The sequence below is a fragment of the Paenibacillus sp. FSL R7-0297 genome, assembly GCF_038009025.1.
Lineage (GTDB): Bacteria > Bacillota > Bacilli > Paenibacillales > Paenibacillaceae > Paenibacillus_AQ.
This window is the reverse complement of the sequence record NZ_JBBPAQ010000001.1, coordinates 748,356-806,026: the sequence shown is the minus strand read 5'-3', so window position 1 is coordinate 806,026 and position 57,671 is coordinate 748,356. Positions and strand designations below refer to the sequence as shown.

The following is a 57,671-nucleotide window of genomic DNA, read 5'->3' as shown; positions in this document are numbered from 1 at the left end:
TGTCCGGCTACGCTTTTACTCCACTCGGAAGTGGGGGACACCTTATCCTTGAAGACAAGGTCGAACAGCTTCTGGTAAGCGGCAATGACCTCAGGGGAGTCGAAATGTGTCTCGGAAGGAACACCGCCGTTGGTCCAGGTATCCGCGGAGTAAGGCTCTGCCCCGAAGTACAGCGGCCGCATATCCCGTTCCGCCCAGGTGAAGTCTACGCCGTATTGCGTTTTGGCGATATCCTCGGAGACGAGGGTCATCTTCTTGGCATCCTCAACCATCCGCTCAAACGTCCAGCTCTTATCTTCATAATCGCTTGGCGGATAGGCGACACCTGCCGCATCGAACATATCCTTGTTGTAGAGCATCAGGGTGACATACATATTGACCGGTATACCGTAGGTGCGGTCGTTCACCGTGTAGATTTTCATCAGATTCTCAGGGATATTGTAGTCCTCCGCCTTGAAGCCGTCTTCCTGAATAAGGTCGGTCAGATCAAGCAGCATGCCCTTGTTGTAATACTCGGCGAAACCGCCGTATCCGTAGTGGCTCGTAACATCCGGAGAATTACCGCCGGCAATCAGTGTCTGCAGCTTGCTGTCGAATTGCTCATAAGGTGCTTTCTCTACCTTGACCTTGATATTCGGGTGCTCTTTCTCGAAGTCTGGAATCAGCTTCTCAATGAACGTGCGGTCCTCCGAGTCAATCGTATAATGGGATATGGTCACCTGTTCACTTGACCCGCCGGAGTTCCCGGCTCCGCTGTCCCCTGCTGTGACATTCCCTGCTGATTTGCCGCCGCCGCAGCCCGATATAGCTACCATTGCTGTCAGGGCTGTTGTAAGCAGGACGGCCGACCTCTTGCTCTTCATGATCTTGTTCATTGTTCATTCCCTCCATGATTTCAAGTATTGTGGACCCGGATTACTTAATGCCTGTCAGCACAATGCCCTCCACAAACTGCTTCTGGGCGATAGCGAACAGAGTGACAATCGGAACCATAGCCAGGACAGAGGCGACCATCAGCAGATGCCACGGCGGTATGCGGAAACGTGATGAGGTGAGCGAGGCCATGCCGACCGGAAGCGTGAATTTGTCCGAAGAGCTTAAGTAGAGCACAGGAGTCAGCAGATCATTCCAGCTGTAGATAAAAGCAAAGATCGCCACGGTCGCCAGCGCCGGTGCAGACAGCGGAAGCGCGATGGTCCGCCACATCCGCAGCTCGCCGCAGCCGTCAATCCGTCCGGCGTCGAACAATTCCTCGGGCAATGTAGAGAAGAACTGCCGCAGCAGGAAGATGTTATACGCCGAGCCGAAGAAGGCGGGGACGATCAGCGGCAGGAAGGTGTCGATCCACTGCATTTTGGAGAACAGCACGAACTGCGGAATCATAATCGCCGGATAAGGCAGCATCATGGTGCTCAGCAGCAGGATGAACCAGAAGTTGTTGCCGCGTCCCCGGTATCTGGCGAACCCGTAAGCGACCAGCGCCGAAGAGAGCAGGGTGCCGAAGACGGAGAGGCCGGCGATAATCAGGCTGTTCTTGTACAGTGTGCCGAACTGTAGAGTCTCGAAGATTTCGGTATAGTTGCTCCAGGCCCAGCTCTCCGGCAGGAAGGTCGGCGGGAACTTCAGCATTTCCCGTTTCGACTTCAGCGAGGTGGAGACCATGAAGAACAGCGGCAGCAGCATGAGGAATGTGGTGATTATCAGTGTGATGAAGCTGGCGATCTTCACGGGATCCGCCCTCCGGCGCAGCCGGGAAGGCGGGCCGAGCGGGCTCGCGGCCTTAACGGTACTCATCGGCGGCTGCCTCCTTCATAGTGGACATAACGGTTAGACAGCTTCATAATAATGGCCGTGAACAGCATGACGACAATCAGCAGGACCCAGGCGAGCGCGGAAGAGTAACCGGCCCGGTATTCCTTGAAGGCACTGGTATACAGATTGTAGACGTAGAACCAGGTGGAGTAGTTAGGCCCCCCTTGGGTCATGACGAAGGCTTGCGTGAACACCTGGAAGGAGTCGATCAGACCCATAATCAGCTGGAACAACAGGACTGGTGAGATCATCGGCAGAGTGATATTCATGAAAATGCGGAAGCGTCCTGCCCCGTCCAGGTTAGCGGCTTCAATCAGGCTGGCCGGGACCCCCTGCAGACCAGCGAGGAAGAGAATCATGCCCGAGCCCGCTGTCCAGAAGGACATGATAATCAGGGCGTAGAGCGCCGTATCGGGATTCATCAGCCAGGCCGGGCCGTGGATGCCGAACCAGGAGAGCATATAGTTGAAGAGGCCGATCTGCGGGTTGAAGATCCAGTACCAGAGGAGCGACATCGCAACGCCGGAGACCATGCTCGGGAAATACATCGCTGTCCGGAAGAAACCACGCCAGGGGATGGTCTGATGCAGCAGCAGAGCGAACCCGAGACCGAGCAGCAATTGCACCGGCACGCTGATGAAGGTATATCTTAGCGTGACTGTTACGGACCGCCAGAACAGCTCGTTATGGAACATTTCCGTGTAATTGGCGAGACCGATGAACTTGGGCGGATGAATAATGTCATAATCGGTGAAACTGTAGTACAGCGACGACAAGATAGGATAGAGGGCGAAGATAAGGAAGCCAATCAGCCATGGGGAAATGAACAGATACATGTAGAACGTCTGCCGCCGGCTCTCACTCTTAATCACGAACACACCAGCCTTTCTTTCTTAAAAGTATAAGCGCTTTAACTTTAATGATAAATGAAAGTAGAAATTCGCCCATTTAATAGAGATAAATAATAATAAGTTTAACCGCTTTAACTTTTAGGCCGCCCTGTTGCACTAATCATAGTGGATGGAACGGAAATAATCAACAGTTATTTCGTTAATAAAGCGCTACCAGTCAATAAATATAACAAGATAAAGGAATGTGTTGCTGAAAATGCAGAAAATTTCATTGCGTGCATGAAAATTATGTAAGGTAATATAACATAGATAAAGGGTTTGAGGTTTGCATCTGAGCCTGTTGGCTCTATATTTCATAAGTCTGCTGGAAGTGATGTTATGTATTCTTCGTATGGAAGAATCGTTGGTGACTCCGGAGAGCCACTGCATCCAGCCACCAGCCACAGCAAAAAGCCGCCCGGCACGGCCGGACAGCTCTCATTCAACTAAGGTATAGGCAGATTGCTGCTCTGCTTACGTCCACTGATGATCGCCGGACAGATATTTCTCGGTCAATACGGACAGCAGCTGAATCCCTACTTCATTCTGTCCGCCTTCCGGAATAATCAGGTCAGCGTATTTCTTGGACGGCTCAATAAAAGCTTCGTGCATCGGCTTAACCGTGGTCAGATATTGGGTGTGGATCGAACGGATCGTCCGGCCGCGTTCCTCGATATCGCGCAGTACCCGGCGAAGGATACGCACATCGGGGTCGGTATCCACGAATACCTTAATGTTCAGCTGCTCGCGCAGCTTCTCGTCGGAGAGGACATGAAGCCCTTCAAGGATGACGATATTGTTCGGTGCAAGCCGAACGGTCTTCTCGGTAGAGCGGGCATGCACGGTGAAATCATACACTGGGGCAAATGCGGCTTGTCCGGCTTTCAGACAATCTAAATGCTCTATCAGCAGTTCCGTATCAAAGGCCAGCGGGTGATCGTAATTAATCGCACCGCGTTCAGCCATGCTGAGGTAAGAATGGTCTTTATAGTAGTTATCCTGAGATATGAACGTCACTTTGTCAGATCCAAGACGGTCAATAACGGAGCGCGCTACCGTCGTTTTGCCGGAACCGGTCCCGCCGGCGATACCAATAATAAGCATGGTGTTTTTATAAACCTCCCTAAGCGATTGCCTTTGCAATTCCAATATTGTAGCACAGCGGTCAACTTATTTCACCTTGGATCAGGGGAATATCATGTGAACTTTCAAATAAATCGGGTATTTTAGCGGAAAATGATATAATTTCAAGTATTCGTACAGATCGAGCATATTTAAAGGGAGCGGATTAGCGGAATGAATGAGCAGAATGCTTTACTGGAAGCTTATAACGGGACAGAAGTGCAGCTGGCAGGCCATGGAAAAAGAGGGATATCCGTGCTGAAAGAAGCGCTGGCCGGAGTGGAGGAGCATCTCGCTGCCGACTTGTATGGGTCAGGCGCAGTAATAGAGGATTTCCAGGCGGAGATGGCCGGGGTGCTCGGCAAGGAAAGCAGTGTATTCTTCCCCAGCGGCACGATGGCCCAACAGATCGCCCTGCGGATCTGGAGTGACCGTAAGGGCAGCAGAAGAGTGGCCTACCACCCGCTCTGCCACCTGGAGATTCATGAGCAGGACGGGCTGAAGGAGCTGCATCATCTGGAGCCGCTGCTGCTGGCAGATAAAGACCGCCTGATCACAATGGATGATGTGAAGAATATGGGGCCGGGTATTGCTTGTCTGCTGCTTGAGCTTCCCCAGCGGGAGATCGGCGGGCAGCTGCCGGAATATGCTGAGCTGGAAGCTATTTCGGCCTATTGCCGGGAGCAGGGAATCATACTTCATTTGGATGGGGCGCGGCTGTTCGAAGTGCTGCCATACTACGGCAAGACAGCTGCCGAGGTCTGCGGGTTGTTCGACAGCGTATATATTTCCTTCTACAAAGGCATCGGCGGAATTGCCGGAGCGATCCTGGCCGGAAGCCGGGAATTCACGGAGGCGTCGAAGATCTGGAAACGGCGCCATGGCGGTGACCTGATCAGTCTCTATCCGTATATCCTGACAGCTAAGTATTATTACGGGCAGCGGATCGGCCGGATGGCCGGGTATTATGAGCAGGCCAAGGAGCTGGCTGCCTTATTCAACAGCTGCCATAAGGTGTCTACGCTGCCGGAGGTGCCGGTCTCGAATATGTTCCATGTACATTTCGCGTTATCCAGGGAGCAGGTTGCTCCGGTATTGATTCAGGTGTACACAGAGACGGGAATCGGGCTGACCCCGCGGTTGAAAGAAACAGGGGAAGCTTCATGCTCGTATGAGCTGAACATCGGGGATCTTTACAGCGGAGTGTCCAAGCCTGCGCTGGAAGAAGCCTTCCGGCTGCTGGATACGCTGCTGCAGGAAGGCTAAGGCGGGCAGAACAAAAAGCAGCTTCCTTATAAGGGGAAGCTGCTTTTTGTGTGGAGAGTTACACCTTCCATCTAGCCGGTCTGTCCCGTCACCGGTTCATCAGCGCCCGTACGAAGGAAACGCGGAGCAGCTGTTTTTTCATCAGCTTGGTGCGGAACTGGCGCTTCAATTGATTGTAGGCCTGAGGAGAGTGATTGCTCGCCCAGCTGTACATGAACTTGAAGTCGCTGTGGCTTTTGGCGGAGTTCATCAGGTAGTAAGAGATCGTATCATAGACGTTATGGTTGAACCACTCATTCATTTCCGCCTTGCTGTAGCCGAAGCGCTCGACGGCCATATTGCGGATGTTGCGCTTCTCCTCCAGATTCTCGATCAGGAACGACTGGCTGAGATTGAAGGTGATATTGTTGCCGTGAATCCGGTACACGCCCGCCAGCGTATCAATAAACCCGGCATCGCCGATCAGCAGCGCCCGCAGGTATATGGAAGCATCGTTGACCATACTCATATTCAGAATATCCATGCTCATCAGTGCCTCACGCTTGAATATGGCGGTTAAAGTTGATGCCGGCTTGGGATAGTTCTTCCGCTCGAAGTTCATGAAATAGTCGTGTTTGTCCGTGACGGGACTCAGCTCCAGACTGGAGATAGTGAGCTTCTGCGACTGGGAATACTCCAGGAATACGTTTGCGGCGACAAAAGACAGCTCCGGATGCAGCCGGTGAACCTTCACGGCTTTGGTGAAATAGCTGCGGTCAATAAGATAGTCATCATCGTCCAGGAACAGGATGAATTCCCCGTCGCCATGTGCGGCCAGCGCTCTGCGGCGGTTATTTCCGGGTCCGCTGTTGGTCTCATTCTGCATGAAGATGACGCGCGGCTCTGCTCCGAAGGTGGCGTTCATCATCTCCTGCGTACCGTCGCTGGAGCAATCGTCAATGACGATAATTTCGGTATGCGGATAATCCTGCCGCAGAATGCTGTTCACTGCCTGCTGCAGGAAATCTTTTCTATTATAAGTAGTAATAATTACACTGACCTTCGGATGGCTTGCGGAACCGGCGTCCAGGTTGAGTGTAGACTCCTGCGTATCAGGCACGCTGCTGCTGAGTGCGGAAAGCGCCTGCATGAACCCGTTAATTTCATCGATCTGAATATTAAATTGAGTGCTGACATAATACTGGAGCGCGTCATCCGAAGCCCGGCCTGCCAGAAAGGCATCCAGGACACCGTTCAGCGTCTCCAGATGTTCTTTGATTCCGGCATCACTCTCGCTGCTGCTGATATTCCTGGCCTGGCGGATCAGCTCCTCACGGGTCAGACCCCCGGCGGGCGGATGATGAATATCGTCACTCAGCTGATGCAGCAGATGCAGTCCTGCTTCATGTAAGTCCCCGCGGTGATCCATAATCAGTCCTCCTAAAAGTTTTATGGAGCAATGCTTCCTGGTTCGCTTCGCAATAAAACTCGCTTCGGAAGCATAGGCTAAATGTTGTGAAAATCATCAGCGTAATTTAAATAGTTGGATTTTCTCCATTTATGTTCCCGATTGTGAGGATCATTCTAAAGTTAGTTGGAAAAACTCCACTTAAAAATGCACATTTCGCGGGAAGAGGGCTGGAGGGCAGCAAGTAAATGCCTTTTTTCCAACTATTCGCGTACAGAGTGCGAAAAACGGTAAATTAAGCTACGTTTTTCCACTTAAAAAACTGGGGGAGGTGTTCTGGCAGCTTGCATGCGGCTGGAATGGGAATCTGCACTACCCCATTTCCAGCATTACAGCGTCTGCCCGGCCGCAACCTTCCGCTTAAGCTTGAGCTTCGTTCTGAATTTCTTGGCGTAGCTCCAGGTGTAGAGGAAGACCTCGCGTTCCATCAGAGAGCCCACCAGGAAATAGATCGGCAGGATAATCACACCCAGCAGCGCGCCCCAGAGGATTACGCCGGTGTAGGAGGTGATGCTCAGATTCAGCTTGGTCGTAATGAACACGATTGCCGCGAAGACGGCGACGTTCGTAAGCCATCTGCGAAAGGTGATCCACGGGCTGCGCTCCAGCAGCACTCTGCTGGCGTAGACCACAATATCGATCGAACGGTAGAGCAGAGCGACAATAGTTCCCATCAGCACACCGTAGATTCCGAAGAAGATTACGAACACAATCGAAGCTCCGAGGTTGATCGCTGACTCCAGAATCGAACGGAACTGTGTGTTGCGGAAATGTCCGGCAATGGTGATCAGATTGTTCGACGACGTGCGGGCATTGGTCAGAAGCTTGATCGCCACGAACAGAACCGGCAGCCAGACATTGATATAATTCACATCGTTGACCCCGGCGGTGTACAGCCGCATGAATGGCAGGATCAGAATGTAGACCACCGTCAGGATGGAGAAGATCAGGCCCATAAAGTAGACCTCGTAAGCATCATAGAATTTGATGAAGGCCTCCTTGCCCTCATGATAGCTCTGCCCCAGCGCCGATTTGACGCTGCCGTTGACGGTCTGGACGATGTTGTCGACGATGGTGAAGATCATATTGTACATGACATAGATGCTGACAATCTTCAGGTTGGTGAAGATCGTCAGGATCAGCACGTCCGTATTACGGAAGACGAGATAAGAAATCTCATGCACCATAACGGAATTCTTCTGCCCGATCGCAGTGAAATCCGGCTTCATGCTGAGGTCCATCCATTTGTAATGCCGTTTCGCATAAATGTAGAACGCAACAATCTGCAGCAGGGTCAGCACGAAGAACGAGGCCTGGACGGCGATGATGTTCACGCCCTGCAGCAGCAGGATGATCCGCACCACGTTGTTCAGAATGTTCGCTACTGTGACGATAGAGGTCTCAATATAGCTTTTACCCTCAGCAATCAGGAGGACCCTGAATTTGCCCTGGAAGTAATAATTGATTGCTCCGCCGAGGCCGGAGAACAGGATAATCGCTGCAATGCTAATGCTGCTGATCTCCGAATGGATAACCAGCGGATAGATGACCGACAGCAGCACGACCGAGATGAAATAGTAGATCCCGGTTTTTTTGTAGTAGCTGGAGGTAGCGGCCAGGATGGAGTTGATATGGCCCCGGTCGTTGCCGGCCACCGGCTTATAGAGTGCCTGCAGCGATGCCGCACCAACCCCTGCCTCAAGCAGGGCGAAATAACTGATAATCTGCACAATCGAGGCAATCAGTCCGTTCGCTTCCGAGCCGTAGTTAACCATGATCAGGCGGGGGATGAAGAAACCGAGGATAATGGTAATCACCTGGCTGGTAAGCCCGAAGCCCAGGTTCAGCATGCTCCGTTTAGCTTTCATAGCTTCTTCTCCCTTCCAGCAGCGGTTCGGGTGTCAGATAAGCATCCAATTGCTTGAAATGCTTCTCCGCCTGGTTCGCCTGCAGCGTTACATCGAGCGTACCCGCAGCCATACTCTCATAGACCTGCTCGGGTGTAAGCTCAGCCAGATGGGCGAAGTCCGTATACGCTCCCCCGAAATAAGCATCCTGCATCACGTTGATCATCTTGTTGCTGTAAGCTACGGGAAACACCGGTTTGCCGAATACCCAGCCTAGGATCATTGCATGGAATCTGGAGGCGACGATGCAGCTTGCCCCGGACAGCACGGCGAGAATCTCATCCATATCTGTTTTGTAGAGATGAGCGTGGGTGTGGGCCTGAAGCTCCGCCGGAATCAGATTCAGGATCAGACTGATCGCTTCCTGGTCCCCTTCATGCTGGCAGAAGGACATGAAATGCACATCATACCCCTGCTGAATGAAATAGATTGCAACATCTTTCATTTTTTCATAATAGAGGTTGTCAAAACCGTCTAAAGCTTTGGACGAAGGCTTGATCACGGAAATGGCAAGGGTCTTACCCGTCACGACCGGAGCTTTTCCGCCGCTGTATTTCAACTGAAAAATAATATCCGGCGCAAGCCGCACATTGTCCAGATCCTTAAACAGGTCATAGGAATATTGCTCCCGGAAAGAGACATCGGCATAATTCTGGAAGATTTCCCTATATTGCTGGTAGTAGGCCTCATCCTTATACGGACCAAAGTTCGCGCCCATCAGGTAGTAGGGTTTGCTTTTATTGCGGAGGGCTTCAGCACCAGCCACATATTCTTCCCACTGTTCACCCTGCATAAAAATAGACCCGCCGATATGCACGGTTCCGTCGCCCTGATCCGTCAGCAGCTTCTGTACGAAGTTCGGATGAAGCTTTAGTTTGCGGAAAATATAGTTGATCCCCCGCAGCAGCACGGAGTCCGAGGCATACACCTTGAGGTTGTGGAGATCTTTGAAGACGAGCTTATATTGCTGCGGGGCAATCAGCATAAACCGGGTACCGGGGTATCGCTCACATAACACTTTTATGAACAAATCATCGCCCAAATTGAACTCTGTATATGCATTGATCATCATCGTCTTCTTCATATCTTGATTTCCTTTCTGCCCATCACGGTTTTGAGCTTATGTTTGAACTGGACCCAGTTTCTATCAATAACAATCAGCGCTCCGTACAAGGACGGGGAGATTAAGAAGGCTCTGATCTGCAGCGCGAGCTGGCGGTCGTCCCCCTGGTATTGACGTATGATCGGCCGCATCTCCTGGGGAAGTCCGGGATAACGGGCATCTATATCCTGAAGCAGACGCCTCACATCCATCCCCGCAGTGCCGTTCAGACAGGTCTTCAGATTGTAAAAGTAGTTCTCGGTCAGCTCCCGGTTCAGCAGTAATTCGGATATCTCAGATGTCCCGTCAAAGGGATGGGCTCTGAAATAATCAGCCACCCGCTTGAATGCATCGACCATGTCGAATTTATTCACGTTATACGTATTGGAGATGGAGGAGGTTCTCTGCAGATAGAAGGACAGCACATCCGGGATGGATATGGTCCGCGAGGCCCGCGACAGCGCTTTGTAGATGAATTCCTGATCTTCCCCGTTCACGCAGCGTTCGGTGTAGCGGATGCCGTTCTCCAGCAGAAAGGTCCGTTTGAAGGCGATGCTGCCGGTCCAGATTCTGAGGCTTCGATGCACAAAAATATTCTTCAGCGCTTCGCTCCCCGTAGTGTCGCTTGCCGCTGAAGTGAAGTTTACAATGGTGGACTTGTCTTCGCGGACCAGACTGTACCCCCAGCAGAGAATATCCGGAGCGGCGCTCCAGGTATGGGCTTCAATGCTCTGCACCAGTCCGCTGGCGATATAATCATCCCCGTCCAGGAACAGCACATAGTCGCCGCTGGCCGCTGCAAGCCCGGTGTTTCTGGCCGCGCTCACTCCGGCATTGGCCGTGCGGATCAGCTGGGCTCTCAATATGGGATGCCGCGCCAGAATGGCTTCGGCCACTTCGTACGTACGGTCTGTAGAACCGTCGTCGACCATAATCACTTCGAACCGCTTCTCGCTCTGGTCCAGGAGTGAATCCAGCAATGGAGCCACATAACGCTCTAAATTGTACATGGGAACTACAATGCTTACACTCATAACTCCACTCCCTTCCTGAGTTTTGACGGGTTACCCGGCGGTCTGTCTGTTAAAAATCTCCTTCAGCCCCTTCTTATATCCTTTGATCGCGGCGACATTCTTCTTGGGCTGCTCGCGGAGAATGAGGTAGAGCGTGGTCCACATCAGGGCGAGATAGCCGATGGGGCCCGACCGTTTATCCTTGAGCAGATGCACATGATTGAGCACACGGGTATAGGCGACATCCTCGAGATTGTCCCTGGAGGCCGGAGATTCATGATGCAGCAGCTTGAGTTCAGGATTGATATACAAAGGTCCGGAGCTCCGGGCGATGCGGGACATGAGAATATCTTCACCTACGCTGTAGCTGGTAAGCCAGGGAACGGGCTTCAGGTCCTGAATTGCCGCTTTTTTGAAGGACATGTTGCAGCCATGCTGGAATTCAGTCTTGAAGATCTTCCGGGCTTTATGCCAGTTGTACATGGACCCGGCTTGACCGCTTAAGGAGAGCTTGCCGCTCGACAGGGATTGCTGGAAGGACAGCAGGCAGCGGATGGTTCCAAGGAAGCTGTTCCGCATCCCGATGGCGATACCGCCGACTCCTGCGCAGTTAGGATAATCATCGTAGGTTTGAATCAAGGTAGACAGGTAATGGGCGGGGATTTCGACGTCATCATCCAGGAAGAGGATCTTGTCCATAGTGGACAGCTCCACGGCTTTGATCCGGGACAGCCACAATCCCCGGTCCGTCTTCTTGAAATAAGTTAAAGGATAACCGTATCCGGTAAGTAAAGCTTCAAATTCAGTAAGTACACGGGCTGGTATTTCGCCGTCATCTATAAGTATGACCTCAATGGGGTATGTCCTGCCTATGTCTTGTTTAGTTATAGAATGAATGCACCGTGTCAGGTCCTGTACCCGATTCCTCGTGCAGATAGCCACTGACAATCCTTGCATATACTCCACTCCCTTATCCATTTCTCCCATTCTATGTGTAGTGAATTAACTACCTTAAGCTTACTATTGGCAGCAAAAGGTTGTATATACTACTTTAGTTTACTTATTGGACGGCCTGCTTCCGTAAGCGTAGGATATGGATTCTAATTTGACACAAAAAGCCGCACCCACCGTAAGGTGGCTGCGGCCTTTTTGTTCTTCAGGAAGCGGTGGAGCAACAACCGGTTAGTTGAACGTAATCGTAAGCGAGCTTGTAGACTGGCCGCCCGGCGGCAGGGAGATGACTCCCGATTTGTCCCGGATTTCTCCGGTGAAGCCTTCACTGTCTGCTACACCATGCCAAGGCTCGATGCACAGGAACGGTGCGTTCTTCGGCTGCCAGATCCCAAGATCGGGGAAGTTGTGGTAAGCCACGCTTACGCTTTTGGCAGAGAGCTTGCTCTTCAGCGCTACGGACTGCGAGCTTACATTCTTGAAGACGAGTGCGTCATGCTCAAACATCTCATGGTTTAGCGGCAGAATGTTCTCATTCTGTAGAAGCGGGTCAGTCTGCCCGTTAATGAGCTGGCCGGTTTTGTTCAGGAACAAGCGCTCCAGATTCTCCGGCTGCGCGAATTCAAGATAATAGTCGCTGAATGCTCCGCTGCCGTCAATCGGGCAATTAAATGCAGGATGGGTGCCAAGCTGGAAGAAGATCTCCTGTTCATCTGTATTTTCCACACGGTAGCTGATCTCAAGGGTGCTTCCGCTCAGGATATAGGTGAGGAACAGGTTGAATTTGTACGGGTAGACCGCCAACGTGCTCTCACTATGGGAGAGAAGGAAGACTGCCTGGGTATCGCTTGCCTCCTGCAGCGTGAATTCACTGCGTCTGGCGAAGCCGTGATTGGCAATCTTATAAGCCTGCCCGTCCGCTTTGATCTCGCCTTGGATGGCTGCGCCGATAATCGGGAAAAGTACCGGTGAACGGCCTGTCCAATAGGCGGCATCCCCGCTCCACATATATTCGGTCTCCGTATCCGTTCTTCTGAAGCTGATCAGCTCGGCTCCGAGTGAACTGATCACAGCTTCGGCTGTGCCGCTGCGCAAAAGGGTATTCATATGCTTAGCTCCTCTCAAATTATGCTTCCTACCAGCTCATATTCTATCAGACTTCCCCAATCGCGTTATAACATAACGTGAACAAAACCAAAAAAAATTATTACAGTCTGTAAAATGAAAATAATACGGAATGGTATAACATATATAGAAAGCAATAATTCTATATAAAACGAACTAAACTTGCGAATGGGTGAGAGTGACGGAGGGCTACCGCAGTCGCGAACAACACCCAAATCGGGGACTTCAAGTTCGTTTCATATAAATGAGCGTTCGAAACGGAGGAATAGGGCCATGCAGCTGCAGCAGATATTCGTGAACGGTGAGAGATTGAAGAATACGATCGAGACCTTCGCCGATTTCGGGCGGACGGACAACAACGGGGTCACCCGGTTATCGCTGTCGGAGCAGGATGTGCAGGTGCGCGGCTATTTCACTTCCTGTTGTGTTGAGTTAGGAATGGCTGTGAAAGTAGATGACATGGGAAATATGTATGCCACACTTGCGGGAAGCGAAGAAGGTCCGCCTGTAGTGATCGGATCGCACCTGGATACCGTCAAGAAAGGTGGCAGATTCGATGGGGTGCTCGGCGTAATCACCGGTCTGGAAGTGGTAAGAACCCTGGTTGACCATGGCATTAAGCCGCGCTTGCCAATAACAGTGATGAACTTCACCAACGAGGAAGGTGCCCGCTTCGAGCCGTCGATGATGGCTTCGGGTGTCTTGGCGGGCAAGTTCGACAAGGCAGAGATGCTGAAGAAGAAGGACCCGGAGGGTACGACCTTCGGTGAAGCGCTGCAGGCCAGCGGCTATGCGGGCGATGCGGAGAACCGGATCAGCGAAGCAACGGCTTATCTGGAGCTGCATATCGAGCAGGGTCCTGTGCTGGAGAGAGAGAATCTCAAGATCGGCCTGGTCGACTGTGTAGTCGGGATGGCCTGCTATGAGATTGAAGTGACAGGCGAATCGGATCACGCCGGTACTACGCCGATGGATATGCGGAGGGATGCGCTTTTTGCCGCTACAGATATTATTACGGAGCTGCGGCGGAAGCTGGCTGTACTGGACTCCGAACTGGTCTATACCATGGGCAGAATGAACGTGCTGCCTAATATTCATACCGTTATTCCGAACAAGGTGATCTTCACCGTGGAAGCCCGGCATAAGGACATGGATATTGTCCGTGAAGTAGAGGCAATTATTAATGGTCTGCCTGAAGAACTGCTGGAGTGTAGTGTATCGAAGACGAAGCTGTGGGGACGCGATACCGTATGGTTCGATACGGAGGTCTGTGCCCTGGTTGAGCAAGCTACCCGGAAACTGGGCTATAGCAGCCGGAAGATGGCCAGCGGAGCAGGGCATGATGCCCAGTTCGTGGCCGGATTCCTGCCGTCGGCGATGATTTTTGTACCCAGTGTGAAGGGGAAAAGCCACTGCGAGGAAGAGCTCACTTCTAATGATGAGTGCGAGATGGGCGTGAATGTGGTGCTGGAAACGGTGCTGGCGGTGTTGGCGAGTTCCTGACGGATGGCTTGCAGGCTGGGCGAATTGCATAGATTGATGTCAAAGACTTTAAGACACTTAACCGGTGTCTTTTTTCTTTATATAGGAAATTATTGGTACCCGCTGAAACCCTCTAATTCCGCTGAAAGTGGGCGGTACGGGGATGAGCCGAATGTACACGAAAAACCGAGTACATTGTGCCAACGATAGGGTAGATGGGCCGAATGTATGCGAAAAACCGAGTACAATGTGCCAATGATAGGGTAGACGAGCCTGATGTATGCGAAAAACCGAGTACAATGTGCCAACGATAGGCTAGACGAACCAAATGTACATGAAAAACCGAGTACATTTGCCACTCCGGTGCAGGGAGAGAGTATGTGCAATGCCGCGACAACGCTGCAGTTTGATATAATATGAAAGCGTAATCATCACTCGCAATAACCCGGATTGGAATATCAGGCGAAATCAATCTCGATTTCTTAGCATCCGTATGCAATTCCTGTGATGGACAGGCAGTAATCAATATATCGATATCGCAGCAAGAATGGGAGATAGTCAAGGCTGGCGTACGGCGTTAAGTTGGAGGAGCAGGAGGCAGCTTCGGTAGGGCCGCAGGACCGCAAAACCGCAAGACTGCAGGACCGGTGCCTCCGGCGATGGCCTTTCTATTAAGAACACATGGGGGAGATGTGAAGGGATGAAGAGATCTTGGAGACAACGGATGATGCTCGGCACCAGCTTGCTGCTGGCTATAGGCGGACTGGCAGGCTGCTCGGGCGGGAACGGGAACGGGAATGCCGGAGGAGCGGCAGCGGATGAGCCTACCCCAATTTCGATCTGGGCGTCACTGAATACGAATGTGTCAATTACGCTGAAGAACATGAGTGAGATTACGGCGATTCAGGAGTGGGAGAAGAAGACCAACATTAAGACGGAATTCCAGCATCCCGCCGTCGGTGCGGAGACGGAGCAGTTCAATGTCATGCTGGCTTCTAATGAGCTGCCGGATGTGATGTTCGTCTACGGGGATTATTCCAAGCTGTACACGGACGGCACGATCATTAAGCTGAACGACCTGATTGACCGGTACGCGCCCAACCTGAAGAAGATTCTGGACGAGAATCCCGAGGTCGCGAAACAATTGAAAGCGGATAACGGAGACATCTACGCGATTCCCCATCTGCGGCTGGGCAAATATAAGACGTTCGGAGGCACATTCATCCGCCGGGACTGGCTGGACGAATTGAATCTCCAGCAGCCGGAGACGCTCGCTGAATGGGAGACGGTATTGAAGGCGTTCAAGGAAAAGAAAGGGGTCACCGCTCCGCTCCTGTTCGGTGCACCGCCTAAGCTGACTACGATGGGCCCGGCGGCCCCTACCTTCCTCGAAGCCTACGGGATCACGAATACAATCTTCCTGAAGGACGGTAAGGTAGCCTACGGGCCGACAGAGCCGGAATTCAAAGAATTCCTGACCACGTTCCACCGCTGGTATCAGGAGGGCCTGATTGATCCTGACTTCGCCACGAATGATCAGAAAACCTATGATGCCAAGATTCTGGGCGGTCAGGCCGGCGCCTTCTTTGCCTTCATTGGCGGCGGCATTGGACGTTATCTGCCTGCACTGCAGGAGAAGGAGCCGGCGGCCAACCTTACCGCGGTGCAGTACCCTGTAGTGAACAAGGGGGATGAGCCGATGTTCACCGGCCGGTCCTGGGAGTGGAGCGGTGCCGGCGCGACGATTACCAAGAGCAACAAGAACCCGGAGGAAACCGTGAAGGCGCTGGACTACTTCTTCAGTGAAGAAGGCCATATGCTGAAGAACTTCGGCGTAGAGGGTGTAACGTACACGATGAAGGACGGATATCCGACCTACACGGATGAGATTCTGAAGAATCCGGACGGGCTGTCGGTGGTTCAGGCGATGGCGAAGCATTTCATTGCCAATTATCCGTTTGTCGGTGAGGATGATGACCGGTACAACGAGCAGTATTACCAGTATCAGCAGCAGAAGGACGCGGTTGCGCTCTTTTCCAAATACAGCGATAACACACTCAAGGTCGGTCTTCCCCCGGTCAGCCTGACTACAGAGGAGTCCACGGAGTACAGCAAAATCATGAGCGATATTACTACTTACCGTGATGAGATGTTCATCAAATTCGTCATCGGTGCGGAACCGATAGAGAACTTCGGCAAGTTCACCGCCCAGATTGACAAGTTCAATGTGAAGCGGGCGATTGAAATTCAGCAGGCAGCCTTAGACCGCTATAACGCCAGATAAGACAGAGGAGCTGTCCGCGGGGCGGTGAATGAGAATTTTACCCCCGCGGACCTGCAATGAAGAAGAGGAAAGGAGGGAGACTATGCCGCAGAAGTTATCTCTGGTATGGATGAATTATAAAAAGAACAAAGCGATCTACTGGATGGCACTCCCGGTTGTATTGTATTTTCTGGTATTTAAGTATTTGCCGATGTATGGTGCGGTGGTCGCTTTTAAGGAATATACCGTCGGCAAAGGAATTTGGGGCAGTGATTGGGTGGGGCTGCAGCATTTCCGCGATTTTTTCCAGAGTTATTATTTCTGGCGGATTCTCAAAAACACGCTGGTCTTAAGCTTCTATCAGCTGCTGTTCGGATTCCCGGCTCCGATCCTGCTTGCGCTGCTGCTCAATGAGCTCAGGCATGAAATGTTCAAGCGCACGGTGCAGACCGTCTCTTATATTCCCCACTTTATCTCGATTGTGGTCATTTGCGGAATGGTGGTCGATTTCTCGTCCCGCGACGGGCTGTTTAATTCCATAATTGTTTTCTTTGGCGGGCAGAGCAGCGCACTGCTGAGTGATCCGGGTAATTTCCGTACGATCTATACTGCATCTTCGGTCTGGCAGGAGCTGGGGTTCTCGACGATTATCTATCTGGCTGCGCTAAGCGGTATTAATCCTGAACTCTATGACGCCTCTAAGGTAGACGGGGCCAGCCGGATGCGCCAGGTATGGCATATCACCCTGCCGGGTATTATTCCGATGATTGTTATTCTCCTGATTCTGCGTGTGGGCGGACTGATGGAGATCGGCTTCGAGAAGGTCATTCTGCTCTATAATCCGAATATCTACGATACGGCAGATGTCATATCTACCTTTGTCTACCGCAAAGGGATCAGTGAGAGTGCCGAGTTCAGCTATACTACTGCCGTCGGACTGTTCCAGTCGGTGGTCAACTTCATTCTGCTCATTGGCGCCAACCGGCTGTCCAAAGCGGTATCTGACAACAAGCTGTTCTAGTGCCGCTTCACCAGGAAGACAAAGTGAGGGATTCCCATGAAAATCAAAAGAACCATAGGAGAACGGCTGTTTGACAGTGCCAATACGCTGATCATGCTCCTTCTCATCATTATCACCCTGTATCCGCTGTGGCATGTGCTGAATGCATCGTTAAGCGACTCTAACCGGCTGATGGCCCATAGCGGGCTGCTGCTTCTTCCGGACGGGTTCAATCTGGACAGCTACAAGCTGGTGCTGAGCAATCCGAGCATTCTCTCCGGCTACAGGAATACGGTTGTGATCGTGGTGCTGGGTACGGCGCTCAATCTGCTGTTCACCATTCTGGGTGCATATACCCTGTCCCGCAAAAGCTTCATGCTCCGCAATCCGATCATGCTGGCCATTGTGTTCACCATGTTCTTCAACGGCGGGATTATTCCCACCTATCTGCTGATTAACAATACGCTGCACATGGGGAACAACCTGATGGCGCTGATTGTACCGGGACTGGTCAGCAGCTATAATCTGATCATTATGCGTACGGCCTTCCAGGAGATTTCCGAGAGTCTGCTGGAATCAGCGAGAATTGATGGTGCGGGAGAGGTACGAATTCTCTGGCGGATTGTGGTACCCTTATCCATGCCGGTAATTGCAGTTATGATTCTATTCTACGGAGTGTCCCACTGGAACTCCTGGTTCAGCGCTATTCTGTATATCCGCGACCGTAATCTGTACCCGCTTCAGCTGATATTGCGGGAAATTCTAATCCAGAACAGCACGGATTCAATGACTACCGCAGCGGCAATGGGGGATAAGGAAGCGATCGGAGAAAGTGTGAAATACGCAACGGTAATGGTGGCTACGCTGCCGATTCTCTTTATCTATCCATTTTTACAGAAGTATTTTGTGAAAGGCGTCATGATTGGCGCGATCAAGGAATAACCCGGGGCCCTATCCGGATTACACCATCATCATGAACAAGAGGAGGAGAGCCATGAAGAAGAAAAGCATCCTGCTGTCCTGGAGCCTCTCTTATCTGGTCATCCTGCTCATTCCGGTCACCATCGGTGCGGCCGTATTTGCGGAGTCCCGCAGTCTGCTGGAGGAGGAGGTCAGCCGCTCCAACAGGGTCCTGCTGTCCCAGGTACAGGAGACGATCGATAGCCAGATTGGAGATATCAGCAGCATCAGCAGCCAGCTGATGGCCGATTCCCAGCTGAGCAGCTTCATTAATCACGCGTCCGAACAGGATGCCAGGTGGCGGCTGATGGGACTGGAGCTGATTAAGAACCTCAAATCGATCCGGATCGGGAATGGATTGATTCGTGAATTGTACATCTACGTGAAATCAGCAGATGTGGCACTGTCCTCCTCATCGCTTGTCTCCAAGAACCTGTTGTATGAGATTTATTATGAGGGAACCGGGGTGAGCGAGCAGGAGTGGACCCGGCTGATGCAGGATTCGGACGAGAGCCTATTCCGCAAAATGAAGGTCTTCAGCGAGGACCGCCGCATTGAGGAGACGCTGGTCTACCTGCAGCCTTTTCCGATCCAGCTGTCAGGTAACAGTCCGGCCACCTTCGTGGTTACCCTGGACCCGGAACGGTTTCAGCAGGCGATCAACAATGTGCGTCTGGAACAAGAGAGCATCGTGTTCATACTCGACCGGGACGGGCGTACGTTATTCTCTACCGGGACAGTTGAAACCCCTTACACGATACACAGCTATTTGCTGCAGAATAAGAATAGCGGAAGACGGACGGGAACAGCAGACTGGAACGGGGAATCGGTGACGGTCTCCCAGATCTCCTCTAACGTGCAGGACTGGCAATATGTCTCTATCGTTCCCACGCGCATTTATGCCAAGAAGCTGATGGTGATCCGCAACATCACATTCACCGGCGTGGCAGCTGTCCTGCTGCTGGGCGGTGTGGCTGCCTGGTGGTTCACCCGGCGTAATTACCGCCCGCTTGGCCGGATTATGAGTATTATTTCCGATAAAGTCAAAGGGAAGCTGGAGCAGCCGGATGATGAATTCGGTATTCTGCAAACGGTGTTGACCCGGGCCTGGGAAGAACAGGATCAGTTCGCCAGCAGGCTGAAGGAGCAGCAAATGACGGTGCGCAGCAGCTTCCTGGCAAGGCTGCTGAAAGGGCGGGTGCAGCCGGGAGCAGGGCTTACTGCGGAGCTGGACCGCCTTGGCATCTGTTTTGAAAGCGACTCCTTTGCTGTATTGCTGGTGCACATCGAGAATTATGAAGGGCTTTTCCGTACCCGGGCACCTGAGGACAAGGAGAAGAAGCGCCAGTTCGTCCACCTGATTCTGTCCAATGTGCTGGAGGAACTGATGGGCTCGGCCGGTCCCGTCTATTCCGCTGAAATGGACGGGCGGATCGCCTTCCTGGTCAATATCCGGGGGGATGCAGGGGAGGCCGTCCCGCAGCTGATCCACGCCGCCGGGGAGGCGCAGCATTTCATCCATTCACGCTTCCTCATCTATTTCTCGGTCGGAGTCAGCAGCGTCCACAAGTCCATTGCTGAGATTTCGGCCTGCTTCCAGGAGTCAGAGGAGGCACTGGAGTACCGGCTGATTCTTGGCATCGGCCAGATTATTGACCAGCACAGGATCCGGCAGCCCAAGGAAGAGCTCTATTATCCGCTTGATCTGGAGCGTCAGCTTGTCAATTATATCGCTACAGGTAATTATGCCCGCTCTACTGAGGTCATGAACGAAATTCTGATGACCAATTTTGCCGGGGAGCCCTTGTCTGTAGAGCTGGCCCGCTGCCTGATGTTCGAACTGATCGGCACCATGCTGAAGGCAACGGAGCAGCTCAAAACCGATGACCTGAAGGAGCCGGCCGGGCGCAATGAACTGGTCCGCCAGCTGTTTGCCTGTGAGACCTTTGAGGAGATTGAAGCCGGACTGCTGCAGATTCTGGAGACGGTCTGCCAAATGGTGCATGAACGCAAGCGTTCCCATAATACCGAGCTGAAGGATCAGCTCCTGGAATTCATTCATGAGAATTACGCTGATGTTAATTTGGGGCTGACCCATATATCCGAACGGTTCCGGTTCCATCCTACGTATGTCTCCAAGTATTTCAAGGAGCAGACCGGCACCAATGTTATAGACTATATCAACCAGTACCGGATAGAAGAAGCCAAGAAAATTCTGCAGCAGGATGAATTGACCGTGCAGGAGGTATCCGAGCTGGTCGGCTTCCTGAACAGCAATTCCTTCATCCGTGTATTCAAGAAATACGAAGGGATCACTCCCGGCCAGTACAAGCAGAACAGCCGGCTGATCCAGCAGGGCAATCTATGAAGAGGAGCAATGTCTGATATGTGGCAAAAAGCGATTGAAGACGCACTTGGCGTAACCAAACGGAATATCCTGAGATTCGGGGACCGGTTCCCCCATGTGAGTACCGATGGAGAGCATTACACGCTGAATGACAATACGGAGTGGACAGCGGGCTTCTGGTCCGGCATTCTCTGGCTGTGCTCTGAATACAGTGAGGACCCGGTCTACCGCGAACAGGCGCTAAGAGCCGTCCGTAGCTTCCGGCACCGCATGGACCATAGGATCATTTTTGATCATCATGATATAGGCTTCCTCTATTCCCTGTCCTCCAAAGCCCAGTGGATCATTGAGCAGGATACCGGGGCGGCACAGCTGACACTGGAGGCGGCGGATATGCTGATGAAGCGCTGGCGCGAAGCGGCCGGCTTAATTCAGGCCTGGGGGCCGGAGGGCGATTCCGTTAATGGCGGCCGGATTATTATCGACTGTCTGCTCAATCTGCCGCTGCTGCTCTGGGCGCATGAGCATACAGGCGTGGCCTCTTACCGGCGGGTAGCTGAGCTGCATGCCCGCAAAGCCCGCCGCTTCCTGGTGCGCGGCGATGGCTCAAGCTATCACACCTTCTACTTCGACCCGGCTACCGGAGACGCGATCCGCGGTGGAACGCATCAGGGCTATGGTGACGGCTCGACCTGGACGCGCGGGCAGGCGTGGGGCATCTACGGCTTCGCCTTAATCAGCCGTTATCTCCAGAGCGCGGAAATGCTGGAAACGGCGAAGCAGCTGGGCCGTTATTTCGTGTCACAGCTGCCGGAGGATGGGGTGGCGTATTGGGATTTCGATGCTCCTGTGGGACCGGACACGAAGCGGGACAGCTCCGCATCGGCGATTGCCGCCTGCGGACTGCTGGAGATTGCCGCTCAGCTGGGCGAAGCAGACCCGGAATACCGGTTCTTCCGGGAAGCGGCGGAGGCAGCAGTGAGAGCGCTGGCGGAGCACTATTCCACCCATGGGAGCGGGGAAGCGGAAGGCCTGCTGAAGCATGGCTCGTATTCAGTCAGGGCCGGAGATTCGCCGGATGATTACACGATCTGGGGCGATTATTATTATCTGGAGGCGCTAATGCGGCTGGAGCGGGGCATTCCGGGGTACTGGTATGAGCGGTCCTGACAAATCCCGTCTATGCGGGATGGCGGTTCCGGTCATAGAGCCGATTACCACACCGGAGGGGATGTAATGAAAGACAGCATAGGATTGACGGCTGGGTGGTCGTGAAGGCACCGTACAGTCCGTGACATGAACAACACTTCCGGAAACCCGTTACCCGCCCTAACTCCCGGCATACTGCAGCTTGTCCGGATTGCGGACAATATATAAATTCCGGATCAGATTGTCCCGGATATGCAGAAGTCCTATGGTATGAATACCTTCATCCGAGCGGAGGATCAGGCCGGGCTGTCCGTTAATCCGGCTGGTTTCAATAGCCACTTCACCGTTAATTGTAGCTGCCCCGCGGAAAGGTCCCAACAGGAAGCGGGCGATAAGCTCGCGGGTGACTACCGGTTCGGCAGCAGCGCGTACTTTGCCTCCTCCGTCGGCGATCAACTCGGCTGCCGGATCAAGCATCTCCAGCAGCTGATTCAGGTTGCCCTGCTTCAGGGCGGCCAGGAACCCGTGCACCCATTCCTCTGTAGCTGCCTCCGGCTGGACAGGCTCTCCGGGGACGAGACCCATCTTGGCGCTGGCCCGGCTGAAGAGCTTGCGGCAGTTCGGTTCGCTTTTGTCGACCAGTCCGGCAATCTCCTGATATTCAAAGCCCAGCGCTTCACGCAGCACAAACACGGCCCGCTCGGCAGGGGACAGCCGCTCCAGCAGGACAAGCATGGCATAGGATAAGAGATCATCCTGAATTACGGAGTCCATGGAATCCCCGTCTGTACCGGCAAGAGGCTCGGGCAGCCATTCGCCGAAATATTCCTCCCGCTGTCTGCGCGCAGATTTGTGCAGATCGCGGCAGCGGTTCGTGACCATTTTACACAGATAGGCTTTCGGTTCGGCCAGCCGCTCCGGCGGCACATCATACACCTTCAGGAATACGTCCTGAACCGCATCCTCGGCATCGGCGGCTGATCCGGTTAACTGGTAGGCAAGCTTAAACAATAGGTTCTTATACTGGGCATACAGCTCCTGCATAACGCCACTTCCAATCCTTATATATAGTCAATCTAACTCCGCTATAATGTAGACAAAATAAAGAGGAGATGTGTGACAGGAGAGAGCGGGGATGCGTGAAGGTGCCTATTATTCAGGGCAGGTACGTTCGAAAACTGCACCGGACAAAAAATCTGCTGCTGCATTGTCACAGAACGAATAGCTGTCTCGTTATATGTCCGAAGGGCGGAACAAGGCTGGAACAACCGGGAGGAAGACACGGGCCGGGCCGGACCTTAACTACAACCAGCCCAATAGGAGGAGTATAGTTATGGCACAACGTGTGAATTATATGCAGCAGTCCCCGGAGCTTTTCAAGAAATTTCTCGATTTCAGCATGGCGCTGAAGAACAGCTCTATTGAGGAGAAAATTGAAGATCTGGTGTCCATCCGGGCTTCACAGATGAACGGCTGCGGCTTCTGCCTGGACATGCATGTGAAGCAGGCCAAGATTAACGGCGAGAGTGAACTGCGTCTCTATCACATCTCTATCTGGCGGGAATCAACACTGTTCTCTCCGCGTGAACGGGCTGCACTCGCCTGGACGGAGGTACTGACCAAGCTGCCGGAGCATGGCGTGCCTGATGAGCTGTATGACCGTGTCCGTGGACAGCTGTCCGAGCAGGAAATCTCCGATCTGTCCTTCTCGGTTATGGCCATCAATGCCTGGAACCGGGTGAACGTGGGCTTTGCCACCGTACCGGGTTCATCTGATGCGGCATATGGCTTGACCAAAGCAGGGTTGTCGTAACTGAAGAACAACTTAAAAGGAGCTATGCCACCGTATTATCTGTGGCATAGCTCCTTTATTTATAGGCGGAGTCAGCCCTTGACCGCTGAGCTGGCCACACCTTCAATAATGTATTTCTGGCCGAGCAGGAAGACGAGGATCATGGGAATGATTCCGGCTGTTGCAGCGGCCATCATGCCGTTGTAGTCGACATTGTTCTCCAGGATGAAATTCTGCAGCCCGAGCGGAACGGTGAACAGATCATGGTCAATCAGGAAGACGAGCGCATTCTCATAATCATTCCAGTGCCAGGAGAAGTCGATGATGGCCAGCGTGGCCAGCGACGGCTTAGCCATCGGCAGGATAATGCGCGAGAAGATACGGAAATGCCCTGCGCCGTCGATGAAGGCGGCCTCCGAAATTTCATGAGGCACTGAGAGGAAGAACTGCCGTATCATGAACACGCCGAAGATGGTGAACATTCCCGGCAGGATCAGCGCCCAATGGGTGTTGTAGATGCCGGCCCAGTCGAACATGATGAATTTGGGCACGAACAGCACCTGCGGGGGAACCATCATCATGGACAGATAGACCATGAACATGGTGTTCCGCCCTTTGAACTCAATTCTGGCAAACCCATAAGCAGCTAAGGCGGATAAGGAAACGGCACCTATAGTGCTCAGAATAGCCACCTTAAGGGAATTCAGATAGTAAGGCACGAAGCTGCCCTGACCGGTCCAGACCTTAACATGATGGTTCCAGTTGAAATGGCTTGGAATCCACTGGACCGGATATTGAAAGACCTCTGCTGGTGTCTTAAATGAAGTGCTGATCATCCAGATGAAGGGTACAATCATGACGATGCTGAAGAACAGCATGATGAGGGTGGCAATGCTTTTGGTAACTACGGCTTTATTCATGTTCTCAGCTCCTTAGTAGTGAACCCAGCGTTTCTGGCCCAGCCATTGAATCACGGTGACAATCAGAATGATCAGGAACAGGGCCCAGGAGACCGCTGAAGCATAGCCCATTTCGTAATAGCGGAAGGCATTCTGATAGATGAACAAAGATAACACGGTGGTGCTGTTCCCCGGTCCGCCCTGCGTGATCGCCTGAATGATCCCGAACTGCTTGATCGACATAATCAGTCCGGTAATCAGCAGCAGGAAGGTGGTCGGACTAACCAGCGGCCACAGGATACTGCGGACGGTCTGCCAGGTGCGGGCGCCGTCGATTTTGGCGGCTTCCAGCAGCTCGCCGGACACCTCCTGCAGGGCGGCCAGATAGATAATCATGTTATAGCCGAGCATGAACCAGATCCAGATGATGTCAATCGCATACATGGAGGTTTCCATGGTGGACAGCCAGCCGGGTGGATTCGCGATGCCGACCGAGCGGAGAATACCGTTAATCGGCCCGTTGTTCGGATGAAACAGCAGCATCCAGACAAAGGCTACAGCGACGCCGCTTGTAATATAAGGCATGAAGTACAGGGCGCGGAGCAGCTTTTTCAAATACACGGATCGGTTCAGCACAACGGCAACGATGAACGCGAGGCCGATTGATACCGGGACGGAGACCAGGAACAGCAGTGTGTTCTTGATGGCGATATAGAATACCTCATCCCCCAGCATCCGCTGAATGTTGGCCAGCCCGATGAATTTGGTATGGGGACTCATAAACTTATAGTCTGTAAACATGAGATAGAAAGAATAGACGGCAGGTATGATGAAAAATAAAATCACGCCAATCATATTTGGCCCGATAAACAGATAGCCCAGGTACTGCTGCCGCTTCATCCAGGATGCCTTCACATAGCCCCACTCCTTTTAGGTCTTTTGATTACTTTGATCACACTACAAGCATAACAAGCGGCCTCAGGGGGGTTAAGGAACAAAACCAACGACTTCATGCTACAGAAATATACATTTGCTGAGCGGCGGCGGGCGGTGCTATCTTAGTTTTGTTCTATTCCTGTCCACAGCAAGCAGCGGCATTCCCGGAAGGAAGGCCGCTGTATAGGAGAGCTAAGCATTTATTGGAGCCAAGCTATATGCTTACGGATTCTGTATTATGCCGCTGAGTATGCCGGTACTGGCTCGGCGTCTGCGCAGTGAGGCGTTTGAAAATTTTGATGAAATAGTTATCGTTAACGAAGCCGACCCGGTTGCCAATCTCGTATACCGGCAGATCGGAGTGGATCAGGAGCTGGATGGCCTGGTCCACCCTGATCTGATGCAGATAATGGATCAGGGTCTGGCCGGTTTTCTTTTTGAACAGGGTGCTGACATAATTCTCGGCCATCATGACATACTGGGACATCGACTTGACGGTAATATCCTCATCATAATGGGCGTGCAGATACTGGAGGATCTTCTGAATCTCGGGATGGCTGGTAAGCTCCTCATGAGGCAACGGCGGCAGGGGAACAGCAGAATTGGACGGGCCGGCACTTACCTTGCGGTTCTCCTGGCTCTTCACCAATTCATTATTGATCTTGCGCAGTGTGTCACGGAGTGAATTCACACTCATGGACAGCTTCAGGATATAATTGGAGGCCCCGTATTCCATCGCCTGCCGTACATTCTCGAAATCGCTCATGCAGGTAAGCATCACGAAGCGGGAATCGAATCCTTCTTCACGGGTTCTGCGCAGCAGCTCGACACCATCCATCTCCGGCATGACAATATCCGAAATCACCAGATCGGGAGCATCCTGCCGGATCATCTCCAGCGCTTCTGCACCATTGCCCGCTTCTCCGCTGACGATGAACCCAAGCTCTTCCCAGGCAATGATCTCACGGACGCTTTCCCGTACAAAAACCTCATCCTCAACCAGCAGAACTTTCCACATGTGTGATTCCCTCCCGTATAAATGCGCTTAAGCCGGATGTCCGTTGCCGTAAGGTGCAGACAATAGAAGCGGTATAGTGAAGCGGACAGTGACACCTTCCCCGGTGGAGAGAACCTCCAGCGTCCCTTCTTCCCTGAACAGCAGCCGCAGCCGCTCCTGAATATTACTCAACCCGATGCCCGGACGCTTGCGCGGGGCTTTGTTCAAACCTGCCTGCTCCATGCCTACGCCGTTGTCCCTGATCTCTACACTCAGCCGGTTCTCTTCGCGGTGTACGATCAGCTCAATCAGGCCGTTGCCGGGCAGTCTGCTGATCCCGTGAATAATGGCGTTCTCGACCAGCGGCTGGAGGCTGAGCTTGGGAACCAGCGCATATAGAACATCCTCGTCATAGCGGCAGGTTAATTCGAATTTGTGGGCGTAGCGGACCTGCTGGATATGAACATAGGCTTCAACAAGCTCTATCTCATCCTTCAGATGGATCAGATCCTTATCGGTATTCAGACTGGCCTCCAGCAGCTTGCCGAGCGACAGGGTCATGTTCGTAATATCCTCATTGTGCTCACGGATGGCAATCCATTTAATTGTATTCAGCGTGTTCAGCAGGAAGTGGGGATTCGTCTGGGCCAGCAGCATCTGGAAATGGACAGCCTCCTTCTGGCGCTCCTCGGCCTTCAGCTTCTGGATCAGCAGGTGAGTATCGTCAAGCATGGTATTGAAGGTCCGGGTCAGATCCAGGATCTCCCCGCTGAATTTATGCTCCGGCAGGCGGATCTTGAGACTCTTCTGCACGGCCGCCTTCATCTTGTTCTGCAAATGGGACAACGGGCGTGTGATGGTCGTAGCGATCACGAAGGTCATCATCAGGAAGATGCTCGTCAGGACAAAGAACGTAATAAAGTACTGCTGCTTCAGCCCTTCGATCTCCACGAACAGCACAGACAGCGGAATCCGGTTGACGATATACCAGTCCAGCGATTCGACATAAATATAATTAATCAGCGAATTCGAATCCTTGTCGATAAAATACTGCTGTCCGGGCTGCCCGGCGAATCCCGCCTTAACCTTCGCAGATAAAAGACTGCCCGGAACGGACTGTGAGATATCTTCTCCCGAGCGGGTAATCAGGAAATACTGCTGCTCCAGATCCGACTGCTTATGAATGGAGCGCAGCCAGTACGTATAGTCAATGCTGATCCGGGCCATCCCGTAAGGTTTGTTCCGGGCATCCTCCAGATAAGCGTACAAGGATAGAAGATAGGCACTGGTGGAGACATCGCGCAGCACGTAGTTAGTATCATTGGGTACCCAGTGATAAGAGCTGGTATTCATCTGGCCCCGGTCGAACCCGGGATTGGCCTTTAGATCCGAGTAGATCAGCGAATCCTTAGGCGGATAAGAGGTGTATGCGCTTTCAGTTAAGTCCAGAATCATGAAATAGACCGAAGGATTGTACAGGAAGAAGCTGTTGTTCAGGTTCTTGAAAATATTCTCCATCAGCCGTTTATTCTCCAGCTCATTACGCTGTCCGGGATGGAGCAGCACGGACTTGACGGTGTCATCCTGCTTCAGGAACAGCAGCGTCTTGAAGGCGATGCTGATCTGATCCTCCAGCGTGCGGTACATCTGCTCCAGCTGGTAATGGCTTTGCTGGCTGATTTTCTTCTGGACCAGTGTCTCAATGCGCTGGTAGTTATACATATTCAATGCGCCGAAGGGCAGCAGAATCAGGCATACAAAGGCGGTAAACAAGCGGTATTTCAATTTCTGGGGAATCAGAATTCGCATGAGCTTTGACACACGGCTGCACCTCCAAACACAATTGCACCTGCCCGGTCCGGGAGGATAAGGGTCTCTATGGTTTAGATTATAGCATAATAAAAAAGCAGCACAGCCAATACCTTAAATTGCATGGTTTTGTTCCAGCGGGCGCTGGTTGAAGGCTGCAAATGCGTAGTTTTGTTCTATTGCTGTTGCTTGACAAAAAGAAAAGGAGGCGCCATTGATCCTATGGCAATCCCCCCTGGTTATACATGTGCTTTCTCAATTTTAACTTCTATTTCTTTTTCTAATTTTACTTATTCTGCTTCAGATACTCGTTATGCCGGGTTACCATCGCCTGCACCGTCTGATCCAGCGACTGTGAATCAAGGAAGTATTTCTCGTATTCCTGTGAGCGCAGATCCATAACCTCCTGAGGCAGGCTGCGTACATAGGTCGGCGTCTGATTGTCGAACATGACATACATCAGGGAATCCAGATCGTAGGAATCGCTTTTGTCGCCAATGAGACTTTTCAACGCATCATCCTGATTGGCATCCTTCGAAGCCGGCAGTCTTCCGCCTGCTGCCATCGGCGACATGCCGCCATCGGAATACCATTTCAGGAATTCCCAAGCCGCTTCCTGCTTCTTGGACTTGGCATTAATGGAGATATAATCGCCTAATCCCCCGCGGGACACATAATCATCCGCAGCTTCGGTGAGCCGGGGTACCGGCGCGAAGGCGATGGTGAAATCACGCGGGAAATCCGTGAAGTTATTCGAGCTGCGCAGCAGCCACGCCCCGATATTGAGCATCGGTACCTCTCCGCTGAGGAACACCTGCTCGACCGGCATTTTGGACGTCAATTGCTCGCCAAGCGGCGGTGTGGTCTTATCGTCCTTCATCATTCCGTTCAGGGTTTCCAGCCACTGCTTGACGAGCGGATGATCCAGATTGGAGGTGCCGTCCGCCTTAGTGTAGCCCTCCTGGGAGAGCACGGAGTCGATAGGGTCCACGAACGGCTCCATATTCTGAATGAATCCGTACTGGTCGCCGGTCTTCAGCTTCTTCGCGTATTCACGCAGCTCATTCCAGGTCCATTCCTTCGGAACCGGCAGGTTAGCCGCGTCAAGAGCCTCTTTGTTCAACGCGATGAAGAACGGGCTTTTGGTAGTGGGAACGCCGTAATACTTGCCGTCAATCTTCCAGCTCTCCGCGTCAACGCCCATTTTCTCGTCGATATTGTAATCGGTAAAGGTACTTAGATCCAGCGCCAGGCCCGATTCTACCCGTTTGGAGGCATGGGAGATCGTGTAATTCACGAATAAATCTACATCCTGCCCGGTAATCATGGCTGTATCCAGCTTGAGGTTCCCGTCGTCGTCATTAACATAGCGTACATATTCTACCTGGATTTCGGGATGCTCCTTGTTCCAGTTATCAATGACCTCCTGCGGGCCGGATTCCGGCGGAACGCCGCCCCACATTTTGAGGGTTACCGGGCTTGCAGATGTTGCCCCATTGCCTTTGGCAGGGCTTTCATTATTGGCTGCAGATGAATTGCTGCTGTTACCGCAGCCTGTAGCCAGGCCCATTATAAGAACGAGTGATGTAATTCCGGCGATCCAGCGTGTTTTTTTCAAAAGCGACAACCTCCCTGTATAACTGTATAGGCTTGCAAATCAAGAATAGCAGATCGCAAAATGCCTCAGAAGTAACAAAAAACCTGAGAATATGGAACATAACTTTACATTTCACCGGCCGGATTCTGCTCCTGTGCAAGGAAACGTTCTATCTCACGGTTATATCATCCCATTGTGTAAAAACACAATCATGGCAGATATAGTTTTTCTTTTTACCCAAAATGCGGCAGGAACTCGTATGTTATGATTCTTTACATAAGAGATCCACACAAGACGGGAGCGAATAACAATGATTATTGGTGTACCTAAAGAAATTAAGAATAATGAAAACCGTGTAGCGATTACCCCTGCTGGAGTGGTAAGTCTGGTAGCCGATGGACATAAAGTACTGGTTGAAGCCGGAGCCGGTGCAGGCAGCGGATTCCTGAATGAGGAATATGCCGCAGCCGGAGCAGAACTGATCGCAGAAGCCGCAGCTGTCTGGGCGGCTGCTGAAATGGTAATGAAAGTTAAAGAGCCGCTCGAAAGTGAATATGGTTACTTCCGTCCGGCCCTTATTCTTTTCACCTATCTCCACCTTGCTCCAGAACCAGCCCTGGCAACTGCCCTCAAAGACAAAGGCGTATTCGCCATCGGCTATGAAACAGTAGTAGATGGACGTACACTGCCGCTGCTCACACCCATGAGCGAAGTCGCCGGACGCATGTCTGTACAGCTCGGTGCACAGTTCCTGCAGAAGAATTACGGCGGACAAGGCATTCTGCTCTCCGGTGTTCCCGGTGTAAGCCGCGGCAAGGTTAGTATTATCGGCGGTGGTGTAGTAGGTACTAACGCAGCTAAGATGGCGATCGGCCTTGGCGCAGAGGTTACTATTGTCGACCTGAGCGCGGACAGACTCCGCCAGCTGGATGATATCTTCGGTTCACAGATCAGCACCCTGATTTCGAATCCGTATAATATTGCCAAAGCGGTAGCTGAAGCAGACCTGCTGGTAGGCGCAGTGCTGATTCCGGGCGCTAAAGCTCCTAAGCTGGTTACTGAGGAAATGGTCAAAGCCATGAAGCCGGGCTCCGTCATTGTAGACGTGGCCATTGACCAGGGCGGTATCGTAGAAACGATTGACCGTGTAACTACACATGATCATCCTGTATTCGAGAAACATGGCGTACTGCACTACTCGGTAGCGAATATGCCGGGTGCCGTGGCCAAAACCTCGACCATTGCTTTAACCAACGTTACGGTTCCATATGCGCTGCAAATTGCAAATAAAGGCGTGTTCCAGGCGATCGAAGACAATGCCGGCCTGAAGAGCGGTGTTAACGTAGCCAATGGAAAGATCACCTGCCAAGCCGTGGCAGAAGCTCTTGGGGAAGAGTACTTCACGGTAGAGAAAGCAGTAGAACAAGAGTTCACTCTGATCTAGCATATAGAGCTTACAGACTTACACAAGAGTAGAGGGGTACCACCTTACAGTCCGGCGGGCAATCGCCGGGCTATTTTTATGCAGGCTGAATGTTCATGTTAGGTTTCCTCCGCATTTCTTGGATATTCCTATAGGCAACTGCCAAGCGGTGTAATATAATGTAATCACTTCTACAGCGAAATTGATTAAAGCTTCTGTTATTCTTCAGGTTGGGGTGGGCACATTGACAGAATCAGAGCAAACATTTGACCGTTTTTTTGACAGCATGGAATCCCTGGCGGATACCATCAGCGAATCGCTTCAGTCGCAGGTGACGATTGAGGACAGCAACCATCATGTGATCGGGTACAGCTCCCATCAGTTTGAGAGCGACCCGGCGCGTATCTCGACCATTATCGGCAAAAGAGTTCCGAATACGGTGATTATAGGCCTCCGCAAGAAAGGGGTCATGCATGATCTGGAGAATACCAGCCATCCCATCCGCATTCCCGCAGTCATGGAGGTGGGTCTGGGCCCCCGCTTAGCCATGTGCATCAAACACCAGCAGGAGATTCTCGGCTACATCTGGGTGGTCGACCGCGGGAATCTCACCGAAGGCCATGCCGAACGAATTGTCGAAAAAGCCGCAGGCATTGCCGGGCGTTATCTGCTGAAGCAGCGGGGCTGGAAGATGAAGCAGGAGAAGACGTTCGAGGATTTCTTCTGGAAGCTGCTGACCTCGCATTATGAGAGTGAGCTGCGCATCCGCCAGGAGGCGGAGGCTGGTTCCATTCTGCTGCCGGAGAGCTATTATATCGGGGTACTGGAGAGCGACAAGCCGGTGGATGAGCATTTCCTGCAGAATTTCCGCCGGATTATGGATGCCTATGCCGGACAGCGGCTGCTGTTCCAGACTGCTGAGCAGAACCGGCTGATTATTCTGTTCTCGTTTGTATTTCCGGTGGAAGGGACGGAGCGGCTGTCCTCGTTCGTGCAGAAGCTGCTCCGCGATATGGGCACAAGCGAAGGCTGCAGGCTTACAGCCGGCTGCAGTCCGGGCTACCGCGAATATACTTCTGCGGCGGCGGCTTACCGCGAAGCGCTGCAGATTCTGGAGATCAAGAAGCTGCTGCCTTATCACGCCCGTGAGCTGCTGCTCTATGAAGAGATTGGCTTCTGGGCCTACCTTCCGGCCATTCTGGAGCAGAAACGCAGCCGGACACGGCGCAGCGCTCTGCTCTACCCGCTGAAGGAGCATGACCGCGAGCATAAGAGCGATTTCCTCAAGACCCTAGCCGTCTACCTGACGCTGAACGGGAATCTGAAGGAATCGGCCGCCTTTCTGCATATCCATACCAACACATTAATGTACCGGCTGAACCGGATCGCCGAGATTACAGGCAGGAGCCTGAAGGAAACGGATTACCGTACATCCATTTATCTCGATATTCTGACCGAGGAGACCGCGCAGGTGAATGGCTGGTTCCAGGAGGCCCCTGGGTTCAAGGAGTAATGGCCTCTGCTTCCCATTTTCACAAATATAGATTGAACTATAGAACATATTATCTAAGAAAATATAAAAAAAACCAATCCATTCCGCCTGTTTTCTGTCAGTTGCTTCTGTGATGTTAAGGTTCTCGAATGCATGAATGGTATGAGCGGCTGGGCTGTCTTCGCAGTCAGAGCTTATTTCATCGCTGCTCAAGTAGCCGGTGCCTGCTCATAATAGCTCTATATAACTAGAGAAGCAAGGACCAGGATGTATTATCATCCTATCCTTGCTTCTTTGTGCTTACAGTCAGGGGCCGAGCAATAGAGTACCGATAAACATAAAGGCGAAATAGATAAACAGGGCAGATATGTTGGCAAATATAAGTAAACCGTCAATTCTTGATTCAGTTTTCCGGTAAGCTAGCACAGCAGACAATATCCCCACAGGAGGTAGTACAAAAGTGGATATTATACCAGTTCCGTTGAACCAGGGATAATCAAAAACAAAAACCGTATCGATGATGAACAGGAGAACGGCCACACAAAATGTAATTACCGCTATATTTCGGAATAATCTGGCGTTCATCAAGCTTCAACCCTCTCTTTAAATTCCTAATTATGTAAAATCATAACATTAATCACTCCAGCAGTCTATTCTGAGTAGGGATTCAAGCAATACAAAGCAGCCTGATCATTGAAGTCCGATATCGAACATCATGGAACAGGCTGGCTCTTTATTGAATGACGACTATGCTTAATCCTTAATCTTCTTGAATGTTTCATTAAGTTCATTGACAGAACGATCTAGTTTATCAAGCTTTTCACCTAGGTTCTGCAGAATATATCATTGAAGGCAATGGTCTGCTGAATTTATCCAAAAGCTTTGGATAATGCTTTAAGTGTTCCCAAGCATATATGCACAAAAATATCCTATACTATAACTTGGAAACGTCTTTACTCATGCGGCATTCCTCATATCCACCAAACAGCGCATGATCAGCCCGCTCCCTCAGCTCAATGGTAAAAGTCTTGACCAATGCATTCGCGGCCCAAGCCTCTATTCCTCTTCCGCTAAATTAAACCTTTTAGGATCAGTTGGCGAATCTTTCGCATATGTATGTAATCTCAATATCACATACAAATTTGATAGTGCTAAGAATGAATTCATTTCCAGGAATTGTTGAAGTTATTCGAACTCCGCGAGTATAAGAGCGATTTCCTCAAGACCATTGCCGTCTACCTAACGCTGAACGGCAATCTGAAGGAATCGGCCGCCTTTCTGCATATCCATACCAACACATTAAAGTACCGGCTGAACCGGATCGCCGAGATTACAGGCAAGAGCCTGAAGGAAACAGATTACCGCACCTCCATTTATCTCGAAATTCTGACTGAGGAGACCGCGCAGGTGAATGGCTGGTTCCAGGAGGCGTGGATGATCTTCTTTTTCCATTTGCTCACCGCCTGTTGGCTCATATTGAATTGCTTGGCGACCTCCGCTTCGCTGTACCCTTTCAGATAGAGGTTATATAAGATTGATTTTTCAAAAGCAGGCAGGCCTTCTGTGAGCTGCTCAATCATTATTTTGTTCTCGGAAGCCTGAGTAAGGTTTGTTCCAGCCTGTATGTTGTCAAAAAGCGGAGATTCCAGCCTTAGATGGATGCCAATAATGGGAAATTTAATATTTTTTTATTTTTTGGTTGTATTTTATCTGACTAAATTACCTTATAAGTGAAGGCTCTAAACAAAGAAAAACGAAATGGATGTGGGAAGAGATCCATTTGTTTCTCTTCCCCTTCTGCCCGGGCCTATCTGCAACTCAGAGGGAGCTGGATACAAATGAAGAAGGTGCTGTACGTACCATTGGATGATAGACCCGTCAATCTGGACGATGTTATTACTCAAGGGAAATCGGCAGGAATTCATGTAATCACCCCGCATGTAACCGATCTTAGAAATCGTCTGGATTCGCACAAGACTTCATCGGGGACAACGTTATTAACGACATCTTCACCGGTATATGGGGACACCGCCCGTATCCGGAAATTTATTCTTCATCATGCAGCGTCTGCAGACGGCTTTATCATCTCTACTGATATGCTTGCCTACGGGGGCCTGATCGGAAGCCGCCGTCTCCGGGCGGACGCAGGGGGAGCTTATCCGGCCTACGATCCTGAGATCACGAACCTGCTGGAAGTGATCCGTTTAGTGAAGCAGACTTATCCGGACAAGCCGGTGTATGTGCTGGATACGATTATGAGGCTGGCTACAACGTCTTTTGCAGAAGGTCTGAACTTGGCGGCCTATACAGAATCACGCAATTTCATGCTTCAGCCGCGAAGAAGCTTTACGCAGTTTGCCGAGATTCTCAGCGGATATAACCTGTCTCCAGCAGGTTCCTATGGCAGCACGGCCACTTTCGATAAAGAACAGTATTACAATACGAGACGGCATAAGTTCAAAACGAACCATTACATTCTGGAAAAGCTCGCGCAGGAGGGAGCTATTGATTTTCTCGTGGTAGGTGTGGATGATGCCAATACTCAGGGAGTGCAGATTAACGAGATTCACTTTGTAGAAGAGTGCATTAATCGCTGGCTCGGCGGCATGAATGGTCAAAATCCGGAGCGTGCAATCATTCTGCCGGATGCAGACGGACTGGGACAGGCGTTATTGGCACGTATGGCGAATCAGCTCTATCGTAACGGGGCGAAGACGGAGTGTGCCGTTCAATACTTCGGACCCCATGGCTCTACCATTACGAGTCCGTATGAATATATGGACGTACATCAGAACATTCTGCGTCATGTGGACATTGTGGGTGCAGCGTCTGAGTCTGAGAGCGGTTCAGCAGCCTTGGAGATTATCGCAGTTACCGCTGCGGATCAGACGCCGGCTGCGGTCAACCGCCTTGCAGCTAACCACGCCAATGGTGTTCTGTCTGTAGTGATTGATTTAGTCGGCAGCGGTGCAGCGGATGTAACTGTAACTGAAAGCCTGCTGGGCAGCCGGCATACCGGAAGTATATTAGGATATAGCGGCTGGAATACGCCGGGTAACAAAATCGGGATAGCGCTGGGCATGGGCCAGGCCCGGTATGCATTTTTGGTTACGGAGACAGATGCGGCGGCGCTCAGCTCTGCTGTTAACGCTCACGGGTCGCTTTTATTCAAACGCTTCTTGAAAGATTACTATTACAAAAGACTGGCTATAGGTGAAATCCGGGAATATTCAAGAGCCCATTCGTTATATGATAATGTTGCTGCGATTGCAGATCAAAATATGCGTTTGTTTAATAGTGCGAAAGATTACTCACATTTACAAGCCCTGCTGAGAGAGCGGATGCAGACACATACAGCCACCCTTGCCGGGACGAATGCATTCCTTATCGGCAGTCCTGAACCGGCCTGCAGTATCCGTCAGATTAACGGAGCAGCCTGGTTATTTGCGGAATATGCCAGTGCAACACTTCATTACCATGATCCCGCTTATATTTGGGGTCGTGCTTTTGAAATTACTTTGAAGCCTACCGTAACCTTTTTGTGCTGAGCGCAAACTCCCACGCACCAATATGCGGCCCGACACGTACAATAACCTATATTTCATGACAAGAAGATGAAGGGGGGAAGCAGGATGGGGTATGGATACACGGCTCCTGCGAATCCGGCATTCGAGATTAAAATGCGTGGGGAGATTATCGCGGCAGCCAGATCAATGAACGCCGGGGGGACGGACTTCTCGACATTCAAGAACTCCCGCTGCAATCCAAGATATTGGAATCGTACGGCGGGCGGCGGTTTTGAATTGAAGGCAGGGGTTAGTCCTTCTGCAGCAATCAATGATATTTTTGTAAATGGACAGCTGTATGCTTTTGAATGCGCAATGGCGATGGTAATGATTCTATATAGAGCGACCATCAGTATGATCGGGGAGAATGCCTTCGACCGTTATTTCACCGATCTGTACCTGTGGGACTGGAACTATGACAGCAATCTGAAGATGATCACCACCTTCAATCTAGCAGAATTACAGCCGGGGGATGTAGTCTATTTCAAGAATCCCGATCATGATCCGGATAAGCCGGAGTGGCAGGGAGAGAATGCGATTATGCTGTCGAATGACCGCTTCTACGGGCACGGGCTGGGTATTAAGAGCGCCTCCGAGATGATCGCTTCGCTCAACAAGGAAAGAGTACCGGGCAGCCGGACTTCGGCCTACCTGGCGGATGAGGGGCTTCACCCTGACTTTGCCTATATAGCTACATTAACAACGCGCTCTAACCTGCCGGTATCCGGGAATCGCAAAGCCAACACGGCCATCTACTCCAGAATAGGCGTCAGATCCTATATCATCAGATAGAGATCAGCATCACTGATTTTGTTCAGAGCGGTATTTAAGCGGGTGCAGGCCAACGGTTTTTTTGAAAACCGTACTGAAGTAATGGGGATTCTCATAGCCCACGAGTTCGGAAATCTCCATTACTTTCAGGTCTGTGCTTGTCAGCAGCTCCTTCGCTTTACCTATACGGATCCGGGTAATATAGTCGGTAATCGTCTCGCCGGTCTCCTTCTTGAAGATCAGACTGATATAGTTAGGCGTCAGGAATACCTCCTCGGCAATTCTGGAAATGGAGAGCTCAGAGGCGTAGCCTTCCTGGATAATAGAATGGATTCTGGTGATGATCCGGCTGTTCTTGGAGGTGTTCTTGCCTGCTACATATGCACTTAAGTCATGAAAAAGCGACAGCATATACGCCTTCAAGCCGGTAATATTCTTATGAAGGTACAGCTTATCCATAATTGTAATTCGGTCACTCAGTACCAGCCGGGTATCCTTATCAATCTCATACAGGGCCCTGGCGGAGGTGAAGATCATCTCGGCACAGATACTCTGCACATACTCAATCTGCAGCTTGGGCCCGGCCAGTCTGGTGAACAGCTGCTCCATCAGCTCCATGACGGTGCCCGTATGGCCTGCCTTCAGTTCATTCATGAGCTTGGCCTGGAATTTATAGAAGTAAGTGCTCTCCAGTGTCTCCGTTTCCGGCTGGATATCCTTAATGTAGAGGACAGAGCCGTGCCCGGTATAGAATGTGTACACCAGCGCGGCCAGCGCATCCTTGTATGAGTCCTCCAGCTGGCCGGCCAGGGGATAAGCTCTGCCAATGCCGGCCGAGGCATCCAGCCGCAGATACTTGCGGATATTACTGATGATCTGCCCGCATACTTCTGAGATGGAAGAGGGCGAGGGAACGTCTGCCGGGCAGAAAAGCATAATGAACTCGTTCTCGCTGGCGACGAAGCTGATAGAGCACGGGTGGCTGACCAGACACTCGTTGATAATATTTTGAATGGAAAAGTAAAGCAGCTGCTTGTATTCCTCCGAGAATTTGTCCACTGCGCTCTGGTATTCATCCAGCTGCAGTACACAGGCAGTCAAAGCTGTCCCCCGCTTGAAGGGAAGGGCGAAATAATTGATTTTCTGCCAAATTTCATCCTCGTTCCGGTATAGGCCGGCAATCAGATTCTGCAGGAACTTGTCGCGGATCACCGGCATGCTGTCCTGCAGCTGCTTCCTCAGCTGCTCCACATCCATCTGATGCTCACGTTCTCCCTTAAGCTTAGCGACAACCTGATGGAAGACCTCACGGACCTCGGTTAATTTCACCGGCTTCAGAATATATCCCTCGGCACTCACCTTCAGCGCGTCCCGGGCATAGGAGAAGTCCTGGGCGCCGCTGATAATAATGATCCGGGTAGGACTGCCTGCTGCCCGCAGCTTCTCCGCCACCTGCAGACCGCCCATCAGCGGCATCATAATATCGGTGAACAGAATATCCGGCGTAAGCTTCAGGCATAATTCATAGGCCTCCAGTCCGTCAGATGCCTCCCCTATAATCTCAATTCCGAATTCTTCCTGCCATTTGAATACGTGGATCAGGCTGCTGCGGATAAACGGCTCATCATCCGCTACGATCATCGTTAACATCTTCACTCACCTCATCCCATGTAGTCACCACCGGAAACCGGATCACCGCCAGCAGGCCGCAGCCATCCTCGGTATTAGCGTAATAGCGGATTCCGTAAGACTCTCCAAAAAACTGCTGAATTCTCATATGCACATTGCGGATACCATAGGACTGGTTGCCCGGCTGCGGATGGGTTAGCAGCAGGTTCAGCCGCTCCGGGTCTGCCCCCACGCCGTCGTCAAACACCGAGACGCTGAGAATCTCCTGTGAAGTCTCGACTCTGATGCGGATTCTGCCTTGACCCCGCCGCTGCTGAATGCCATGAATCAGGGCATTCTCAACCAGCGGCTGCAGGCTGAGCTTGACCACCAGGCATTCCTCCAGCAGCTTGGGGTCCGTCTCCTCGAGTTCATATTCCAGCCTATCCCGGAAACGGAACTGCTGAATCTCCAGATAGCTCTCCACCTGCCGCAGCTCATCGCGGAGCGGGATGATATTCCGTCCCTTGCTCAGGCTGTACCTGAAGAAATCCGAGAGGGAGGTAACCATATTGCTGATCTCTGGAATATCGTGATTGATGGCGATCCAGTTGATCGAATCCAGGGTGTTGTAGAGAAAATGCGGGTTGATCTGGGCCTGCAGGGATTGGAGCTCGGCTTCTTTCTTGCGCAGCTCGGTCACATAGAGCTTGTCAATCAGCGCCTTAATCTGCTGGAGCAGCTTGTTATAGCGGTTGAACAAGTAGGCGAATTCATCCTTGCGCCTGTAGCGGATGGTAATGTTGAAATTTCCACTTTCGGCATGCGACATCGACTGGATGAACTTACGGATCGGCGCTGAGATATTCTCTGACAGCAGCAGGGCCATCATGAGCGAGACCAGCATACAGATGCCGATCACGATATACATCACCCGGCGGAAGGCGGCTAATTCTCCGTTAAGCTCACGGACAGGAGAGAACGAGAGAATGGTCCAGCCGGTGTTGTCGATGGTCCGGTAGGAGACAAGCATATTCTCGCCGCCGATCATCTGGTGAAAAGAATGCAGACCCGCTGAACCGGCAGCCGGAGCGTTCATCTTGCTGTAGTAGTCCTGTGTGTTGATGTTCTGCCCGATCAAGGCCGGCTCCGGACTGATGGCGATCGTGCCGGTTCCGTCTGCGATATAGACCTTGCTGCCGGGCGTAGGCTTGTAATGCTCCAGCAGTGTGCCGAATTCAGCTACAGGAATGTCGATGGTCAGAAGTCCGACAAAGGGCAGCTGGGCATGCCGGATGCCGAACAGACGCCTTGCGAATTTGAGGGTGTACTTGGAATCCAGAGAGCTGAGTCCGACGACAGTGAAATCGGATTGGGCCGGAATGCCCAGATACCAGGGCTTCAGAGAGATGAGATCGATATTGAATACACGTCTGGAGAAGTTATATTGGGTATATTCCGGGCGGTTCAGCATATAGAGCATAGGGACAAAGCTGCTTCCAGACGTACCGTTCGCGGGGAAGTTCTCGAGAATTTTGCTTAGGGCAGCCAGCTCATTAATGATTCCGCTGCTGTCTGTGGGCCGGTTAGAGGAGATGAGGTCAGCGAATTCTGAATTAAGATAGAGCGATACCATGGATTTATTGGCGGCCTCGAACCGCTGGGCCAGATTGTCCTGAACGAGATTGAAGTTGTTCTCAATGGATGTATTAACATTGCGGGTGATAATATCGGCTGATTTGTTATATACCGTCACCGATATAATGGTTGTCGGAAGCAGGACGAGGAACAGGAAGTAGAGAATCAGCCGGCTGCGGATGCTGAAATTATACAAGAAGAGGGTCCGCGACAACGTATCATACAGCTTCCTCATTGGAGCCCTCCCCGGCGTCCCGATATTTGCGGCTTGCCATTTATCGGGTATTGGTGGAAAATACCAATCAATAGCTGGTATACATTGTAAAACGCAACGAGTCTTGATGTCAACGCAGGAGGTGCAAGATGAAACGGTTCCTGTTCTATATCCTTGCCTTACTATTATGCGGGACTGCAGCGTATGCCATTGCTTATGACCGTCCGCTGCTGGTGGACTTCCGCCCGGATCCTGCGGAAGCACCGGTGCAGCCCATCCGGATAAAGATTGCCCTGTATGACTGGACGGAGAACCTGGAAGTGAAGAATGCCATCAGTCAATATAACAAAACCAATCCCGATCATATCGAGATTAACGTTATGGATATCGCTGCAGATGTCTACGATGACACCTTAAATATGCTGATGACCTCGGGACAGGGTCCGGATGTGTTCAGTGTGGATAATACCTGGCTGGCTACCTATGTGAACAAAGGGTATTTGGCTAATCTGTCCGCAGAGCTGAACACTGCTGACTTAAGCAGATTCCCGGCATGGGCCAGGAATTATGCACACAGTTCTTTGTTCAGAGGGGGGATCTACTTCATGCCCTCCAGTGTCGATACCGTGCGTCTCCTCTACAACAAGCAGCTGTTCCGCGATGCGGGACTTGACCCGGAGCCGCCGCCGCTTACCTTCGAAGCGGTGAAAGAGGCTGCCGCCCGGATCAGCCAGGCAGGAGAGGGCGTGAATAAATATGGCTTCGCGCTTCCTGCAGGAGACAGCCAGGATAGCCTGCAGACCGGTCTTGAAATCTCCAATACCTCTAGCGGTTACTATCTTTATAATTACCAGACCGGGCGTTATGAGCTGAGTGTATACAGATTCTGGCTGCAAATGGTGCTGGACATGAAGCGTGAGGGGAGTCTGTATCCGGGTGAGGCACTGCTTAAGCGTGATAGTGCCCTGCGGCAGTTCGCGGACGGCAATATCGGCATGATGTACGCCACCAGCAAAGATTATGTAAAGCTGCAGGAATATATGCCGAAGGACGATTGGGGAGTTGCAATGCCTCCCGTGGCGGACGCCTCCAAGCGGGACGGCGGAGCGCTCATGATGATCCCGCACTCTCCGCTGGTAGTGAATGATTCAGCGCCAAGCCGGGAGGCGGCGGTTAAAGTGTGGAAATTCCTGCAGTCCGGGGAATTCCTGACCATTCTGTTCCAGCAGGCGCTGGCCCTGCCGGTGGTGGATGGTATTCTCGATGTTCCGGGTCTTGCGCCGGGGCTGGGGCACTTCAAGGAATTTATTCCGACTGCTGCTGAGTCTATATATCCGCTCTCGCCGCAGATTATGGATCAATATGATCCGAGCACGGTATCCATGGAACCGCGTGATTCCGGGGACCGTCCGAGGATGCAGCTGTATCTGCAGATTCTCTCGGGAGAGAGGCCGCTTGACGAGGGGCTGCGCAGCGAAACGGAGCGGCTGAATCAGATGCTCGACATTGCGGATACGGGGTACTCTTTTCAGCGCGAGGAGTATATCTATCCTGACTTTGATCCGCATCATCCCCTAAAGGCAGAGAGTCTGGAGAGCCAGCTGAGTAAGGGACAGGAATAGAATAGCCCGTTTAGGATTAGGGACTTGCCCGGGCCGTGGCGGCTTCGGGGGAGTCCTTTTTGTGCTGGCGGGTACCTCACAATCCCAAACTCCGTAGGATTTTGAACTTTTATTATAGATGGCCTTATTTAGCATCAGCCGTTCTCCGGCTACACTTAAGTCATGGAAGAGAGAGACTGCTGAAGGAATCAGGAGGCGGAAGGAATGATTACAGAGGAGAAGAGAAGCGTAGCCGATGCAGGCAGCGGCCTGCCGGTACACAGGAGCACGAAGCGGGGCACCATGCTGAGACATCTGCTGAAGCACAAAGTTCTGCTGCTGATGCTGCTGCCGGGTGTGCTTTTTTTGCTGGTCAATAATTATCTGCCGATGTTCGGGATCATTATTGCCTTCAAGAATATTAACTATGTCGACGGCATTCTCGGCAGTCCGTGGGTGGGGCTGGATAACTTCAGATTCCTGTTCGCAACCTCGGATGCCTGGATTATAACCCGCAATACGGTGCTCTACAACTTTGTGTTTATTATTCTCAACCTGGTGATTGCCGTGTCCATCGCGATTGCCCTGAATGAGCTGAAGAATAAGCTGGCCGCCAAATTTTATCAGAGCATCATGTTCTTCCCGTACTTCTTGTCGATGGTTGTGGTGAGTTATCTGGTGTTCGCCTTTCTGAATGTTGAATACGGTTTCATTAATAAAGGGATCTTCGCCCTGTTCGGGCTGGATGAGCTGAACTGGTATTCCGAGCCGAAATATTGGCCGTTCATTCTGCCGCTGATCAACCTCTGGAAAGGGGTGGGCTATGGTTGTGTCATCTATTTGGCGGCCATCATCGGCATTGACAACGAATACTATGAAGCGGCCCTGATCGACGGCGCCAGCAAGTGGAAGCAGATCCTGCATATCACGATTCCGCTGATCCGTCCGGTCATTATCATCACAACGATTCTGGCCATCGGCGGGATCTTCCGCTCCGACTTCGGGCTGTTCTACCAGACCACGCTGAATTCCGGAGCACTGTACCCGACAACGCTGGTCATCGACACCTACGTCTATAACGCACTGATTAATATGGGGAACCTGGGCATGTCCGCAGCAGCGGGATTGTATCAATCGGTGGTCGGCTTCTTCCTGGTCCTCGGCTCGAACTGGATCGTGCGCAAAGTCGACAAGGACCAGGCGGTATTCTAAAAAGGAGTGGAAATCCGTGGCTAATAACGAAATATCCAGATTTACCAACCTCATTCTCCATGTTATTTTTATCATCCTGTCCATTACCTGCCTGCTGCCGATTGTGCTCGTCTTCATGATTTCCATTACCGACTATGATTACATTGTGCTGAATGGCTATCAATTTATCCCGGAGAAGCTCAGCCTGGAAGCCTATGCGTATATCTTCAAGGATTACAGCGTTGTGTTAAAAGCGTACGGCGTATCCTTCTTCGTCACCCTCACCGGAACGCTGGTCAGTGTGTTCATCTCTTCACTGTATGCTTATCCGATCTCACGGACCGATTTCAGATACCGCGGCTTTTTCGCCTTCCTGATCTTCTTCACCATGCTGTTCGGCGGCGGGCTGGTGCCCTGGTATATGGTCTATACGCAAGTGCTGGATCTCAAGAACTCCATCTGGGCGCTCATCGTGCCGATGCTGCTGTCGCCGTTCAATGTGCTGATCATGAAAACATATTTCCAGATGAGTGTACCGCCTGCGCTGATCGAAGCCTCCACCATCGACGGGGCCGGGGAGCTGCGGACGTTCTTCCAGATTGTGTTTCCGCTGTCCCTGCCGGTATTCGCCACAATTGGGCTGTTCAATACACTGCATTACTGGAATGACTGGTTCAACAGCATGATCTTCATCACCGATACAGACCTCTATTCCCTGCAATATCTGATGTACAAAATGATCTCCCAGGCGGATTACCTGAGCCGCAACGGCGCACTCATTCAGGGCTCGGCCACCGAGCTGGCCAAATTACCGGGGGAAACGATCCGCATGGCGATGGCGCTGATTGGCATTGGTCCGATTGTGCTCGCGTATCCGTTCTTCCAGCGGTATTTCATCAAAGGCTTGACGCTTGGCTCGATTAAAGGCTAACCTCGGAATCAACCGATTAGCATATATTGTTCCATCAAGGGGAGGAAACAAAGTATGGCAGGTAAAAAAGTCACGGGTCTGCTGCTGTCGCTTGTACTTATGGTTGGGTTCACCCTAGCCGGCTGCTCCGGAAATAACAACAATACCGCTGCTCCTTCGGAGAAGGCAGGGGAGAGCACCGCGGCTCCGGCTGCCACTAAGGAAGCCACTGCAACGGATGCGGCCGGGACGGAAACGCCAGATGCGCTGGAACCGGTGGAGCTGTCGCTCTATCTGCCCGGCGGGCCGGATAAGGATGTGGCTTCTGTAGAGCAGGAGATCAATGCGTATCTGAAGGATAAAATAAATGCCACGATCAAGATTAACCAGCTGAGCTGGGATAAACCGGCCGATAAGGTCAACCTGATGATCCAGTCCGGCGAAGTGTTCGATATGGTCTATACCTGGAACTTCATGACCAATGCGGCCAAGGGAGCGTATCTGCCGCTGGAAGAGCTGATCGAGGAATACGCTAAGGAAACGAAGGCACAAATCAATCCTGCATACCTGCAGGCGGCTACTGTTAACGGACATTTGTATGCGATTCCCACAGAGAAGGAGCTGGGGCAGTCTGTCGGGTTTGCTTTTGACAAAGCGATTGTCGATAAATACGGCTTCGATGTGAACAGCATCAAGAAGCTGGAGGATATTGAACCGATGCTGAAGACGATTAAGGAGAAAGAACCGACTCTCTCCCCGCTGTTCATGAACCATACCGACAGTCTGAACTGGTTCACCGCATATCCGGAAAGTGAAGACCTCGACGGCAGTAATGAAATTCCGACACTGCTCGATTACAAAACGATGAAGGTATTCAACGAATATGATACGCCGGAAATGGTGGAACGGCTGAAGCTGATCCGCAGCTGGTATGAAGCGGGCTATATTAACAAGAACGGTGCCACAGACAAGACCGAGCTGAAGGATGCGGTCAAAAGCGGCAAGGCCTGGTTCGTCTACGGCAATATGAATCCGACCTCCACCAATGACTGGACCCGGCTCGCCGAGAAGCCGATGATCATCAAGACACTGCTGCCGGTTGGCGTCAGCACCAAGAGCCTGCAGGGCTCCATGCTCGCCATCTCCAGAACCTCCAAAAACCCTGAACGGGCCATGATGTTCATGAACCTGATCCATACCGATCCGGTGCTCTACAACCTGCTGACCTTCGGAATTGAGGGCAAGCATTATAAGAAGCTGGAGAACAACACGGTGGAGTTCATTCCGGACAGCGGCTACAACTCCGTATCTTCCTGGATGATCGGCAATGTTCTGCTGAACTACCTGAACAAAGACGAAGATCCTAACCGCGTACAGCTGTACACCGACTGGAACAAGAACTCTGCCGTTTCACCGGTCATCGGTTTTGTCTTCGATTCGACCAAGGTGCAGTCGCAGATCGGCGCACTGATTAATATTACGAAGCAATATAAGAACACCCTCTACTCCGGGGAAAAGGACCCTGAACCGGTCCTGAAGGAAATGAACAGCAAGCTGAAGGCCGCAGGCCTGGATGCTGTAATTACTGAAATCCAAACGCAACTGGATGCTTTTCTGGCCGCCAAATAAGCAGCTGAGGCCATAGCACGCCCGGTATTCATAGCAAGCAGTCCCAGCGGCCGCTTGCCGGATACCGGGTATTCTCATTCGCTGAACCAGCATTTGGGGAGCCCTTATCTTATTCTCAAGAAGAGGGTGTTAATGTGCGAAATCAGAAGATTACAGGCAAGTTGCTCATTACTGTTCTGGTACTGATGTCCGTTCTGGCGCCTGGCGGACGAATCCATTCCGCCGGACCGCCAGCGGCACGGACTGCTGTGCAAGAAATGAAGTCACCTGCGGTGCGGTCGGTGCGGTCGCTGCCTGCCGCTGAATCGTCCTATGGCAGGACGGTCACAGAGGATACCTATCAGCCGCCCACGCTGCTCTGGCAGGTTGGGGAGCAGGATAACAGCTCGGCAGAATTTACGGTATTTCAAGATGTGTACAGTGAGAATATTACCCTCCCCGCAAATCCCATGAGCTGGAATACCCTCTCCAAGGGCATGAAAGCAGACCACAACGGTACCATGAATCTCACCTTTAATTTAACCGAAATCCCTCTCTACGGCGTGGAGTTCAGCTTCAAAGTTATAGATGCAAGCACCGCTATTCCGCAGCTGGCCGTATTCGCAAACGGCAGCTTCAGCGGGCTTATTCAGATAACCGGCTTGAATGATGGAGAAACCCCGCTTGCGCACACATGGAAACAAACCTATAAGCTCTACATTCCCAAAGAACAGCTGAAGATAGGGCAGAATGAGCTTAAGCTCACCGTTGACCGGGGGTTATACGCAGATCCGCAGTCTCCCGGTTATGACGGGGACAGGTATCTGTGGTTTGAGTGGGATTATTTCAGGCTGGATGCGCTGGAGGAGCAGGCCGCCGAGCCTATACACGGGCGGTATATTCATCTGGGAAGCACAATTGCCGCATCCACCTTCAGGTATGACGAGAATGCAATCCGCCATCTGGCGCCAATGACCAAGTGGTTGGGCATAGCCTACAGCGGCAACTGGATGCGCACCTCCTTCTGGTCCGATACCAGCGCAGGCTGGGACCCGCTGGGGCGGACTTATCTGGAGACGCTGCGCGATCTTAATCTGGAGCCGATGGTCAATATCATCGGCGGGAACTGGAAGAGCAATAGTGAACTGGCCGCCGGAACCATCAGCTCAGCGCTGCGGAGCTATTATGCCGGGTTCGTCAGCAAATTCGGCGATCTGTACCAGTATGCGGAAACGGGCAATGAGCCGGGATTATTCGGCTGGGCACAGAAGGCGGTGCTTGCGCTTCATGAGCTGATGGATGAGGAAAGGCAGACCAATAGCCAGCCGTACCTGAAGATTGTTGCCCCCGGCTGGGCGTACTGGCCGTATAACGGAATTCCCGACGGCTGGGAGCGGGATGCCAGCCAGCGGGCAGCGATTGAAGCGCTGTCGGATGTGACCAACGGCCACAGCTATGGCGGCACCGGGGTTCAACCCTTGCCGGGCGGAAGCCTGTATGAGAATTTGCGTGTTTATGGCGAAGCGGATGAGGGTTTTGGCAAAGAAATGGCGATGAGTGAGACCGGCAGCAATGACAATCATTCCGACAATACGAAATATGGAACGTATGCGTACAGGTTCGCCTCAGCTTTTGACCGGGAGCTGCGGGGGGATATCGGCTATGTAGATCATATTATGCAGCACGCCGCCTTCTTCAATGACGGGACGGAGTTTGGGCTGTTCGATTCCGCGATTAACTGGAATACGCACCGCTATGAGGATACGGCAGCAGTGCCGGCCAATATCAATGAATCCGGGGAGACCCGGCTGAAGACGTTCCGCAGACTGGCCGCCGCTTATGCGACCCATGGAAGCCCGCTCAGCTACGAAGTTCTCAATGCGGCTGCATTAACCGGGCAAAAGGCTTATTTCCGCGCAGTGGATACCTCGGCGCTGGGGGTTACAGCCATAGGCGCTTCGTCTGATAAAATTCTGTTGAATTTCGTTAACTTTGAGAAATCTCCGGTAACCATGCAGGTACGGGTTGCGATGCCGTCCAGCGGAACGTATACGGGGGAACGCTTCGGTGCAGGAGATACCTATGCTGAAGCACATTCGAAGGTCCAGCTAACAGCAACGCCTTATATTATGCAAACGGTTACATTAGAGGCGGGCGAAACTGTCCAGTATATTCTGGATGAGAAGGAGAACACCCTGCCATCTGCTCCGGCCAGTCCGGCGGCAGTAGCAGTAAGTCATGAACAAATCAAGCTAACCTGGAATGCCTCCTCGGACAACGATGCGGTAGTCAGCTATAATGTGTACCGTGACGGCGGAGCGGTCCCGGTAATCAATGTTCCTGGACGCCTTACCTTCTGGAGTGACTATACCGTTAACCCCCAGACCACTTATAGCTACACGGTTCAAGCGGTGGATGACTCCGGCAATGTATCGCCGCTCAGCACGGCTGTATCCGCCACCACACCGGTAATGCCGGTTACGCCGCATGTCACGGGAGATCCGGCCAAATTCGAGGCGGAAGCTACCTCCTTTGCCCTGCCGCTGAAGACCAGCAATAACAGCAGCGCCTCGGGAGGGAAGGTGGTCGAGCAGACACATGGCGGGGGTCTGGCCATTCAGGGCTTCTATTCCACGAACGGGGGCAGCTACACCTTAACTATTGCGTACGCTTCCAATCAGGAATCGAAGAAGAATATTCTCGTTAACGGAGTGAAACAGTCCACAGTTACGCTGCCCTCAACAGGAAGCTGGACTGCCAATATAACCGCACGGCAGTATGGGATTACACTCCAGGCAGGCTATAACACAATCAGCTTCACCTCGGCAGGGAACGGGGCCAATATCGATTATTTCAGGCTGGAAGAGGGGCTGTATGTTCCGGTCTCCGCGTGGTACCCTGTTGCGCATAATCATGCTTACATCGACTATACCGGGTTCGAGACCGCGCCGAATGGGGTCTCCCATGTGACTTATGGACCGGATGCTTTGGCAGGGTTTAGCTTTAACGGCACCGGCGTCCGCTGGAGATCGGATATCAAAAGCGATATGGGCAGTGCTGACGTCTATGTCGACGGCGAATATATGGAGACGATAGTGATTCCGCAGGCCGGACTTGAGGGGGATCATAAAATCGTCTATGAGCTGACGGGCCTGGAGTATGGTCTGCACCGGATTGAAATTTCAGGTACCCAGGGAAAAGTCATGGTGAGCGGACTGGAATTCCAGAGCTATGAATCGGTATTGCCGGCTCCGGGGCCGGATCTGACCGTGACGGATATCGGCTGGAATATCGTGAACAGCGACGGCAGCCCTTCGGCGCACAGCACTCCGCAGCTGGGGGATTCGCTGATTTTCTGGGCCAAAGTGAAGAACATTGGCGTCCGCCCTACACCGCTGAACACATCAACCGGAGTCGGACAGATCACCGGCGGCGCCTTCTCGGTGAATGGCGGGGTTGTATCCTGGTCGGACACGAACACCAGCGTGATCCAGCCGGGCGAAGAGATCACATTAACAGCCAACAGCAGCGCCCAGGGAACGCCCCGCTGGACAGTGCCGACCATTGGCAGCTTCACCATCAGCTTCTTTGTGAATGATATCTGGCGGTATGTCGAGATGAACAAGGAGAATAACAAATTAAGTGAGGCCCTGCTCATCAGTCTGCCCTGACGGGCGGAGTGGGGCACAGGCTTGCGTTTACTGAGGGGCGGATTAATGCAGACCTGGGCTCATGAATGAAGGCTTATACTCCCCGTGTGCTTTGAAGTGTGAAGCGGCGGGGAGTTTCTATTTCAGGGTAATCATGATATCCGTCTGGAGGACGAATGTGTCCTGTGTCAGGGATCCCTCTGAATCCGCCGAAAATGGGCAGTAGAAGGAAATGAGGGGCATTAGTGCCCCTGAATCCGCTGAAAGTGGGCAGTAGAAGGAAATGAGGGGCATTAGTGCCCCTGAATCCGCTGAAAGTGGGCAGCAGAAGGAAATGAGGGGCAGAAGTGCCCCTGAATACACCAAAAGTGGGCAGTAGAAGGAAATGAGGGGCATTAGTGCCCCTGAATCCGCTGAAAGTGGGCAGCAGAAGGAAATGAGGGGCATTAGTGCCCTTGAATATGCCGAAAGTGGGCAGCAGAAGGAAATGAGGGGCATTAGTGCCCCTGAATACACCAAAAGTGGGCAGCAGAAGGAAATGAGGGGCATTAGTGCCCCTGAATACACCAAAAGTGGGCAGTAGGAGGAAATGAGGGGCATTAGTGCCCCTGAATACACCAAAAGTGGGCAGTAGAAGGAAATGAGGGGCAGAAGTGCCCCTGAATCCGCTGAAAGTGGGCAGCAGAAGGAAATGAGGGGCATTAGTGCCCCTGAATATGCCGAAAGTGGGCAGGGGGACGGAATGAGTAGCATTAGTGCCATAATTTCACCGGGGGCAGCCCGGGAAGTAGTCTGAATGAAGTTATGTGAAGTGGACTTACAATCTGCACAAGCTGCACAAGCCGCAAAGCTGTATAAGTTCCAGCATGAATCACCCGTTAGGGTGATTTTGTTTTTGTATAAGTATTTATTTAGGGTCCCGGCCGAAAGCTGAGTAATCACCGAAGCTAAGACCCGCTTTGTGAGGTGATTATAGAATTTTGAACTTATATTATAGTTGGCTTTATTTAGAGCGGTCCCGCTTTTCGGTACACTTGGAATAGAAATTACCGGGAGGAATCGGGACTATGCAGAGGCCGCTAAGCAAGGAAGAGCAGGACTGGGTAGAGCGCACGCTGGAGGCTATGAGCTTGCGGGAGCTCATCGGGCAAACTATGCAGGATCATGCAGGCAGACTGCCGTTCAAGGGGGATGACGAGGCCGCTCTTCGCGGGTATCTGGCACAATATCCGGTGGGCAGCTTCTTTATCGGCGGAGAGGTCATTCAGAAGGCTGCGGGTAAAGCGGAGGATTACCGGGACTGGACCGTGATGCTGCAGAGAATCAGCAAGTTCCCGCTGCTGTTCTCCGGTGATCTGGAATTCGGGGCCGGCTCTGCAGTCAAAAGCCTCACAGCCTTCCCGCCCCTTCTTGCCCTTGCTGCAGCCGATGATGAAGCGCTGGCTTATGAATACGGTAAATATACAGCGATGGAAGGCCGGGCAGCCGGATTCACCTGGGCGCTGGCACCGGGGGTTGATCTTCTGCTGAACTGGATGAATCCCGTCATTACTACCCGCTGTCTCGGGGATGATGCCGGGCGGGCGGTACGCCTGTCTGCAGCCGTCATGCGCGGGATGCAGGATTATGGCATCGCGGCTTGCGCCAAGCATTTTCCCGGAGACGGGGTGGATTACAGGGATCAGCATATCATTACTACGATTAACAGCTTATCTGAAGAGGAATGGTTCTCCACTTATGGACATGTGGCTCAGAGAATCATCGATCAGGGGGTGATGTCCTATATGACCGGCCATATTGCCCTTCCCTGGATTGAAGACGAGGATGCTGCCGTGAAGCCTGTGCCTGCAACCGTATCGGAGCATATCACTACGGAGCTGCTCCGGGAACGAATGGGCTTCGATGGGGTGGTGCTGTCGGATGCGCTGGATATGGGCGGGTTTCTGGCCTGGGGAGATTATGAGAAGCGTATGATCGATTGTTTCAATTGCGGCACGGATGTGCTGCTCTGGCCGGGCGTGAGATATTTTGCGGTGATGGAGCAGGCGGTGGCAGACGGGCGGGTAAGCCGGGAACGGCTGAAGGCCAGCGTCCGGCGGATTCTGGAGATGAAGGCCCGGCTTGGAATGCAGTTTACCGGCGCTGCGGGAGAAGACGGGCTGGCATTGCCGCTGCTGGAGGATAAGCTGCCGCCCGGGCTGGACCGGCAGGTTAGACAATTCAGCCGGGCGCTGGCCGGGCGCTGCATTACGCTGGTCCGCAACCGGACCGGCCAGCTGCCTCTGAATCCGCAGACAGTGCGCCGAGTGCTGGTGATCATGCTGAACAAGGTGACGGAGGGGCGCAAATATGAGCGGATGAATCTTTTCGTTGAACAGCTTAAGGCAAGAGGGCTGCAGGTCGATATCCTCGATGAATTCGAACCGCTAACTACACTGCGGCAATGGGAGCTGTCCGGGGTGGCCTGGGACGCTGCTTTTGCCCCTTATTTCCTGCCGCTGCACGGCATGATGAATACGGCCCGTCCGGTAGGTGAAGCGGCCAAAGCCATCTGGGCCATGCAGCATGCAGAGACGATCAAGCCGGTCGGCATTTCATTTGCGTCGCCGTATTTGCTGCAGGATATTCCATTCCTCGATACGCTGGTGAATGCTTATTCGCTGCATGAGGATACGGTAGAGCTTACGGTCAAAGCGCTGTTTGGCGAAATTCCGTTTCAGGGCAACTCTCCGGTCAAAGCGGATTTCGAGGATTATCACGGTTCAAGGAGGCTTCGGACGTTTTGAATACAAAACAGGAGTTAGAAGAGAAGCTGGATCTTATCTTCAAATATATGAGTTCCGTCCGGCATCAGGGCAATTGGGGGATGGATATTCATCACTGGGACTGGGTGCCCGGCGTTGGTGTAATCTCCTTGATGGCATACGGAACTGCCACCGGCGCAGACAAGGTAATTGATTATCTGCTGCTCTGGGTGAACCGGAATAAGCGTAAGGCAGAGGGGGTTCGGGTCATCAACTCCCTGGCTCCATATGCGCTGTTTCCTGGGCTGTACCGGCTGACCGGGGATACCTGGTTTCTAAGCAGGTCTCAGGAAATTGCCGCCTGGATGCTGGAGACTGCGCCGCGAACCCGGGAAGGGGCGCTGGAGCATACTGTGACGGAGGCTGTAGACTTCCCGGAGCAGGTGTGGGCGGATACGGTGTATATGGCCGTGCTGTTCCTGGCACGGCTTACCGGGCTGACCGGCGACCGCGGGCTTGCAGAGGCCGCCCTGCAGCAGACCCTGCTGCATCTGCGCCTGCTGCAGGACCCGGTGACGGGACTGTTGTTCCACGGCTGGAACTGCCGGGACGGCAGCCATATGTCGGCTGCCCGCTGGGCCCGGGCCAACGCCTGGGTTACGCTGGCCGTTCCGGAGATTGCGGCGGAGACCCGGCACACCGTTGCCGTTCCGGAAGAACTCTACAGCCGCTACCGTACGCTCGCCTCCGCCCTGCGGCAGGTTCAGGGAGAGAATGGACTCTGGCATACTGTGCTCGACAGGCCGGATTATTACCAGGAGACGTCGGCCAGCGCGGGCATCGCCTGCGGTTTCCTCAAGGCGGTTAAGGGCGGCCTGCTGGATGATTCTTATCTGGAGAGTGCCGGAAAGGCGCTTGAAGGAATCCTGCCGCTTATCCGTGAAGACGGCGAGGTGCAGGGAGTCTCGGGAGGCACCCCGGTAATGCCTTCAATAGAAGCGTACAACGCCATTGAGAGGTATCCGGCGCTGTACGGTCAGGGACTGGTGATGCAGCTGTTGACAGAGGCGCTGAATCACCAGCACCCGCAACACCTGCCGCAGGCGGTTCCGCTGAACTCTGAAGGTAAGGGAGGAAGATGACCGTGAAGGAAACCGCAGAGCCTGTAAATAAAGAGATGAACCATCAGCAGCTGCTGATTCATAAAATGTCCGGACTGGAGTCCCGCTATGATCCGGGCATCTGCATGCTGCGTTCCCCGTTCAGCAGCCCGGGTTATCATACAACCCTGAAGCAGGCGGAGTTCATCCATTCCACCAGAGATTCCCTCTCCTATGCACTCGGACTGCTTGATACGGAGCTGGCCCGTTATGAACAGCGGGCATTCGATATCATCCGGCAGGTGATCTCCCTGCAGGATACCGACCGGAGCCATGCTACCTTCGGGATCTGGTCCTGGTTCTATGAGGAGCCGCTGCACCAGATGGCCCCTCCGGACTGGAACTGGGCCGATTTCTGCGGCAGCCGGCTGGTTCAGGCGATCGCACGCCACGGCCACCGCTTCCCGGACGATCTGAGGGAAGATGTGCTCCGGTCCATCGATTATGCCTGCGAGGCGATTATCAGGCGGAATGTGGGTCCGGACTATACCAATATTGCGATTATTGGAGCTTTTGTTACGAGAATTGCCGGGGAGCAATTGGGGCGTGAGGATTATGCGGCATACGGTCTGGAGCGGCTTCGGAAGCTGCACGCCCATACCATGCAGCATGGGGCTTTTCAGGAATACAACAGTCCGGTCTATACCTATATTGCCATTCTGGAGCTGTCGAAGCTTCAGTCCGAGACCACGGACAGCGCGGTCAAAGCACTGACCAGAGAACTGCTTGAGCTGACCTGGAAGACCGTCGCGGGTTATTATCACCCGGTCACGGCCCAGTGGTCCGGGCCGCATTCCCGCAGTTACGGGGCGCTGCTGAATGAGCAGAGCAAGGCTTTTCTGCAAATGGCGACGGGAGGAGCGGTGAGGTTCTTCCCCCGGGAGGAGCTGCCCTACGAGGAAGAATGGTATAGGAGCGGCATCCACTGCCCGCCTGCTTATCTGGCTGGCTTCACGGTTCCTGAGACGAAGGAAGTAAGACAGCTCTTGGATGGGCAAGGGGAGGGGGAGGGGCAAATGGACGGCGGCAAATGGGCGGTCACTTATATGACCCCGCAGTTTAGTATCGGTTCCTTCACACATAGTGATCTGTGGAATCAAAGACGGCCGCTGGTGGTCTATGTTGACAATCATGGCCAGCCGGCCTATATCCGGCTCCGCTGCCTGCATGACGGCTATGACTACTGCTCTGCACGCTTCAAATCGCTGCAGGAAGCAGGACATTTGCTGTTCGGTGTAGATTTCATTACGGACGGCGGCGATACTCATCCGAATCTCGACCGGACCGGGGGCATCATTGAGGCCGCTGATCTACGGCTGCGGCTGGAGATTGGCGGGTGCCTGGATGGGATCATCGCCGGACCTACGGAAGAAGGGGCGAGCATCATCATTGGGGAAACTGCGTTTAATCTGACGACCTGGTTCGCGGCGTTCAGCGGGCATGCAGGCGCGGTGCGCAGCTGGGCGTGGGAAATTCATAACGCGGAAGACAGCATAAATATCGATATGATTCTCTATACGGGTCCGCGCAGAAGCATTGATTTCACCACTCTACAGCAGGCGGCGCTGGTATTCTCGCTGGAGGTACAGCCGGAGGAGGAAGAAGAGGTTTATGCTGAACCGGTCCTGGAGATGACGGATGACAGCAGGGCGCTGCGGGTGAACAGCAGCGGAAGGGACGGAGGGTTCTTGCTTCAATTAAATCCCGGTCCGGCAAAATAAGGCGGACAGATCGGCTGTCCGCGGGTCCTTACGGAGTTTACTGCTGGAAGTATTCACTGCTTCCGGTGCTTCCATATACAACAGCAGGAGCAGGCCCGGTAAGAGTTACCGGGGCCTGCTCCTGTTACATAGAGAAGATTCTATTGCGAAAGCTCAACAAAATCACTCCGGAACCGCTCATAATCAGCGGCCCGGCACTCCAGCTTAAGACGTGTGCCCTGCTCTTCATAGCTGACGGATTGCACATCGGCATGCTCATTGAAGTAAGAAACAATGCTGCCCCGGTCGAACGGGACCAGAATCTCACACTGAATATAATCAGTAAAGATCCGGCTGCGGATCAGCGCCGTAAGCTCGGGAATTCCGCGGTTCTTCAGCGCAGAGAGCGTTACAGAATTCTCCTGGACCTGCGGATAAGGCTGGTCCGTCAGATCGGCTTTGTTGTAAGCATACAGGGTGGGAATGCCGTCAGCGCCCAGCGCCTTCAGGGTCTCATCCGTTACAGCCATATGCTGCTCATGCTGCGCATCGGAAATGTCGACCACATGGATCAGCAGATCCGCTTCCGTGACCTCTTCCAGTGTCGAGCGGAAGGCCTTGACCAGATGATGGGGCAGCTGGCTGACGAACCCGACGGTATCTGTCAGCAGGAAGGTTTTGTGATCGGGCAGTTCGATACTGCGCACCGATGTTTCGAGAGTGGCGAACAGCATATCCTTGGCGAAGACCCCTTTGCCCGAGCCGGGATGATAGGTCTCCACCAGCGTATTCATTAAGCTAGACTTGCCGGTATTGGTGTAGCCCACGAGACAAACGACAGGCACCTCATTCTTGTGGCGCTGCTTACGCTGAATCTGGCGCCTTGAGACCTGTGCTTGCAGCTCTGTCTGGAGGACGGAGATGCGCTCCTCAATTCTTCTGCGGTCCAGCTCCAGCTTCGTCTCCCCGGCCCCTCTGTTCTTTAGGCCGGTCCCGCCTCCGCCGCCTTGTCTGCCCAGAGATTCGCGCAAGCCCGTCAGGCGGGGAAGCATGTACTGGAGCTGTGCTACTTCCACCTGCAGCTGGGCTTCCTTGGTTTTGGCCCGCTGCGCGAAGATGTTCAGAATCAGAATCGTCCGGTCAATGACCTCATGGTCAAGCGTTGATTCCAGATTACGGATCTGGGACGGCGACAGCTCGTCATTGAAAATAACGATAGGCGCATCATGCTGCTCCATCAGCAGTGCCAGCTCCTGGATTTTGCCGGTTCCAATATAATGCGAGGGGTTCACCCGGCTGGACTTCTGGCTGAGCTCAGCCACGACCTCAATATCACAGGCAGCTGCCAGATTGCGCAGCTCCTCCATGGCGTAATCGAAGTTATTGTCATTCTGCAGCTGTACACCGACGATGACTGCTTTTTGTTGTATGGATTCCATATATAGTTCAACCTCCATGATTAAATTTGGACATAAAAAAGCACAGGCAGACTGCCTGTGCTAAAAGGATTGTGAGGAACAACAGAATAGGGTCCTGTAGAGCCGTTACACCAATAACAAACAGCTCTACAGCTATGGCACTCCCATAAATAATATGAAGCGAAGCACCGGCAGTGTTAGGGAGGAATAGTTCTCTATTCCGGCCATGCCGGGCTGCGGTTCAGTATATTCTCTATGGGGATGCAATTCCTAAAGGCATAAGCGGGCCGGGCGGAGCAACCTCGGTGCTCCGTTCAAATACAAGGGGATTTATAGACTTCACGCTATAAATCATCCTGTTGTCCCGCGTATAAGATCAAGCTATGGGCTGCCTCTAAAATGGATAGACCTATCCTGAGTCCTCTGCACAAGGCAGAGCTTTCGCGCTATGAAGCTGTAATTAGCCGCGTAAGTTACGAATCCGGATATAGTCTATCACACTGAGCCCTCCGTTCTAAAAAAGTTAAGTTGATTTTAGCACAGCGGGTATAAAATGGCAACTGCGCCCAGTTACGGAAGCGTCTGAGGGCTGTGGAGTGTCTCACGCTGTCAATAAACCAGAAACTTCAAATCTGCTCGGCATATGATATATGAAATAGCTTGAATAGGAGGGTGAAGAGCTGTGCCTGTATTGACAACCAACATGTTAACAAAGAACCCTACCTTGGGAGCAGGGCCTATCAGTCAAGCGGTCGTAAAAGTAGTGAACAATGGAACCTCCAGAGGAGTGGTCTATTTAACCGGGCTGAATACTTATTGTAAGTCCAGCGGCGCTATTCGCCCAGGAGCTATCCGAGTTGAATTACAGGGAAGTCGTAACCAAAATATATAATGTGACACAGACGTTTTTCCTATTCAATGTAGTGTACTCACAGGAGCAGGTTCGTGTCCGTGTGTTCCTGATTGACAGCAGCGGGGTCTGGATTCCCGTTCCTCTGCTGCCGATTGCTGTAAGCCGGATCACTTCGGAATTCCGTGGCAATATCACCGTTACTGATAACGATTTCGCGGCCATCAGCTTCCGCAGAAGTCCCGCAGTGACCATTCCTGA

41 protein-coding genes and 1 pseudogene (2 of these 42 cut by a window edge) are annotated in these 57,671 nt (G+C 52.4%); 22 read left to right on the top strand and 20 right to left on the bottom strand.

What is annotated here, in order from left to right; genetic code table 11:
* The 4 genes from MKZ24_RS03375 to udk form a co-directional block, all read right to left on the bottom strand.
* Positions 1 to 875, bottom strand: partial view of an ABC transporter substrate-binding protein gene (locus MKZ24_RS03375; RefSeq protein ID WP_052415881.1) — the 5' portion only. 514 nt of this gene lie to the left of the window's left edge; 875 of the gene's 1,389 nt are visible here — the first part of the coding sequence; its start codon is at positions 873 to 875; its stop codon lies off the left edge, out of view.
* A 40-nt stretch (positions 876 to 915) separates the two neighbouring features.
* Positions 916 to 1,794 (bottom strand): carbohydrate ABC transporter permease, encoded by an 879-nt coding sequence (locus MKZ24_RS03370; protein ID WP_052415883.1) that lies wholly within the window; start codon positions 1,792 to 1,794, stop codon positions 916 to 918.
* Positions 1,791 to 2,648, bottom strand: coding sequence for a carbohydrate ABC transporter permease (locus MKZ24_RS03365; RefSeq protein WP_042241310.1), 858 nt, complete (start codon positions 2,646 to 2,648; stop codon positions 1,791 to 1,793). The genes MKZ24_RS03370 and MKZ24_RS03365 overlap by 4 nt, the downstream gene beginning before the upstream one ends.
* A gap of 528 nt (positions 2,649 to 3,176) precedes the next feature.
* Positions 3,177 to 3,806 (bottom strand): uridine kinase, encoded by a 630-nt coding sequence (udk, locus tag MKZ24_RS03360; RefSeq protein WP_039296931.1) that lies wholly within the window; start codon positions 3,804 to 3,806, stop codon positions 3,177 to 3,179.
* Between the two features lie 192 nt (positions 3,807 to 3,998).
* On the opposite strand from udk, the gene MKZ24_RS03355 reads away from it, so the two are divergent.
* Positions 3,999 to 5,090 carry a threonine aldolase family protein gene (locus MKZ24_RS03355; protein WP_042231713.1) on the top strand — a complete coding sequence of 364 codons (1,092 nt, stop codon included), beginning with the start codon at positions 3,999 to 4,001 and terminating at the stop codon, positions 5,088 to 5,090.
* Between the two features lie 88 nt (positions 5,091 to 5,178).
* On the opposite strand, the gene MKZ24_RS03350 is transcribed toward MKZ24_RS03355, so the two are convergent.
* From MKZ24_RS03350 to MKZ24_RS03325, 6 genes are all read right to left on the bottom strand, one after another.
* Complete coding sequence (locus MKZ24_RS03350) at positions 5,179 to 6,498, bottom strand: glycosyltransferase family 2 protein (protein ID WP_052415885.1); 1,320 nt, start codon at positions 6,496 to 6,498, stop codon at positions 5,179 to 5,181.
* Between the two features lie 368 nt (positions 6,499 to 6,866).
* Positions 6,867 to 8,405: a lipopolysaccharide biosynthesis protein gene (locus MKZ24_RS03345; RefSeq protein WP_042231716.1), complete on the bottom strand. Its 1,539-nt coding sequence runs from the start codon at positions 8,403 to 8,405 to the stop codon at positions 6,867 to 6,869.
* The gene (locus MKZ24_RS03340; protein WP_042231719.1) at positions 8,395 to 9,528 is read right to left on the bottom strand and encodes a polysaccharide pyruvyl transferase family protein; all 1,134 of its coding nucleotides are present in this window, start codon (positions 9,526 to 9,528) and stop codon (positions 8,395 to 8,397) included. Before MKZ24_RS03340 ends, MKZ24_RS03345 begins: the two co-directional genes overlap by 11 nt.
* Positions 9,525 to 10,580, bottom strand: coding sequence for a glycosyltransferase family 2 protein (locus MKZ24_RS03335; RefSeq protein ID WP_042231722.1), 1,056 nt, complete (start codon positions 10,578 to 10,580; stop codon positions 9,525 to 9,527). The genes MKZ24_RS03340 and MKZ24_RS03335 overlap by 4 nt, the downstream gene beginning before the upstream one ends.
* Positions 10,581 to 10,610: 30 nt before the next feature.
* The gene (locus tag MKZ24_RS03330; protein WP_042241313.1) at positions 10,611 to 11,516 is read right to left on the bottom strand and encodes a glycosyltransferase family A protein; all 906 of its coding nucleotides are present in this window, start codon (positions 11,514 to 11,516) and stop codon (positions 10,611 to 10,613) included.
* Positions 11,517 to 11,741: 225 nt separating this feature from the next.
* On the bottom strand, positions 11,742 to 12,617 hold the full coding sequence (locus MKZ24_RS03325; protein ID WP_042231726.1) for an aldose 1-epimerase family protein: 876 nt from the start codon (positions 12,615 to 12,617) through the stop codon (positions 11,742 to 11,744).
* A 291-nt stretch (positions 12,618 to 12,908) separates the two neighbouring features.
* Here MKZ24_RS03325 and MKZ24_RS03320 point away from each other — a divergent pair, with 291 nt between their 5' ends.
* From MKZ24_RS03320 to MKZ24_RS03295, 6 genes are all read left to right on the top strand, one after another.
* Positions 12,909 to 14,138 carry a Zn-dependent hydrolase gene (locus MKZ24_RS03320; RefSeq protein WP_340781308.1) on the top strand — a complete coding sequence of 410 codons (1,230 nt, stop codon included), beginning with the start codon at positions 12,909 to 12,911 and terminating at the stop codon, positions 14,136 to 14,138.
* A 679-nt stretch (positions 14,139 to 14,817) separates the two neighbouring features.
* Positions 14,818 to 16,401 carry an extracellular solute-binding protein gene (locus MKZ24_RS03315; RefSeq protein WP_340781307.1) on the top strand — a complete coding sequence of 528 codons (1,584 nt, stop codon included), beginning with the start codon at positions 14,818 to 14,820 and terminating at the stop codon, positions 16,399 to 16,401.
* Positions 16,402 to 16,483: 82 nt separating this feature from the next.
* The gene (locus tag MKZ24_RS03310; RefSeq protein WP_340781306.1) at positions 16,484 to 17,401 is read left to right on the top strand and encodes an ABC transporter permease; all 918 of its coding nucleotides are present in this window, start codon (positions 16,484 to 16,486) and stop codon (positions 17,399 to 17,401) included.
* A gap of 36 nt (positions 17,402 to 17,437) precedes the next feature.
* Positions 17,438 to 18,322 carry a carbohydrate ABC transporter permease gene (locus tag MKZ24_RS03305; RefSeq protein ID WP_042132829.1) on the top strand — a complete coding sequence of 295 codons (885 nt, stop codon included), beginning with the start codon at positions 17,438 to 17,440 and terminating at the stop codon, positions 18,320 to 18,322.
* Positions 18,323 to 18,374: 52 nt separating this feature from the next.
* The gene (locus tag MKZ24_RS03300) at positions 18,375 to 20,708 is read left to right on the top strand and encodes a helix-turn-helix domain-containing protein (RefSeq protein WP_340781304.1); all 2,334 of its coding nucleotides are present in this window, start codon (positions 18,375 to 18,377) and stop codon (positions 20,706 to 20,708) included.
* 18 nt (positions 20,709 to 20,726) lie between these two features.
* Positions 20,727 to 21,857 carry a glycoside hydrolase family 88 protein gene (locus tag MKZ24_RS03295; protein WP_340790033.1) on the top strand — a complete coding sequence of 377 codons (1,131 nt, stop codon included), beginning with the start codon at positions 20,727 to 20,729 and terminating at the stop codon, positions 21,855 to 21,857.
* A 159-nt stretch (positions 21,858 to 22,016) separates the two neighbouring features.
* Here the strand turns inward: MKZ24_RS03295 and sigJ are convergent, their stop codons facing one another.
* Positions 22,017 to 22,880: an RNA polymerase sigma factor SigJ gene (gene sigJ, locus MKZ24_RS03290; protein WP_340781303.1), complete on the bottom strand. Its 864-nt coding sequence runs from the start codon at positions 22,878 to 22,880 to the stop codon at positions 22,017 to 22,019.
* Positions 22,881 to 23,169: 289 nt separating this feature from the next.
* Between sigJ and MKZ24_RS03285 the strand changes: the two genes are divergently transcribed.
* Entirely contained in the window at positions 23,170 to 23,649 is a 480-nt protein-coding gene (locus tag MKZ24_RS03285) for a carboxymuconolactone decarboxylase family protein (RefSeq protein WP_340781302.1), read from the top strand.
* Positions 23,650 to 23,720: 71 nt separating this feature from the next.
* Here the strand turns inward: MKZ24_RS03285 and MKZ24_RS03280 are convergent, their stop codons facing one another.
* The 5 genes from MKZ24_RS03280 to MKZ24_RS03260 all read right to left on the bottom strand — a co-directional run bounded on the left by MKZ24_RS03280 (position 23,721) and on the right by MKZ24_RS03260 (position 29,887).
* Positions 23,721 to 24,548, bottom strand: coding sequence for a carbohydrate ABC transporter permease (locus tag MKZ24_RS03280; protein ID WP_340781301.1), 828 nt, complete (start codon positions 24,546 to 24,548; stop codon positions 23,721 to 23,723).
* Positions 24,549 to 24,560: 12 nt separating this feature from the next.
* Positions 24,561 to 25,442, bottom strand: a complete 882-nt coding sequence (locus tag MKZ24_RS03275; RefSeq protein ID WP_340781300.1) for a carbohydrate ABC transporter permease — start codon at positions 25,440 to 25,442, stop codon at positions 24,561 to 24,563.
* A gap of 235 nt (positions 25,443 to 25,677) precedes the next feature.
* Positions 25,678 to 26,481, bottom strand: coding sequence for a response regulator (locus MKZ24_RS03270; RefSeq protein ID WP_042231745.1), 804 nt, complete (start codon positions 26,479 to 26,481; stop codon positions 25,678 to 25,680).
* 27 nt (positions 26,482 to 26,508) lie between these two features.
* A complete protein-coding gene (locus MKZ24_RS03265; protein ID WP_156122900.1) occupies positions 26,509 to 28,281 on the bottom strand; it encodes a sensor histidine kinase in 1,773 nt (590 codons plus the stop codon).
* A 274-nt stretch (positions 28,282 to 28,555) separates the two neighbouring features.
* On the bottom strand, positions 28,556 to 29,887 hold the full coding sequence (locus MKZ24_RS03260; RefSeq protein ID WP_231637756.1) for an ABC transporter substrate-binding protein: 1,332 nt from the start codon (positions 29,885 to 29,887) through the stop codon (positions 28,556 to 28,558).
* Positions 29,888 to 30,176: 289 nt separating this feature from the next.
* On the opposite strand from MKZ24_RS03260, the gene ald reads away from it, so the two are divergent.
* The 3 genes and pseudogenes from ald to MKZ24_RS03245 form a co-directional block, all read left to right on the top strand.
* Entirely contained in the window at positions 30,177 to 31,310 is a 1,134-nt protein-coding gene (gene ald, locus MKZ24_RS03255; RefSeq protein WP_042231749.1) for an alanine dehydrogenase, read from the top strand.
* Between the two features lie 223 nt (positions 31,311 to 31,533).
* On the top strand, positions 31,534 to 32,802 hold the full coding sequence (locus MKZ24_RS03250; protein WP_052415894.1) for a PucR family transcriptional regulator: 1,269 nt from the start codon (positions 31,534 to 31,536) through the stop codon (positions 32,800 to 32,802).
* A 1,155-nt stretch (positions 32,803 to 33,957) separates the two neighbouring features.
* Positions 33,958 to 34,155: pseudogene (locus MKZ24_RS03245) on the top strand (helix-turn-helix domain-containing protein); the annotation flags it as partial.
* Here the strand turns inward: MKZ24_RS03245 and MKZ24_RS03240 are convergent.
* Positions 34,155 to 34,361, bottom strand: coding sequence for a terminase gpP N-terminus-related DNA-binding protein (locus tag MKZ24_RS03240; protein ID WP_081956337.1), 207 nt, complete (start codon positions 34,359 to 34,361; stop codon positions 34,155 to 34,157). The pseudogene MKZ24_RS03245 and the gene MKZ24_RS03240 overlap by 1 nt on opposite strands.
* A 258-nt stretch (positions 34,362 to 34,619) precedes the next feature.
* Between MKZ24_RS03240 and MKZ24_RS03235 the strand changes: the two genes are divergently transcribed.
* A complete protein-coding gene (locus MKZ24_RS03235) occupies positions 34,620 to 36,329 on the top strand; it encodes a DUF4127 family protein (protein ID WP_340781297.1) in 1,710 nt (569 codons plus the stop codon).
* 84 nt (positions 36,330 to 36,413) lie between these two features.
* Entirely contained in the window at positions 36,414 to 37,139 is a 726-nt protein-coding gene (locus MKZ24_RS03230) for a hypothetical protein (RefSeq protein WP_052415896.1), read from the top strand.
* 9 nt (positions 37,140 to 37,148) lie between these two features.
* Here MKZ24_RS03230 and MKZ24_RS03225 read toward each other — a convergent pair whose 3' ends face one another.
* Positions 37,149 to 38,768: a response regulator gene (locus MKZ24_RS03225; protein ID WP_340781296.1), complete on the bottom strand. Its 1,620-nt coding sequence runs from the start codon at positions 38,766 to 38,768 to the stop codon at positions 37,149 to 37,151.
* Positions 38,743 to 40,599: a cache domain-containing sensor histidine kinase gene (locus MKZ24_RS03220; protein ID WP_042231765.1), complete on the bottom strand. Its 1,857-nt coding sequence runs from the start codon at positions 40,597 to 40,599 to the stop codon at positions 38,743 to 38,745. Before MKZ24_RS03220 ends, MKZ24_RS03225 begins: the two co-directional genes overlap by 26 nt.
* A 128-nt stretch (positions 40,600 to 40,727) precedes the next feature.
* Here MKZ24_RS03220 and MKZ24_RS03215 point away from each other — a divergent pair, with 128 nt between their 5' ends.
* From MKZ24_RS03215 to MKZ24_RS03180, 8 genes are all read left to right on the top strand, one after another.
* The gene (locus MKZ24_RS03215) at positions 40,728 to 42,200 is read left to right on the top strand and encodes an ABC transporter substrate-binding protein (protein ID WP_042231768.1); all 1,473 of its coding nucleotides are present in this window, start codon (positions 40,728 to 40,730) and stop codon (positions 42,198 to 42,200) included.
* A 204-nt stretch (positions 42,201 to 42,404) separates the two neighbouring features.
* Positions 42,405 to 43,391 (top strand): ABC transporter permease, encoded by a 987-nt coding sequence (locus tag MKZ24_RS03210; RefSeq protein WP_042231770.1) that lies wholly within the window; start codon positions 42,405 to 42,407, stop codon positions 43,389 to 43,391.
* Between the two features lie 16 nt (positions 43,392 to 43,407).
* A complete protein-coding gene (locus MKZ24_RS03205; protein ID WP_340781295.1) occupies positions 43,408 to 44,301 on the top strand; it encodes a carbohydrate ABC transporter permease in 894 nt (297 codons plus the stop codon).
* A 54-nt stretch (positions 44,302 to 44,355) separates the two neighbouring features.
* Positions 44,356 to 45,909 (top strand): ABC transporter substrate-binding protein, encoded by a 1,554-nt coding sequence (locus tag MKZ24_RS03200; protein ID WP_042231774.1) that lies wholly within the window; start codon positions 44,356 to 44,358, stop codon positions 45,907 to 45,909.
* A gap of 134 nt (positions 45,910 to 46,043) precedes the next feature.
* A complete protein-coding gene (locus tag MKZ24_RS03195) occupies positions 46,044 to 49,559 on the top strand; it encodes a carbohydrate-binding domain-containing protein (protein WP_340781294.1) in 3,516 nt (1,171 codons plus the stop codon).
* A gap of 1,046 nt (positions 49,560 to 50,605) precedes the next feature.
* On the top strand, positions 50,606 to 52,324 hold the full coding sequence (locus tag MKZ24_RS03190) for a glycoside hydrolase family 3 protein (protein ID WP_340781292.1): 1,719 nt from the start codon (positions 50,606 to 50,608) through the stop codon (positions 52,322 to 52,324).
* The gene (locus tag MKZ24_RS03185; protein WP_340781291.1) at positions 52,321 to 53,424 is read left to right on the top strand and encodes a glycoside hydrolase family 88 protein; all 1,104 of its coding nucleotides are present in this window, start codon (positions 52,321 to 52,323) and stop codon (positions 53,422 to 53,424) included. The genes MKZ24_RS03190 and MKZ24_RS03185 overlap by 4 nt, the downstream gene beginning before the upstream one ends.
* A gap of 2 nt (positions 53,425 to 53,426) precedes the next feature.
* Positions 53,427 to 55,163, top strand: coding sequence for a hypothetical protein (locus MKZ24_RS03180; protein ID WP_042231780.1), 1,737 nt, complete (start codon positions 53,427 to 53,429; stop codon positions 55,161 to 55,163).
* Positions 55,164 to 55,303: 140 nt separating this feature from the next.
* On the opposite strand, the gene hflX is transcribed toward MKZ24_RS03180, so the two are convergent.
* Positions 55,304 to 56,581 carry a GTPase HflX gene (hflX, locus tag MKZ24_RS03175; protein WP_042231784.1) on the bottom strand — a complete coding sequence of 426 codons (1,278 nt, stop codon included), beginning with the start codon at positions 56,579 to 56,581 and terminating at the stop codon, positions 55,304 to 55,306.
* Positions 56,582 to 57,417: 836 nt separating this feature from the next.
* Between hflX and MKZ24_RS03170 the strand changes: the two genes are divergently transcribed.
* Positions 57,418 to 57,671, top strand: the 5' portion of a protein-coding gene (locus tag MKZ24_RS03170; protein ID WP_340781290.1) for a hypothetical protein. 73 nt of this gene lie beyond the right edge of the window; 254 of the gene's 327 nt are visible here — the first part of the coding sequence; the start codon lies at positions 57,418 to 57,420; its stop codon lies off the right edge, out of view.

Coding starts and splice junctions, on each gene's coding strand:
- hflX (WP_042231784.1), bottom strand. CDS start 56,581: ATGGAATCCATACAACAAAAAGCAGTCATCGTCGGTGTACAGCTGCAG.
- MKZ24_RS03240 (WP_081956337.1), bottom strand. CDS start 34,361: ATGATTGAGCAGCTCACAGAAGGCCTGCCTGCTTTTGAAAAATCAATC.
- MKZ24_RS03190 (WP_340781292.1), top strand. CDS start 50,606: ATGCAGAGGCCGCTAAGCAAGGAAGAGCAGGACTGGGTAGAGCGCACG.
- MKZ24_RS03285 (WP_340781302.1), top strand. CDS start 23,170: ATGGCACAACGTGTGAATTATATGCAGCAGTCCCCGGAGCTTTTCAAG.
- MKZ24_RS03295 (WP_340790033.1), top strand. CDS start 20,727: ATGTGGCAAAAAGCGATTGAAGACGCACTTGGCGTAACCAAACGGAAT.
- sigJ (WP_340781303.1), bottom strand. CDS start 22,880: ATGCAGGAGCTGTATGCCCAGTATAAGAACCTATTGTTTAAGCTTGCC.
- MKZ24_RS03215 (WP_042231768.1), top strand. CDS start 40,728: ATGAAACGGTTCCTGTTCTATATCCTTGCCTTACTATTATGCGGGACT.
- MKZ24_RS03355 (WP_042231713.1), top strand. CDS start 3,999: ATGAATGAGCAGAATGCTTTACTGGAAGCTTATAACGGGACAGAAGTG.
- MKZ24_RS03210 (WP_042231770.1), top strand. CDS start 42,405: ATGATTACAGAGGAGAAGAGAAGCGTAGCCGATGCAGGCAGCGGCCTG.
- MKZ24_RS03310 (WP_340781306.1), top strand. CDS start 16,484: ATGCCGCAGAAGTTATCTCTGGTATGGATGAATTATAAAAAGAACAAA.
- MKZ24_RS03365 (WP_042241310.1), bottom strand. CDS start 2,648: ATGTATCTGTTCATTTCCCCATGGCTGATTGGCTTCCTTATCTTCGCC.
- udk (WP_039296931.1), bottom strand. CDS start 3,806: ATGCTTATTATTGGTATCGCCGGCGGGACCGGTTCCGGCAAAACGACG.
- MKZ24_RS03370 (WP_052415883.1), bottom strand. CDS start 1,794: ATGAGTACCGTTAAGGCCGCGAGCCCGCTCGGCCCGCCTTCCCGGCTG.
- MKZ24_RS03280 (WP_340781301.1), bottom strand. CDS start 24,548: ATGAATAAAGCCGTAGTTACCAAAAGCATTGCCACCCTCATCATGCTG.
- MKZ24_RS03345 (WP_042231716.1), bottom strand. CDS start 8,405: ATGAAAGCTAAACGGAGCATGCTGAACCTGGGCTTCGGGCTTACCAGC.
- ald (WP_042231749.1), top strand. CDS start 30,177: ATGATTATTGGTGTACCTAAAGAAATTAAGAATAATGAAAACCGTGTA.
- MKZ24_RS03300 (WP_340781304.1), top strand. CDS start 18,375: ATGAAGAAGAAAAGCATCCTGCTGTCCTGGAGCCTCTCTTATCTGGTC.
- MKZ24_RS03335 (WP_042231722.1), bottom strand. CDS start 10,580: ATGAGTGTAAGCATTGTAGTTCCCATGTACAATTTAGAGCGTTATGTG.
- MKZ24_RS03340 (WP_042231719.1), bottom strand. CDS start 9,528: ATGAAGAAGACGATGATGATCAATGCATATACAGAGTTCAATTTGGGC.
- MKZ24_RS03350 (WP_052415885.1), bottom strand. CDS start 6,498: ATGGATCACCGCGGGGACTTACATGAAGCAGGACTGCATCTGCTGCAT.
- MKZ24_RS03330 (WP_042241313.1), bottom strand. CDS start 11,516: ATGCAAGGATTGTCAGTGGCTATCTGCACGAGGAATCGGGTACAGGAC.
- MKZ24_RS03220 (WP_042231765.1), bottom strand. CDS start 40,599: ATGAGGAAGCTGTATGATACGTTGTCGCGGACCCTCTTCTTGTATAAT.
- MKZ24_RS03230 (WP_052415896.1), top strand. CDS start 36,414: ATGGGGTATGGATACACGGCTCCTGCGAATCCGGCATTCGAGATTAAA.
- MKZ24_RS03270 (WP_042231745.1), bottom strand. CDS start 26,481: ATGTGGAAAGTTCTGCTGGTTGAGGATGAGGTTTTTGTACGGGAAAGC.
- MKZ24_RS03225 (WP_340781296.1), bottom strand. CDS start 38,768: ATGTTAACGATGATCGTAGCGGATGATGAGCCGTTTATCCGCAGCAGC.
- MKZ24_RS03235 (WP_340781297.1), top strand. CDS start 34,620: ATGAAGAAGGTGCTGTACGTACCATTGGATGATAGACCCGTCAATCTG.
- MKZ24_RS03305 (WP_042132829.1), top strand. CDS start 17,438: ATGAAAATCAAAAGAACCATAGGAGAACGGCTGTTTGACAGTGCCAAT.
- MKZ24_RS03325 (WP_042231726.1), bottom strand. CDS start 12,617: ATGAATACCCTTTTGCGCAGCGGCACAGCCGAAGCTGTGATCAGTTCA.
- MKZ24_RS03320 (WP_340781308.1), top strand. CDS start 12,909: ATGCAGCTGCAGCAGATATTCGTGAACGGTGAGAGATTGAAGAATACG.
- MKZ24_RS03315 (WP_340781307.1), top strand. CDS start 14,818: ATGAAGAGATCTTGGAGACAACGGATGATGCTCGGCACCAGCTTGCTG.
- MKZ24_RS03200 (WP_042231774.1), top strand. CDS start 44,356: ATGGCAGGTAAAAAAGTCACGGGTCTGCTGCTGTCGCTTGTACTTATG.